The 57671-nt window shown below is 64.6% G+C and carries 48 protein-coding genes and 1 pseudogene (1 of these 49 running past the window's edge); 41 read left to right on the top strand and 8 right to left on the bottom strand.

The genetic code is table 11. The features are described from left to right. Both ACFPB1_RS11370 and yicI read right to left on the bottom strand, forming a co-directional pair. Positions 1 to 254: the 5' portion of a hypothetical protein gene (locus ACFPB1_RS11370; RefSeq protein WP_379225174.1), read on the bottom strand. It extends 112 nt beyond the left edge of the window; 254 of the gene's 366 nt are visible here — the first part of the coding sequence; it begins with the start codon at positions 252 to 254; its stop codon lies off the left edge, out of view. Positions 255 to 441: 187 nt separating this feature from the next. Continuing rightward, the gene (gene yicI / locus ACFPB1_RS11365; RefSeq protein WP_379225172.1) at positions 442 to 2766 is read right to left on the bottom strand and encodes an alpha-xylosidase; all 2325 of its coding nucleotides are present in this window, start codon (positions 2764 to 2766) and stop codon (positions 442 to 444) included. A gap of 129 nt (positions 2767 to 2895) precedes the next feature. Between yicI and ACFPB1_RS11360 the strand changes: the two genes are divergently transcribed. From ACFPB1_RS11360 to ACFPB1_RS11255, 22 genes and pseudogenes are all read left to right on the top strand, one after another. Beyond that, complete coding sequence (locus tag ACFPB1_RS11360) at positions 2896 to 3780, top strand: AraC family transcriptional regulator (RefSeq protein WP_379225170.1); 885 nt, start codon at positions 2896 to 2898, stop codon at positions 3778 to 3780. A gap of 522 nt (positions 3781 to 4302) precedes the next feature. Then, positions 4303 to 6402 (top strand): PrsW family glutamic-type intramembrane protease, encoded by a 2100-nt coding sequence (locus tag ACFPB1_RS11355; RefSeq protein WP_379225168.1) that lies wholly within the window; start codon positions 4303 to 4305, stop codon positions 6400 to 6402. Beyond that, positions 6402 to 6731, top strand: a complete 330-nt coding sequence (locus tag ACFPB1_RS11350) for a hypothetical protein (protein WP_379225166.1) — start codon at positions 6402 to 6404, stop codon at positions 6729 to 6731. Before ACFPB1_RS11355 ends, ACFPB1_RS11350 begins: the two co-directional genes overlap by 1 nt. A 432-nt stretch (positions 6732 to 7163) precedes the next feature. Beyond that, positions 7164 to 9194: a Na+/H+ antiporter gene (locus tag ACFPB1_RS11345; protein WP_379225164.1), complete on the top strand. Its 2031-nt coding sequence runs from the start codon at positions 7164 to 7166 to the stop codon at positions 9192 to 9194. A 144-nt stretch (positions 9195 to 9338) separates the two neighbouring features. Beyond that, complete coding sequence (locus ACFPB1_RS11340) at positions 9339 to 10220, top strand: TolB family protein (RefSeq protein WP_379225161.1); 882 nt, start codon at positions 9339 to 9341, stop codon at positions 10218 to 10220. Between the two features lie 495 nt (positions 10221 to 10715). After that, positions 10716 to 11105, top strand: a pseudogene (locus ACFPB1_RS11335) (DapH/DapD/GlmU-related protein); the annotation flags it as partial. A gap of 172 nt (positions 11106 to 11277) precedes the next feature. After that, positions 11278 to 12015, top strand: a complete 738-nt coding sequence (locus ACFPB1_RS11330) for a GntR family transcriptional regulator (RefSeq protein ID WP_379225159.1) — start codon at positions 11278 to 11280, stop codon at positions 12013 to 12015. 66 nt (positions 12016 to 12081) lie between these two features. Continuing rightward, a complete protein-coding gene (gene phnD, locus ACFPB1_RS11325) occupies positions 12082 to 13113 on the top strand; it encodes a phosphonate ABC transporter substrate-binding protein (RefSeq protein WP_379225157.1) in 1032 nt (343 codons plus the stop codon). A gap of 19 nt (positions 13114 to 13132) precedes the next feature. Then, on the top strand, positions 13133 to 13921 hold the full coding sequence (gene phnC / locus ACFPB1_RS11320) for a phosphonate ABC transporter ATP-binding protein (RefSeq protein WP_379225155.1): 789 nt from the start codon (positions 13133 to 13135) through the stop codon (positions 13919 to 13921). Continuing rightward, positions 13896 to 14684, top strand: coding sequence for a phosphonate ABC transporter, permease protein PhnE (gene phnE / locus ACFPB1_RS11315; protein WP_379225153.1), 789 nt, complete (start codon positions 13896 to 13898; stop codon positions 14682 to 14684). Before phnC ends, phnE (ACFPB1_RS11315) begins: the two co-directional genes overlap by 26 nt. After that, positions 14681 to 15520 (top strand): phosphonate ABC transporter, permease protein PhnE, encoded by an 840-nt coding sequence (gene phnE / locus ACFPB1_RS11310; protein ID WP_379225151.1) that lies wholly within the window; start codon positions 14681 to 14683, stop codon positions 15518 to 15520. The genes phnE (ACFPB1_RS11315) and phnE (ACFPB1_RS11310) overlap by 4 nt, the downstream gene beginning before the upstream one ends. Positions 15521 to 15536: 16 nt before the next feature. Then, positions 15537 to 15977, top strand: coding sequence for a phosphonate C-P lyase system protein PhnG (phnG, locus tag ACFPB1_RS11305; RefSeq protein WP_379225149.1), 441 nt, complete (start codon positions 15537 to 15539; stop codon positions 15975 to 15977). Continuing rightward, the gene (gene phnH / locus ACFPB1_RS11300; RefSeq protein ID WP_379225147.1) at positions 15961 to 16608 is read left to right on the top strand and encodes a phosphonate C-P lyase system protein PhnH; all 648 of its coding nucleotides are present in this window, start codon (positions 15961 to 15963) and stop codon (positions 16606 to 16608) included. The genes phnG and phnH overlap by 17 nt, the downstream gene beginning before the upstream one ends. Before the next feature lie 6 nt (positions 16609 to 16614). Next, positions 16615 to 17790 (top strand): carbon-phosphorus lyase complex subunit PhnI, encoded by a 1176-nt coding sequence (locus ACFPB1_RS11295; RefSeq protein WP_379225145.1) that lies wholly within the window; start codon positions 16615 to 16617, stop codon positions 17788 to 17790. Beyond that, a complete protein-coding gene (locus ACFPB1_RS11290) occupies positions 17741 to 18649 on the top strand; it encodes an alpha-D-ribose 1-methylphosphonate 5-phosphate C-P-lyase PhnJ (RefSeq protein ID WP_379225143.1) in 909 nt (302 codons plus the stop codon). Before ACFPB1_RS11295 ends, ACFPB1_RS11290 begins: the two co-directional genes overlap by 50 nt. Continuing rightward, positions 18627 to 19520, top strand: a complete 894-nt coding sequence (locus ACFPB1_RS11285) for an ATP-binding cassette domain-containing protein (RefSeq protein ID WP_379225141.1) — start codon at positions 18627 to 18629, stop codon at positions 19518 to 19520. Before ACFPB1_RS11290 ends, ACFPB1_RS11285 begins: the two co-directional genes overlap by 23 nt. A gap of 14 nt (positions 19521 to 19534) precedes the next feature. Beyond that, entirely contained in the window at positions 19535 to 20266 is a 732-nt protein-coding gene (phnL, locus tag ACFPB1_RS11280; RefSeq protein WP_379225139.1) for a phosphonate C-P lyase system protein PhnL, read from the top strand. A gap of 64 nt (positions 20267 to 20330) precedes the next feature. Next, a complete protein-coding gene (locus tag ACFPB1_RS11275; RefSeq protein ID WP_379225137.1) occupies positions 20331 to 21521 on the top strand; it encodes an alpha-D-ribose 1-methylphosphonate 5-triphosphate diphosphatase in 1191 nt (396 codons plus the stop codon). A gap of 19 nt (positions 21522 to 21540) precedes the next feature. Further along, complete coding sequence (locus tag ACFPB1_RS11270) at positions 21541 to 22527, top strand: sugar phosphate isomerase/epimerase family protein (protein ID WP_379225135.1); 987 nt, start codon at positions 21541 to 21543, stop codon at positions 22525 to 22527. After that, positions 22524 to 23495 carry a PHP domain-containing protein gene (locus ACFPB1_RS11265; protein ID WP_379225133.1) on the top strand — a complete coding sequence of 324 codons (972 nt, stop codon included), beginning with the start codon at positions 22524 to 22526 and terminating at the stop codon, positions 23493 to 23495. The genes ACFPB1_RS11270 and ACFPB1_RS11265 overlap by 4 nt, the downstream gene beginning before the upstream one ends. Before the next feature lie 439 nt (positions 23496 to 23934). Beyond that, on the top strand, positions 23935 to 24183 hold the full coding sequence (locus tag ACFPB1_RS11260; RefSeq protein ID WP_379225131.1) for a hypothetical protein: 249 nt from the start codon (positions 23935 to 23937) through the stop codon (positions 24181 to 24183). A gap of 227 nt (positions 24184 to 24410) precedes the next feature. Then, positions 24411 to 25040, top strand: a complete 630-nt coding sequence (locus ACFPB1_RS11255) for a nitroreductase family protein (RefSeq protein ID WP_379225129.1) — start codon at positions 24411 to 24413, stop codon at positions 25038 to 25040. 517 nt (positions 25041 to 25557) lie between these two features. Here the strand turns inward: ACFPB1_RS11255 and ACFPB1_RS11250 are convergent. Then, positions 25558 to 26427: an aldo/keto reductase gene (locus ACFPB1_RS11250; protein WP_379225128.1), complete on the bottom strand. Its 870-nt coding sequence runs from the start codon at positions 26425 to 26427 to the stop codon at positions 25558 to 25560. A gap of 293 nt (positions 26428 to 26720) precedes the next feature. Continuing rightward, positions 26721 to 27017: a hypothetical protein gene (locus ACFPB1_RS11245; protein ID WP_379225126.1), complete on the bottom strand. Its 297-nt coding sequence runs from the start codon at positions 27015 to 27017 to the stop codon at positions 26721 to 26723. A 323-nt stretch (positions 27018 to 27340) separates the two neighbouring features. Between ACFPB1_RS11245 and ACFPB1_RS11240 the strand changes: the two genes are divergently transcribed. Further along, on the top strand, positions 27341 to 28138 hold the full coding sequence (locus ACFPB1_RS11240) for a transglutaminase domain-containing protein (protein ID WP_379225124.1): 798 nt from the start codon (positions 27341 to 27343) through the stop codon (positions 28136 to 28138). A gap of 231 nt (positions 28139 to 28369) precedes the next feature. Here ACFPB1_RS11240 and ACFPB1_RS11235 read toward each other — a convergent pair whose 3' ends face one another. After that, complete coding sequence (locus ACFPB1_RS11235) at positions 28370 to 29224, bottom strand: AraC family transcriptional regulator (protein ID WP_379225122.1); 855 nt, start codon at positions 29222 to 29224, stop codon at positions 28370 to 28372. 138 nt (positions 29225 to 29362) lie between these two features. On the opposite strand from ACFPB1_RS11235, the gene ACFPB1_RS11230 reads away from it, so the two are divergent. The 9 genes from ACFPB1_RS11230 (at position 29363) to ACFPB1_RS11190 (ending at position 44915) form a co-directional block, all read left to right on the top strand. Continuing rightward, positions 29363 to 31759, top strand: coding sequence for an alpha-L-rhamnosidase C-terminal domain-containing protein (locus ACFPB1_RS11230; protein WP_379225120.1), 2397 nt, complete (start codon positions 29363 to 29365; stop codon positions 31757 to 31759). Positions 31760 to 31945: 186 nt separating this feature from the next. Further along, entirely contained in the window at positions 31946 to 32575 is a 630-nt protein-coding gene (locus ACFPB1_RS11225; RefSeq protein ID WP_379225118.1) for a hypothetical protein, read from the top strand. Then, complete coding sequence (locus ACFPB1_RS11220; RefSeq protein WP_379225116.1) at positions 32565 to 35891, top strand: ATP-binding protein; 3327 nt, start codon at positions 32565 to 32567, stop codon at positions 35889 to 35891. Before ACFPB1_RS11225 ends, ACFPB1_RS11220 begins: the two co-directional genes overlap by 11 nt. Continuing rightward, positions 35888 to 37123 (top strand): histidine kinase, encoded by a 1236-nt coding sequence (locus ACFPB1_RS11215; RefSeq protein ID WP_379225114.1) that lies wholly within the window; start codon positions 35888 to 35890, stop codon positions 37121 to 37123. The genes ACFPB1_RS11220 and ACFPB1_RS11215 overlap by 4 nt, the downstream gene beginning before the upstream one ends. Continuing rightward, a complete protein-coding gene (locus ACFPB1_RS11210) occupies positions 37120 to 37791 on the top strand; it encodes a response regulator (protein WP_379225112.1) in 672 nt (223 codons plus the stop codon). The genes ACFPB1_RS11215 and ACFPB1_RS11210 overlap by 4 nt, the downstream gene beginning before the upstream one ends. A gap of 208 nt (positions 37792 to 37999) precedes the next feature. Further along, a complete protein-coding gene (locus ACFPB1_RS11205) occupies positions 38000 to 38632 on the top strand; it encodes a DUF1906 domain-containing protein (RefSeq protein WP_379225110.1) in 633 nt (210 codons plus the stop codon). Positions 38633 to 38636: 4 nt separating this feature from the next. Then, positions 38637 to 39635: a hypothetical protein gene (locus tag ACFPB1_RS11200; RefSeq protein WP_379225108.1), complete on the top strand. Its 999-nt coding sequence runs from the start codon at positions 38637 to 38639 to the stop codon at positions 39633 to 39635. A 38-nt stretch (positions 39636 to 39673) separates the two neighbouring features. Then, positions 39674 to 41215, top strand: a complete 1542-nt coding sequence (locus tag ACFPB1_RS11195; protein WP_379225106.1) for a hypothetical protein — start codon at positions 39674 to 39676, stop codon at positions 41213 to 41215. A gap of 55 nt (positions 41216 to 41270) precedes the next feature. Further along, positions 41271 to 44915, top strand: coding sequence for a hypothetical protein (locus ACFPB1_RS11190; RefSeq protein ID WP_379225104.1), 3645 nt, complete (start codon positions 41271 to 41273; stop codon positions 44913 to 44915). Here ACFPB1_RS11190 and ACFPB1_RS11185 read toward each other — a convergent pair. Continuing rightward, positions 44912 to 45715 carry a S8 family serine peptidase gene (locus tag ACFPB1_RS11185; protein ID WP_379225102.1) on the bottom strand — a complete coding sequence of 268 codons (804 nt, stop codon included), beginning with the start codon at positions 45713 to 45715 and terminating at the stop codon, positions 44912 to 44914. The two genes, ACFPB1_RS11190 and ACFPB1_RS11185, sit on opposite strands and share 4 nt — an antisense overlap. Positions 45716 to 45957: 242 nt before the next feature. On the opposite strand from ACFPB1_RS11185, the gene ACFPB1_RS11180 reads away from it, so the two are divergent. Further along, a complete protein-coding gene (locus ACFPB1_RS11180; protein WP_379225100.1) occupies positions 45958 to 46395 on the top strand; it encodes an Imm26 family immunity protein in 438 nt (145 codons plus the stop codon). 416 nt (positions 46396 to 46811) lie between these two features. Here the strand turns inward: ACFPB1_RS11180 and ACFPB1_RS11175 are convergent, their stop codons facing one another. Then, positions 46812 to 47969 carry a virulence factor gene (locus ACFPB1_RS11175; RefSeq protein ID WP_379225333.1) on the bottom strand — a complete coding sequence of 386 codons (1158 nt, stop codon included), beginning with the start codon at positions 47967 to 47969 and terminating at the stop codon, positions 46812 to 46814. A gap of 350 nt (positions 47970 to 48319) precedes the next feature. Between ACFPB1_RS11175 and ACFPB1_RS11170 the strand changes: the two genes are divergently transcribed. From ACFPB1_RS11170 to ACFPB1_RS11150, 5 genes are all read left to right on the top strand, one after another. Beyond that, on the top strand, positions 48320 to 49246 hold the full coding sequence (locus ACFPB1_RS11170) for an MBL fold metallo-hydrolase (RefSeq protein WP_379225097.1): 927 nt from the start codon (positions 48320 to 48322) through the stop codon (positions 49244 to 49246). A gap of 83 nt (positions 49247 to 49329) precedes the next feature. Next, complete coding sequence (locus tag ACFPB1_RS11165; RefSeq protein ID WP_379225095.1) at positions 49330 to 50952, top strand: ABC-F family ATP-binding cassette domain-containing protein; 1623 nt, start codon at positions 49330 to 49332, stop codon at positions 50950 to 50952. A gap of 216 nt (positions 50953 to 51168) precedes the next feature. Then, complete coding sequence (locus ACFPB1_RS11160; RefSeq protein WP_379225093.1) at positions 51169 to 51660, top strand: double zinc ribbon domain-containing protein; 492 nt, start codon at positions 51169 to 51171, stop codon at positions 51658 to 51660. Between the two features lie 264 nt (positions 51661 to 51924). After that, positions 51925 to 52176, top strand: coding sequence for a hypothetical protein (locus ACFPB1_RS11155; protein ID WP_379225091.1), 252 nt, complete (start codon positions 51925 to 51927; stop codon positions 52174 to 52176). Between the two features lie 299 nt (positions 52177 to 52475). After that, complete coding sequence (locus ACFPB1_RS11150) at positions 52476 to 53774, top strand: SH3 domain-containing protein (protein ID WP_379225089.1); 1299 nt, start codon at positions 52476 to 52478, stop codon at positions 53772 to 53774. 99 nt (positions 53775 to 53873) lie between these two features. Here the strand turns inward: ACFPB1_RS11150 and ACFPB1_RS11145 are convergent, their stop codons facing one another. After that, entirely contained in the window at positions 53874 to 54989 is a 1116-nt protein-coding gene (locus tag ACFPB1_RS11145; RefSeq protein WP_379225087.1) for an MGDG synthase family glycosyltransferase, read from the bottom strand. Positions 54990 to 55165: 176 nt separating this feature from the next. Here ACFPB1_RS11145 and kapB point away from each other — a divergent pair, with 176 nt between their 5' ends. From kapB to ACFPB1_RS11130, 3 genes are all read left to right on the top strand, one after another. Next, a complete protein-coding gene (gene kapB, locus ACFPB1_RS11140) occupies positions 55166 to 55552 on the top strand; it encodes a sporulation phosphorelay system protein KapB (RefSeq protein WP_379225085.1) in 387 nt (128 codons plus the stop codon). A 144-nt stretch (positions 55553 to 55696) separates the two neighbouring features. Beyond that, entirely contained in the window at positions 55697 to 56287 is a 591-nt protein-coding gene (locus tag ACFPB1_RS11135; protein WP_379225083.1) for a TetR/AcrR family transcriptional regulator, read from the top strand. A 241-nt stretch (positions 56288 to 56528) separates the two neighbouring features. Continuing rightward, a partial coding sequence (locus ACFPB1_RS11130; protein ID WP_379225080.1) for a YhgE/Pip domain-containing protein occupies positions 56529 to 57671 on the top strand: 1143 nt, incomplete at its 3' end.

Below are 57671 nucleotides of genomic sequence, written 5' to 3'. Positions count from 1 at the left end.
GCTTGACGGCACAGCTCCGTGATGTGCTGGAGCTGTTGAATCGCCGTTTGATGGCCTTGCAGCGCGGTCTGGATGATTTGCGCCGCGCGCTGCTCGCGCTGCGCCAGTTGCTCGAGCTGCTGCGCGTTTTGCTGCTCCTGCTGCAGCAGCATTTGGTAGTTTTGGCTGGCTTGCTGGGTTTGATTTACCAGCTGCTGGATGATTTGCTCGCATTGATGCAGGGATTGGCTCAGAGACGCGTTCATGTATGGCATGGGCGAATTTTCCTCCTTTGATTTTGAATAACGGCCTTATTATGCCTGCCGGCATATCGGCTATTCATCCGATCGGAGGAAAATTCCGCTTCGTCCCGCCTTCCGAAGCGCAAAAAAACGGAAGCGCGCAGGCACGAGCCTGCAGCTTCCCGTTTCTTCGTTGCGGCGCTGCCGCTTCGTCGGAATCTTACAATCGAACGACCAGCCGCTTGACCCCCGGCACCGGCACGATCCGGACGCCTTCCGCGCCGGCGTCGGCTTGACCCCCTTCGACGGAAGCGACCGCGTCCACGCCGCGGAGGAGCAGGCTCCAACCCTCGGCCTCGCCGTCGACGTCGAGCGCGATCGCGCCGCCGTTCCGCGAAGCCGTCGCGGTCAGAGCCGTCTCGCCCGTTACGGACGGCACGACGGCCGAAGCGGAGGCGCCGTCTTGCAGCGCGAACAGCTGCAGCGTCACGCCGGACGCGTAGTCGTAGTCCGGACGGGCGTCCTCGGCGCCGACCGGGATGAGCGAGTTTTCACGCACGTAGAGCGGCAGGTTGAAGTAATCGAACGTTTCCTTGCGCCATGTTCCGCCCTCGATCCGCTCGCCGGTCAAGTAATGCGTCCACGTGCCCGCCGGCACGTAATAGACCGCTTCGCCTTCGGGGTTGAAGATCGGCGCGACGAGGAACGAATCGCCGAGCATGTATTGGCGGTCGAGGTAATCGCAAGCCGGGTCGCCGCCGAATTCCAGCACCATCGCGCGCATGACCGGCACGCCGAGCTTATTCGCCTGCACCGACTGGCCGAACAGGTACGGCATCAGGCGCAGCTTGAGCTTCGTGAAGTGGCGGAGGACGTCGACCGCTTCCTCGTCGAACAGCCATGGCACCCGGTACGACGTGCTGCCGTGCAGGCGGCTGTGGCTGGACAGCAGGCCGAAGGCGACCCAGCGCTTGTACAAGTCCGGCGTCGCGCTCGCCTCGAAGCCGCCAATGTCGTGGCTCCAGAAGCCGAAGCCGGACAGGCCGAGCGACAGTCCGCCGCGGAGGCTTTCCGCCATCGAATCGAACGTCGCCTCGCAGTCGCCGCCCCAGTGAACCGGGAACTGCTGGCCGCCGGCCGTAGCCGAACGGGCGAACAGTGCCGCTTCGCCTTTGCCGCGTTTCTCTTCCAGCAGCTCGAAGACGACTTTGTTGTACAGCTGCGTGTAGTAGTTGTGCATTTGCTGCGGATCGGAGCCGTCGTAGTAGACGACGTCGGTCGGGATGCGCTCGCCGAAGTCCGTCTTGAAGCTGTCGACGCCCATGTCCATCAACGCGGCCAGCTTGCTCTTGTACCAGTCGCACGCCGCCGGGTTCGTGAAGTCGACGAGGCCCATGCCGTACTGCCACATGTCCCACTGCCAGACGCTGCCGTCGGCGCGCTTCACCAGGTAGCCGAGCGCCGCCGCTTCGTCGAACAGCGGGGAGCGCTGGGCGATGTAGCTGTTGATCCAGACGCAGATGTGCAGGCCTTTCGCTTTCAGGCGCTCCAGCATGCCGCGCGGATCCGGGAAGACGCGCTCGTCCCATTCGAAATTGCACCATTCGTACTCCTTCATCCAGAAGCAGTCGAAGTGGAACACGGCGAGCGGGATGTCGCGCTCGGCCATGCCGTCGACGAAGCTCGTGACCGTCGCTTCGTCGTAGTTGGTCGTGAACGACGTCGTCAGCCAGAGCCCGAACGACCAGGCCGGCGGCAGGGCGGGCTTGCCGGTCAGCGCGGTGTAGTTGGCCAGGACGTCCTTCAGCGTATCGCCGCCGATGACGAAGTACTCCAGCGATTCGCCGGCGACGCTGAACTGTGCCTTCGACACCTTCTCCGAGGCGATCTCGTAGGAGACCAGCTCGGGATGGTTGACGAATACGCCATAGCCGCGGTTCGTGACGTAGAACGGAACGTTCTTGTACGCCTGCTCCGAAGCCGTGCCGCCGTCCTGATTCCAGACGTCGACGGTTTGGCCGTTCTTCACGAACGGCGTGAACCGCTCGCCGAGCCCGTACACCGTTTCGCCGATCGCCAGGTCGAGCTGCTCGCGGAAGTGATGGCGGCCGTCGGCCGCTTGGACGAAGCCGGTGGCGCGGGAGCCGCCGCGGGTCAGCTTGCGTCCTTTATACGTATAGACGATGTTGATCGGATGGGCTTTCGTAATCGTGACGGCCGCGTCGCCGCTCTTCAGCGTGACGGCGTCCGCCGTGTTCTCGATCTCGACCGGCACGCGGTCCGGCGTCATGAGCGGGAACGAAGCGGGTCCCTGCCGGCGCGCGCCTTTATGATGATAGAACTTCGCGCGGATGATATCTTTCATCGGGGACGAGAACTCCATCGTGATCAGGGGCGCGTTCAAGGTGTGGCCGCGGGTTTCCAAATGGCGGTGCGTCGCGTACACGGTGATGCCGTCGGCGCCGACGACGACGTCGTGCACCTCGTACGGGGAAATCACCTCGTAGCCTTCGCGGGTCATCCAGTAGCCGTCGCTGAATTTCATGATCAGTTCCATCCTCTCGTCTTGTTCGAAATTGGTTGCGTTTACTAACAGTATACTGATTGAAATTACGTATCTCTTGCAGTATTATGCTGTATATTAACACGATTCTGATCATAGGGCGGCGATGGCATGGATATGCGGCATTTGCGGGAAGACCGCCGTCACGGCAGTCCCGGCGTTCCCGTCGGCGTCTATCGGATGGCGAGGGCGGCCGGCGAGCCGATCCTGGACGCGCATTGGCACGAGGAAGCGGAGTTTCTGGCGGTCGAGAGCGGGGAGGCGGTGTTTCAAATCGGCTTGACCGCTTATCATGCAACGGCGGGCGACGTGCTGTACATTCCGGGCGGCGAGCTGCACGGCGGCTATGCGCGCGGCGGCGCGGCCTGCTCGTACGGGGCGATCGTGTTCCGCCCGGACTGGCTGGCGAGCCCCGGGGACGCTGCCGCGCAGCGGCTGCTCGAGCCGATCCGCGGCGGGCGCGGGGTGCCGGTGCCCTTCGCGGGCGCCGTGCCCGGTCTGGCGCCGGCGCTATTTCGCCACCTCGTCCCGCTGCTCGACCTGGAGGACGCGGACGATCCCGCGAAAGCGCTGCGGCTGAAGGGCGGGCTGTACCAGCTCTTCGCCGAGTACGTGTCCCGCGGCGCCTTCGCGGAGGGGCCGTCCCGCTCGCCGCTCGATGCGCAGACGCAGGAGCGGCTGAAGGCGGTGCTCACGTACGTCGACGCGCATTACGCCCGGAAGCTGACCGTGCGCGAGCTGGCCGCGGAGGCGGGGATGAGCGAAGGCCACTTCTCGCGCGTGTTCAAATCGTTCATGCGCCAGACGCCCGTCGAATACGTTAACGCGCTGCGCATCCGGATCGCGGCGTCGCTGCTGGAGGACCGGAACCTGTCGGTCAGCGAGGCGGCGCTCGAGGTCGGCTTCGACAATTTCAGCTACTTCTGCAACCGGTTCCGCGCGGTGTTCCGGTGCACGCCGTCCGAATACCGGAACCGCGAGCGGGGACGGGCGTAAGCGGCTAAGGAGGCGCAGCCGCCGGAGCGGCCGTCGGTCCGGCTTGCCGCGGTCTGCCGGGACGTTACGCCAGGCGGTGCCGCCGCAGTTTGCCTATCGCCGCCGCCGGGCGCCGGGCGGTCCCGCCGCAGTCTGTCAATCGCCGCCGCCGGGCGCCGGGCGGCTCCGCCGCGAATCGATCCGGCGCCGCGGTTCGACTCGTTCGCTCGGCCGGCGCGACCGCAGGCGGAGCTGCTTGCGCCGTAAGTCCCGCCGCAGCCGCGCGTGCCGCGCCAAGCCCTCCTCCCGGCCCGGGAGCGGGGGCTTATTTTTCCGTTACGCCTTTTCGCCGGGCGCTCTCCGGGGTAAGAAGATATATTTGCGCGTGCGGGCGCTTCGGCTCCCTCGCTTGGCTCGGCTGGTGTCTAGATCGCCGCCGCCCGCAGCGCCTGACACCGAACGGGGAGGGAACCCGAAATCGCGAATACGATATGGCAAATCCGCACCGGTATCCGGGACGCGGGAGAGTCCGCCTTCCGCGCGTTGAAAGCGCTTATCGCGCGCTATCCGGCCCTTCGCGCGGCTTATGCGCTGTGTTCTTGGCTGTCGCTGGCGGCGCTCGTGCTCAGCCTCGTCTTCATGAAGGAATCGCGGACGATGCTGGTGCAGTACTTATGGTCGTTTTACGTCGTCCTGCAGTTTTGGGCGCTGTGCCGCGGCAAGACGCTCACCTGGCGGCAAACCGCCCTCTTCGTCATGGCCGGCGCGCTCGCGGTCGTGCCGTTCACCGCGTTCACGGTGAACGCGGTTCACGCGCTGGCCGGCGGGCAGACGCGCGATACGTGGTCGCAGGCCGTGCTGACCCCGATCGTCGAGGAAGCGTGGAAGCTGCTGCCGCTCGGCGCGCTGCTCCTGTTCTCGCGGCGCGCGTCCGCGCTGAGCCTGTGCGATTACGCGCTCGCCGGCGCCGCTTCGGGCGCGGGCTTCCAGCTGGCCGAGGAGCTGTCGCGGCGCTGGACGAATTCCGGCAAGCTCTCCGATCTATATGGCTACAGCTACACGATGCTCGGCGGGGAGACGATCCACTGGGACTTCTTCGCGCTGTTCCCGGGGCGCTTCGAGGAGAGCTTCCTCCCGTCGCTCATGACGGTCAGCCATTCCGTGCATACGGCGATGGTCGCCCTCGGCGCCGGCGCCGCCGTCCGGTTCGGCGCCAAGCGCAGGCGGTGGCTCTGCCTGCTGCCGGCCCTGCTGCTGCTCTGGGCGATTCTCGACCATGCCGCCTACAACGGGCAGGGCAGCCTGCCCGATTGGGTCATGACCGTCCATGCGCGGACGGGCAGCGGCTATGCGACGCGGCCGGCGTTCCTGCTCCTGCTGGCCGCCGCCGTCTGTTACGATTATTGGGCCGTCAATCTCGTCCGGCGCAAGCTGCCCCTGCTGCCGGGCGAGCTGCCCGTCCTCAATCCGTTTTCCGAGCTGTGGGGCATGGCCGAAGCGTTGTTCCGGAACCGCGGCTCGTTCGCCTACCGGATGGGTTTCTACCGGCAGCGGCGGGAGCTGGCTTATCTGCTGCTGTACGGCAACGCCGAGGCGCTCGGCCGGGAGGACGCCGTCCGCGAACGGACGAAACGGCTGTACCGGGCCGCCGCGGGGCTCGGCGCCGTGCTGCTGGCGGCCGGCGCCGCCGCCGGCTTCGCCGCGTGGGCGCAGCTGCACGCGGCCGTTCCTTCGGGCGATGCCTGCTTCGCCTGCATGTTCGATTCGCTTCAGAATTGGTGGGACCGGCTGAGCGGGCTGGAGAAAGGCGCCATCATCGTCGGGGCGCTGGCGCTCGGGCTGCTGTTCCTGGAATTTTGGCCGGCGCTCGGCCTCGCGCTGACGATCCCCGGCATCGCGGGCAGCGGACACGAAATCGCCGCGGATATCCGCGATCCGAAGCGGCTGCTGACGCCGGAGAACGCGATCGCCGCGGTCGCCGCGATCGTGCTCAGCCGGCTGCCGTTCGGCAGGGCGGCGGAATGGCTGGGGAAGAAGGCCCGCGGCCCGCTCGAGCGGCTGCTGAAGAAGCTCGGGCGGCTCGGCCGGAAGGAAGAGCCGGGGATGCCGGAGGGCAAGCCGCCGCGGGAGGACGTCGGACCGCATCCGGACCGCGGCGGCGAGCCGGACGCCGGCAAGGAGAAGGACGGCGATCGGGACGACGACGGCGCGCCGGCGGCAGGGAACGGCTACCGCGAGGTCGAAATTGTCGACCAGCGGGGCAATCCGATCGGAGAGTTCGACGAGATCGACGCGGAGCGCGGCATTTTCTACGAAGACAAGACGGCCCGCGGACTCGATATCGTCAACCCGCGTACCGGTCTGCCGACGCAGACGCCGCAGCAATTCGCCGACAAGCAGATTCTCGCGAAGACGCGTACCCGGATCCACAATCTGGCCTCCAAGGCGGCCGGAACCCGGGCGACGGCGCACGGCACGCCGGACGTGCCTTCGCTGGAGCAAATCCGGTCCATCAAACATTTCGTCTTCCGGCTGGACGGCGACACGCCGGCGCTGCGAAGCGCGGTCGAGAACAGCCTGAACGCGCTCCGGGCCGAATTTCCGGACCATACCTTTCAAGTCTTGTTTAGGGGGAAACCGTAATGTCGATCAGTGCTTTCATACCCGAGCCGGGCAGCGACGCCGAGCGGCTGTTCCACGTGCCGGTCGCGACCGAGGCGTTCTTCGAAGCGTGCTGGGAGCCCGCCGCGGAGGAGCTCGGGCTGCGGTGGGTGCCGCTCTTCGCGACGGGAGTCGAGGTGACGAAGGCGGACGTGCCCGAGGTGCTCGGCGAGCTCGAGCGTCTGCGGGCGTGGGCGGAGCGCGCCTTGGACGGCGACCGCCTGGCCCTGCTGCAAGCGCGCGCCGGCCGCTTGGCGGAGGAGCTGCCGGCCGCGTTCGGGCGGGACGGAGCGGTCGTCTATATCGGATGAGCGCGCATCCGCAGGCGCCCGGCCCGGCGGACCGGGAGCGAGCCTCATTTGCGGGAAGCCGTTTTGTTTCATCGCGCGTTCTAGCTCATAATCGTGTTCTAGCTTCAAAGCGCGTTCTAGCGCAAGAATGCGGCGAGCCGCCCTTGACTGCGGGCGGCTTTTTGCCGTTACAGGATGAAGCCGGCACCGGCGCGGCCTGCCCGCGATTCCATTGCCCGCATCGCGCTGCTGCTTGCGGCGGTGCCGCCGCTGGCGTATGCTTTTGGAAGTGCGGCCCTGTTCCCGGGGAGCCTGCCTTTGCGACCGGTCGGGATCCCGAACGCGGCAAGCGAGTTTTGAGCGGCCGCGAACGGGGTATCCTGAAGACGGGGCGGGCCGTCTGGAAGAGGCTGGCACCCGCGAAATCATAATGAATGCCGGAGTGAATAACCCATGGAATTATTCGAAATTGTCCTCGTCCTGCTGCTGCTGCTCGCCGTCTCCCAGGTCGCGCAGCGGTCGCTGCCATTCATTCCGCTGCCGGTCATTCAGATCGCCCTCGGGGCGCTGGTGGTCTATCTGCCGTGGCATATCCACGTCTCCTTGGAGCCGGAGCTGTTCTTCCTGCTGTTCATCGCGCCGCTGCTGTTCAACGACGGCCGGCGGACGCCGCGGGACGAGCTGTGGGCGCTCAGGCTGCCGATCATGCTGCTGGCCGTCGGACTCGTGCTCTTGACCGTCATCGCAGGCGGGTATTTCATTCACGCGCTGATTCCGGCCATCCCGCTGTCGGCGGCGTTCGCGCTGGCCGCGATCCTGTCGCCGACGGACGCGGTCGCCGTCTCCGCCATCGCCTCGCGCGTCAAGCTGCCGGCGAACATTCACCGGGTGCTCGAGGGCGAGTCGCTCATGAACGACGCTTCCGGCCTCGTCGCGTTCAAGTTCGCCATCGGCGCCGCGGTCACGGGCGTATTTTCGATCTGGCAGGCGTCGTGGAGCTTCGTCGTCATCGCCGTCGGCGGTCTGCTGGTCGGCGCCGTGCTGGCGCTCGCGATCATATGGGGACGGATGGCGCTGCGCCGGTTCGGCATCGAGGACGCGTCCGTGCACGTGCTCATCCAGATCGTCACACCGTTCATTCTGTTTTACACCGCGGAGCACATGGGCGTATCCGGCATCCTGGCGGCCGTCGCCGGCGGCATTCTGCACGCGATCGAGCAGGACCGCTCCGGCTTTACGACGATCGAGCAGAAGTTCGTGTCGGAGATCACATGGAATATTATTCTCTTCATCATGAACGGGCTCGTGTTCGTGCTGCTCGGCTTGCAGCTCCCGTCCATCGCGACCAGCATCTTCAGCAACCGGGCGTATGACAACTTCAAAGTCGTCGGGTACGTGCTCGCCATCTACCTGCTGCTCATCGCGCTGCGCTTCCTCTGGCTCGCCGTGTCGGAGCGGCTGACCAAGCCCGGCGCCAGCCGAAGCTACGACTGGCGGGGAATCGGGCTGACGTCGCTGTCCGGCATCCGCGGCGCGATCACGCTGGCGGGCGCGTTCACGATTCCGTTCATGGTCGGCAACGGCGAGCCGTTCCCGCAGCGCGATCTGATGATCTTCCTGGCCGCCGGCGTCATCTTGGTCTCGCTCCTCATCGCCAGCATCGTGCTGCCGCTGCTGGCGGAGTCGTCGCCGAAGAATGAAGCGTCGAACGCCCGCGAGAAGGAGCTCCGGGCGCAGATCGCCGCGATCAAGGCGGCGAACCAAGCCGTGCGCCTCGCCATCGACGACGTCAATACGCATTCGGCGGCGATCGTGATCGCGGACAACGACCAGCGGCTGTCGGACATCAAGCGGACCTCGTACGAGATGCTGTCCCGCAAGGCGCGCGCGGAGGAGCTTTTCCTGCGTCAGCTCGGCATCGCCGAAGAACGCCGGTGCGTGCAGCTGCTGCGGGAGAAGGGGGAGATCGAGCCGGAGGAAGCGGTCGTGCTGCAAAGCATTTTCCGGCGGATCGAGCTCGTCGTCTCGAACCGGTTCCATATCTTCTACTTGCTGCTGTACGCGCTCGTGAACAAGGTGCTGACGGCGATCCAGCCGGCCAGGCGGCGCTTGTACGACAGCCTGAAGGCGGTCGACCGCAGATCGTTCATCCGGCTGCGCATCGCGACCGCGGCGTACGCCCTGGATAAGCTGCAGGTCAACGAGACGTGCGAGGATTCCACCGTCAACCGCGTGTGCGGCCATTACCGCCAAATGATCAACATGCTGAACAACAAGCTCGCCGCGCCGGATCAGGGGGAGATCCATGAGGAGCAGGTGCAGACGCTGCGGATGCTCTCGCTGCAGGCGGAGCGGGAAGCGCTGCAGGAAGAATACCGGCAGGGCAACATCGGCCGGCAGCAGCTGAGCAAGCTGCAGTTTCAGATCAGCATGCACGAGGCGGAAGTGCTGGACACGAATTGGGGCAATTTCCTGCAGGCGTGAGCGCGCGTGCCCCCTCGGCCATTGCCACCTTGTCCGGAAACGCGCATAATGGGCAGTACGGGCGGGACCGCGCAGGCCGCGCGCGCCGGTATGCGCATGAGAGCGCTTGCGCGAATCTTCTCCCGCCAAGAGGAAGGGGAACGCATGGACACGATACGAGAACTATCCCGGCCGGATGACCGCGGCGTCGTCAGCCTATTGGAGACGATCGACGCGGAGACCGGCGAACGGACGACGCTCGCCGAATTCGACGAGCTGATCGAGGCGCCGAACTGGACGCGCGACGGCGCGCGGCTCATCTATAATAGCGGCGGCCTGCTTCACGCGTTCGACCTGGCGACGCGCGAGTCTTCCGTCATCGATTCGGGCTTCGCGAACCGCTGCAACAACGACCACGTGCTCTCGCCGGACAACGCGAAGGTCGCGGTGAGCCATCACACGCGGGAGGACGGCCAGTCACGCATCTATGTCCTGCCGCTCGCCGGCGGACGGCCGGCGCTGATCACGCCGATGGCGCCGAGCTATCTGCACGGCTGGTCGCCGGACGGCAGCACGCTCGCGTACTGCGCCGAGCGGAACGGGCAGTACGACATCTATACGATTCCGGCGGAAGGCGGCGTCGAGACGCAGCTGACCGATACTCCGGGGCTGGACGACGGGCCGGAGTACTCCCCGGACGGCCGGCATATTTGGTTCAATTCGACGCGCAGCGGGCTGATGCAGGTATGGCGCATGAACCCGGACGGCAGCGAGCAGACGCAGATGACGTTCGACGAGAGCAACGCCTGGTTCCCGCACGTGTCGCCGGACGGCCGAACCGTCGCCTATCTCGTCTACCGCAAAGGCGACGTCGCGCCGAACGACCACCCGGCGAATAAGCAGGTCGATCTTCGGATCATGCCGAGCGAGGGCGGCGCGTATCGGACGCTGGCGGCGCTCTTCGGCGGGCAGGGAACGATCAACGTCAACTCGTGGTCGCCGGACAGCCGCAAGCTGGCATTCGTGAGCTACCGGCTGAAGGAATAGCATTGCCGGGGCCGCAGCGTTCACGCCGCGCTCGGCCCTGCGCCCGAGCGGCGCCCGTGTGCCGCCGCCCGACCCGGCGTCAAACCGCCCAAAACGCGGCCGTTTACGAAAACGTAAACGGCCGCGTTTTTTGGCGTTCCGTCCGCCGCGTCCCCCGGCGGCAAGGCGTTTCCGGCCTTTACGGCCGCTCCGCGGAGCGGTAAGACTTTTCACGGGCATTACACGAACTTAAACAAACCTTAACCCGCGCTACACATCGACAAGATAAGCTTGAACTAGAATCATATGGAAGGAGAGAAACAAGCATGGCGTTAACGGATGTCCATCAAGAATCGCGGCGGCGCGGGCAATTGAACCGGGAGCCGAACATCGACGAGACGGCGGTCGTGCAGCGCAGCCGGCTGGGCGAATGGACGGCCGTCGGCGCGAGAAGCCGCATCCTGGAAAGCACGATGGACGATTACAGCTACTGCGTCGACGAAGCGATCATCCACTATGCGACCATCGGGAAGTATCGCTTCGCATGTATGCATAAATCCGGGCAATCACCCGATGTGGCGCGTCACCCTGCACCATGCGACGTACCGCCGGGTCGCTTACGGCTTCGGAGAGACGGACGACGCGGCGTTCTTCGACTGGCGGCGCGCGCATCCGGTGACCATCGGCCACGACGTCTGGATCGGACACGGGGCGACGATCATGCCCGGCGTCACGATCGGCAACGGCGCGGTGATCGGGTCCGGCGCGGTCGTGACGAAGGACGTGCCTCCCTACTGCATCGTCGCGGGCGTGCCGGCCAAGCCGATCCGCGAGCGGTTTCCGCAGGAGACGGCGGCGCGCATCGAGCGCATCGCCTGGTGGGACTGGACGCGGGAGCAGCTGGAGGAGCGGTTTGCCGATTTCAACGATGTGGAGCGATTTATTGCCAACTATGACGTGATCTAGACTGGATTGGCAGAACATTCATAAAACCGATAAGCCAAGTTAACATTCGTCTGATGTCGACAAGTTAGCTTCTAGGCAGCAAGCCGATCCATGAAGGAGGTACAACGCCAACATGCAACGATTCGCCAAGACGCCGCAGATACCCGAATACCACATCATCGCGGACAAGCTGCTCGCGGAAATCCGGGAAGGCCTCTACAGCGAGGACGGCCGCATGCCGTCGGAGCAGGTGCTCGGCCGGCGCTTCCGCGCCAACCGCTACACGATCCGCCAGTCGCTCGATTTGCTCGTGCTTACCGGCGTTCTGCGGCCGCATCAAGGGAAGGGCTACTTCCTGTGCGAGAAGCCGCTCGACATCCAGTACACGATCACGCCGGCGATGCGCTTCTCCGACGTCATCCGCAGGCTCGGCCGCCGACCCGAAGCGAAGCTGCTCAGCCGCGACCGTCTGGCCGCGCCGCGGGACATCGCGGACGCGCTCGGGCTGGCGGAGGGCGACCCGGTGTACCGGCTGCAAATATTGCGGCTGGCGGACGACGTGCCGCTGTCCTGGAACGAGACTTGGCTGCCGGGGCTGTATTTTCCCGAGCTGCTGGACACCGTCGAGCGGATGACGTCGCTGTACGCGCTGCTCGAGCAGCATTACGACATGCGGCTATACCGCATGCAGTCCGCGTTCCGCTCGGGCAATCCGACCTTGGCGGAAGCGAGCATGCTGCAAATCTCCCCGAACACGAGCATTCTGCACATCGAAAGCGTCATGCGCGACCAGCACGGCCGCCGGGTAGAGCTGACGTCGGCCAAATACCGGGGCGACCTGTGCAAAGTATCGATTCAATTCGAGGCTTGAGCAGCCGGTCGCGCCGGTTCGAGCCGAAGCAGACGTTTCCTAAAATTACGGAGGTGCACGCAAGCAATGAGACAGCGTCATTGGTTCAGTATTCTGACTATTCTGTCGATTATGGTCATCGTGTTTACGGCGGGCTGCGGCAACGGCAATCAAACGGCGAACGCGGCGCAAGGCAGCGGGAACGGCGCAAACGCGTCCGGTAACGCGTCCAAAGACGCGGCCGATAAGCCGGCGAACGCCGCCGCGACGAACGGCGCTTCGGGGGGCGACAAGAAGGATTGGCCGGAGGTCATTCGTTTCGGCGTGCTGCCGGGCGAGGAAGAAGGCAAGCTGTCGCGCGGCAACCAGCAGTTCGTCGACGACCTGGGCAAAGCGCTCGGCATCAAGACGGAGCTGTACGTCGGCGAAGACTACACCGCCGTGATCGAAGCGATGCGCACGAAGAAGATCGACATCGCGAGCTTCGGGCCGTTCTCGTACATCATCGCCGCCCAGCGCAGCGGCGCCGTGCCGTTCGCGGTCAAGGCGGCCAGCAAAGAAGCTGCGTTCTACCACAGCCTGATCGTCGTGCCCGCGAATTCGCCGGCCAAGTCGATCGCGGACCTGAAAGGCAAGACGTTCCTGTTCGCCGATCCGGCGTCGACGTCCGGCCACCTGTTCCCCCGCATGATGATGATCAAGGAGCTCGGCATCACGAACGACCAGGTCGATTCGTACTTCTCCAACGTCTCGTTCTCCGGCGGCCATGACAAGTCGATCCTCGCGATCGCCAAAGGGCAAGCCGATGGCGCCGGCGTCTGCGATTCGTGCATCAAGCGCGTCGTCGATGCGGGCCTCGTGAAGGAATCGGACTATAAAGTCATCGGCACGTCCGACCCGATCCCGGGCTCCCCGCTGGCGTACCGCGGCGACCTGCCGGCCGGCCTCGTGGAGAAGATCAAGGACTTCGTCTTCAACTACGACAAGCAGAACCCGGAATTCTTCAAGGATGCGAAAGGCAGCATGACGCATTATTTCCCGGTCACCGACGCCGATTATCAAGTCGTCAAAGACACGGCCAAAGCGCTGAACATGAGCCCCGAGGAACTGCTGAAATAAGGAAGGGCGGGTTGCGAGAATGGCTTCGTTATTGGAAATCCACGGCCTGAGCAAAGTGTACGCGGACGGCACGCCGGCGCTGAAGGACGTCAGCTTCTCCGTCCGGCGCGGCGAGTTCGTGGCCGTCATCGGGCCGAGCGGCGCGGGCAAGAGCACGCTGCTGCGCTGCATCAACCGGCTCGTCAGGCCGAGCGGCGGCGAGATCCGCTTCCAGGAGATCGACGCGGCCGGCGCCTCGCGCCGGCAGGTGCGCCAGCTGCGGCGCCGGACGGGCATGATATTCCAGCATTATAACCTGATTCAGCGCGTGTCGGTGCTGCGCAACGTCCTGCACGGCCGGCTCGGCTACATGAACGCGTTCAGCGGCTCGCTCGGCCTCTTCTCCCGCAAGGACGTCGAGGACGCGAAGCGCATCCTGCACCGGCTCGGCCTGTCGCAGCAGATGTACAAGCGGGCCGACGAACTGTCCGGCGGCCAGCAGCAGCGGGTCGGCATCGCCCGGGCGCTGTCGCAGCAGCCGGAGCTTATCCTGGCCGACGAGCCGATCGCGAGCCTCGACCCGGTCACGTCGCGGGCGATCATGGAACACCTGAGCGACATCTGCCGCGCGGACGGCATCACGTGCATCGTCAACCTGCACCAGGTCGCGATGGCCCGCGATTACGCGACGCGCATCATCGGCATCCATAAGGGCGAGGTCGTCTTCGACGGCCTGCCCGGGGAGCTGACGGAAGACGTGATTCACCGGATCTACGGCGCCGCGCCGGATGGGAGGGAGCAGGGTGGAGAAGCGCTTGCTGGAGCTTAGGCGGCAGAAGCGGCTGCAGACGCTGCTCGGCGCCGCGCTGGCGCTCGCGCTCGTCATCGTCTCGTCCGCGCGCACCGGGTTTACGCCGTACACCGTGTTTCAGGGCGTCGGCGATATGTTCAAGTTCGTCGTGAACGACTTCCTGCCGCCCGACCTCTCGACGCTGAACGAGCTGCTCGGCCCCGCGCTCGACACGATCTACATGAGCTATATCGGCATGGTGGTCGGTGCGCTCGTGTCCGTCGTGCTGGCGTTCCTCGCGGCGCAGACGACCGCGCCTCATCGCGGGGTGCAGGTCGCGACGCGCGCCTTCGCCTCCGTCATGCGCAACATCCCGACGATCATCTGGGCGATCGTGCTCGTCGCCGCTTACGGCCTCGGCACGCTGGTCGGCACGCTGGCGCTCATCATCACGGCGATCGGCACGCTGACGCGGGCGTACGCGGAAATTTTGGAGGAAATCGACATGGGCCAGGTGGAGGCGGTGCGCGCGACGGGCGCGTCGTACTTCCAGGTGCTGGGGCAGGCGGTCATCCCGCAGTTCTTCCCCGGCTTCGTCGCCTGGTCGCTGTACAAGCTGGAGCTGAACGTCCGGTCGTCGACGATCATCGGCATGGTCGGCGGAGGCGGGCTCGGCTTCGTCATTCAGAAAGGACTGAAGCTGTTTCAGTTCAAGGAAGTAAGCCTGGCGGTCATCCTGGTGCTGCTGCTCGTGGCGGGCACGGAATTCGTGACCAGTAAAATCAGGGAGAGGATCCTATGAACCCGGAATACGCGACAGGCTCGAAGCTGCTGGGCCGCGAGGAGGCCCGGCAGCCCGCAGGCGCGTTCGGCGAGCCGCCCAAGCGGCGGCGCGACCCCGTGCTGACGGGCGCGGCGATCTTCGGCGCCGCCTTCTTCGTCTTCTGTCTCGTCAAGATGAATTTCGACTATTCGCTGTTGTCGCACGGCACGGGCAAGCTCTTCTCGATGCTCATCGAGATGCTTCCGCCGAACCCCGCGGAATGGACGTACGTGCTGAAGGCCGCGCTGGAATCGCTCGAAATCGCCATCGTCGGCACGGCCGTCGCCATCGTGATCGCGTTCTTCCTGTCTTTCCTGGCCGCGGCCAACGTCTCCCCGCACACCGCGTGGGCGGTCAAGGGACTGGCTTCGCTCGTCCGGGCGATTCCCACGCTCGTCTGGGCGCTGCTGTACATCGTCGCCGTCGGCATGGGGCCGCTGCCGGGCATCCTGGCCATCGCGACGCACGCGGTCGGCATGCTGGTGAAGATGTTCGCGCAATCGATCGAGGAAGTGAACCCCGGCGCCATCGAAGCGCTGGAAGCGACGGGCGCCGGCCGGCTGCAGGTCATCGCGCAGGGCATCCTGCCGAACGTCATGAGCTCGTTCGTGGCGTGGAGCGTGTTCCGGCTCGAGATCGACATCGGCGAGTCGACGATTCTCGGCGCGGTCGGCGCGGGCGGGATCGGCTTCGAGATCGCCAACGCGATGCGGATGTACGAGTTCGACAAGACGCTGTTCGCGGCGCTTGTCATCTTCGCCATGGTGTTCAGCGTCGAGTGGCTGAGCAACCGGATGAAATTGAACGTCAAGTAGGAAGGAAGGGCAAACGATGAAAAAATACCGGATCACCCGCATCTTGATCGAAGGCTCGCCGTCGCTGCCGGACCGGCTGGCGCGCGACATTCTGGAACGCTACGACGTCGCCGTCGTGAAAGCGCCGGAGAACAGCCTCGTGCTGACGAAAGCGCGCGACTCGGTGTCGCAGGAGCCGTTCTACCTGACCGAAGTGCTCGTGACGGAGTGCACCGTCTCGATCGACGGCACGTTCGGCTACGGCATTCTGATGGGCGACCGGCCCGAGCTGGCTTACCGGCTCGCGGTCGTGGACGCGGCGTATAACCGGCAGCTGCCGGAGACGCACGGCTGGGAGGCGCAGCTTCTCGCGGAGGAGCGGGAGCTGCTGAAGCGGCGGCTGAAGGAGCAGGAGCTGACGCTGGCCACGAAGGTGGAATTCGAAACGATGGAGGAATCGTATGACCGCGCAAAATGAGACGCTGTTCGACCCCGTGCACGATACGCAGCTCTTCTATCGCGAGCTGCTGGACGCATTCGCCGAGCCGGGCACCGTCAAGACGGCGCGCCGTCTGACGGCCGGAACCGCGGAGCTGGAGCCGGACAGCCGGCTGGCCGCCGTCATCGCGCTGACGCTGCTTGACAGCGAGGTGCGCTTCGCGGCCGAGCTCGAGGATAAGGAGCGGCTGACCGCGTTCATCCGCATGCACACGTTCGCGCGGCCGGCGGAGCCGGCGTGCGCGGATTATCTGTTCGCCGACGGGCGCACGGCGCCGCCGGCTTGGGCGGACGCGGTCGGCGTCGGCACGCTGGCCGAGCCGGAGCGCGGTGCCACCGTGTTTCTGCTGGTGGACGACCTGGCGGACACGGCCGAAGCCGAGGAAGGCGCCGCCGCGGACGGCATGCGCCTCGCGCTGTCGGGTCCCGGCGTGCCGGGCGAGCGGACGCTGGCCGTGACCGGCCTGCACGCGGCATGGCTGGCGCGCCGGGCCGTCTGGAACGCCGAATATCCGCTCGGCGCGGACGCGGTGCTGTTCACCGCATCCGGCAAGCTGGCCGCGCTGCCGCGCACGACGCGCGCATCGTCCAAATCGGATCAAGGAGGTTGAGGCATCATGGCATACGTAGCCGTAACGGGCGGAAGAGAAGCCATCGAACAAGCTAGCGAACTGAACCACTATTACCGGCTGAAGGACGCGGAGGACATCCTGCCGCTCGGCGCGGTCGAGAAGCAGCTGCGGCTCCTGATCGACAAAGTCATGGGCGAAGCGGGCCTGTACGCGCCGGAATACGCCGCGCTCGCGCTGAAGCAGGCGGAAGGCGATCCGGCGGAAGCGGTGTTCCTGCTGCGGGCGTACCGGTCCACGCTGGCGCGCAACCACGTCTCGCGCGTGACGGACACGTCGTCGATGCGCGTCATCCGGCGCATCTCCTCGTCGTTCCGCGACCTGCCCGGCGGGCAGGTGCTCGGGCCGACCTACGATTACACGCACCGGCTGCTCCATTTCGGCCTGCGCCGCGAAGGCGCGCAGGACGCGCGGGCGTTCCTGGACCGCTTCCTGCAGGCGGAACGCCGGGAGCTGACCGAGGAGCCCGAATTCCGCAAGGTTGCGGATCTGCTGCGCGAGCAGGGGCTCATGCCGCCGCTGAGGGCGGCGCGCGACACCGAGCCGTTCGACGTGACGCGGCGCAAGGTGATCCTGCCCGCCTCCCGCTCGGCGCGGCTGCAGATGCTGGCCCGCGGCGAGACGGGCGCGATGACGGCGCTCGCGTACAGCTCCATGCGCGGCTACGGCGCGGTGCATCCGACGATCGGCGAGCTGCGCGTCGGGTACGCCGAAGTGACGATCGACCACCCGTACGGCGCGGGCGACGACCCGGAGGACCGCCTGTATCTCGGCGAGCTGCTGGCGACGGAGGTCGAGACGATCAACTCGTTCAAGCAGGACGCGTCGTCCGGCGAGGTGCATTTCGTCATGGGCTACGGGCTCGTGACAGGGCAGAACGAGCTGAAGGCGATCTCCATGGCGATTCTCGAGCGCAGCCTCGATACGGAAGGGACCGCGCCGGCGCAGGACGAGGAATTCGTGCTGACGCACATCGACGGCCTGGAATCGACGGGCTTCGTCTCGCACTTGAAGCTGCCGCACTACATTACGTTCCAGTCGTCGCTCGACCGCATCCGCCAGGCGCAGCGCGAGAAGGAACGGGTCGCGAAGGAACGGAAGGAGGAATACGAAGATGGACAACAGCAGCAACAACCGGCCGGCGCAGCTCCCGGCATTTCCTGAGCGCGCGTACAATTTCGCCTTTCTCGACGAAGGCTCGAAGCGAGAGATTCGCCGCAAGACGCTGAAGGCCGTCTGCATTCCCGGCTATCAGGTGCCGTTCGCCTCGCGCGAGCTGCCGATCGGGCGCGGCTGGGGCACGGGCGGCCTGCAGCTGACGCTCTCGCTGATCGGGCGGGAAGACGTCGTCAAGGTCATCGACCAAGGCAACGACGACAGCGTCAACGCCGTCAGCATCCGCAAGCTGATCGAAGAGACGAGCGGCATCGCCACGACCGAGGACGCGGAGGAAGCGAGCGTCATCCAGTCGCGCCACCGGGTGCCGGAGGACAAGCTGCGCGCCGGACAGATTCTGGTGCTGCAGGTGCCGCAGCCGGAGCCGCTCCGCAAGGTGGAGCGCAGCGAGCGCAACACCCGCCGGCTGCACGCGGAGATGGATTACAGCGCGATCTGGCTGACCTTGTACGAGAGCATCGTCAAATGGGGCAGCATCACCCTCGGCGCGGACTACCCCGTCCTCGTGCACGGCCGCTACATCATGGCGCCGAGCCCGATTCCCCGCTGGGACAACCCGAAGCTGCACCAGGCCGAGCATCTGACGCTGCTGGGCGCGGGCCGGGAGAAGAAGATCTACGCGGTGCCTCCGTATACCGACGTCGTGCCGCTGCAGTTCGAGGATTATCCGTTCGAGATCGAGCGCTTCGAAGGCAAGTCGTGCCGCCGCTGCGGCAGCGCCCATACGTTCCTCGACGAGGTGACGGACGGCGCGACCGGCGAGATCGTCCACCAATGCTCCGACACGGCCTACTGCCGGAAAACGACGGAAGGAAGGGATTCCCATGCCGCAACCATCCACGCTTGACCTCGGTCCTGCTGCCGCGCGGGACGCGGCTGCCGTGGACGAACGCCCGATTTTGCAAGTCCGGAATTTGAATAAACGGTTCGGCGGCGGCTGCGCGCGCTGCTTGGCGCCGGACGCCGCCTTCCCGGGCAACCGCTGCCCGCAGTGCGGCACGGTCATGGCCTGCATCGACATGAACTTCGACCTCTATCCGGGCGAGATTCTCGGCGTGGTCGGCGAGAGCGGCTCGGGCAAAAGCACGATGGTCCGCAGCCTGTACTTCGACGAAGAAGCGACTTCCGGGGAAATGTTCATCTCGACGTACAAAAACGGGGAAAGCAATCTGCTGACGGAATCGGCGCAGCAGAAACGATATATTCGCAATCATGTCATGGGCATGGTGTATCAGAACCCTTACCTCGGGCTGCGCATGTCGTACTCGAGCTCGGGCAACATCGCCGAGAAGCTGTTCGCCGCCGACCGCTTCCACGTCGGCCGGATCCGCGAGCGGGCCATGGAGCTGCTCGGCCGGGTGGAAATTCCGCTGAACCGGATGGACGAAGCGCCGAAGCGCTTCAGCGGCGGCATGCAGCAGCGGGTGCAGATCTCCAAGGCGCTGGCCAACAATCCGCCGCTGCTGCTGCTCGACGAAGTCACGACGGGGCTCGACCTGTCCGTGCAGGCACGCGTGCTCGACCTGATCCGCAGCCTGCGCCGCGAGCTGAAGGTGGCGATGATCGTGGTTTCCCACGACCTCGGCGTCATCCGCATGCTCGCCGACCGGACGATGGTGCTCCGCCAAGGACGGATCATCGAGATGGGCTTGACCGATCAAATCCTGGAGGACCCGCAGCACGCCTACACGCAGCTGCTGGTTCACTCCTTGCTGTAGGGGAGGCATCGCATATGCTGGAGGTTGTTAATCTAAGCAAGTCCTTCGAGCTTCACGTCTCGCAGGCCGGCAAGGTGAACCCGATTCAAGGGCTGTCGTTCGGCATCGGCCAGGGCCGGTTTCTCGGCATCGCCGGTCCGAGCGGCATCGGCAAATCGACGATCTTGAAATGCATCTACCGAACGTACATGCCGAGCTCCGGCGAGATCTGGTACGAGTCGCTGCACGAAGGCCGCGTCGATCTGGCGCAGGCCGACGAGCGGCAAATGATCCGGCTCCGCGAACGTGAGATCGGGTACGTCTCGCAATTCCTGAAGGTCATTCCGCGCGTGCCGGCGGTCGACGTCGTGGCGGAGCGCCTGCTGCCGTTCGGCTGGACCCCGGCGGACGCGCGCCGGGAAGCGGAGACGATGCTCGAGGCGCTGCGCATTCCGCGGAAGCTGTGGCAGGCGTTCCCCGCCACCTTCAGCGGCGGCGAGCAGCAGCGGGTCAATCTCGCCCGCGCATTCATCGTGCGGCCGCGGCTGATGATCCTGGACGAGCCGACCGCGTCGCTGGACCGCGACACGACGGCCGCGGTGGTCGGGATGCTGCGGGGCATGAAGCGCGAAGGCACGACGATGGTCGGCATTTTCCACGACTGGGACGTCATGGAGCAGGTCGCCGACGACATCGTGGACATCGGCCGCGCCGGCGGCGCGGCGGTCCGTCCGGAGCGCGAGGCCGCGGCGGCGCGGACCGAATAGCCTTGCCGGGCGCCGGCGGCGCCCGCGGGCGGCAAGCAAGCGAATGAGGAGGAGCGAACAAACTATGAAGCGTACGCAACGGATTTGCGGCGGCAACATCGTGACGCCGGACGGCGTCATCCGCGGAGGCACGCTGACGATCGAGGACGACGCGATCGCGGAGGTGCGCTCCGGTCCGGCCGGACAGGCGCAGCCGGGGGATATCGATGCTTCGGGCCTCTGGGTGCTGCCGGGCATGATCGATTCGCACAGCGACGCGATCGAGCACGAGATTTTCCCCCGTCCGACGAGCTGCCTGCCGATGGATATTTCCTTCTACGAGCTGGAACGGAAGCTGGCGGGGCAGGGCGTGACGACGATTTACCATTCCTTCAGCCTATGGGGCGACAACCGCAGCAACGAAGCGCGGAAGAACGCCAGCGTGCGCGAGTACGTCCGCAATATTCGCGAGCTGAAGCGCGAGAAGCACATGCTGCGGCATAACGTCCACGTCCGTTTCGAGATGACGAACGTGCCGGGCGCGGCCTATGTGGAACGCTTTCTGACCGACGGTGATATCGACCAGCTGTCCTTCATGGATCACACCCCGGGGCAGGGGCAGTACCGGCAGCCGGACGTGCAGGTCAAGTACATCATGGAGAAGCAGAACAAGACCGAAGCGGAAGTGCTCCGCCAGCTGGAGGAACGCAAAAATTTCCCGAAGGTGGATCAGGACGAACTGATCCGGCTCGCGGCTTTGGCCCGCGCGCAGGGCATTCCGCTCGCCTCCCACGACGACGATACGCTCGAGAAGCTGGACCGCGTCGGCGAATGGGGCGCGACGATCAGCGAATTCCCGATCACGATGGAGGTGGCGGCCGAAGCGAAGCGCCGCGGCCTGCACGTCGTGATGGGCGCGCCGAACGTGCTGCTCGGCCGTTCGCACAGCAATAACTTGTCGGCGCTGGAGGCCATTCAAGCGGGCGTCGTCGACATGCTGTGCTCCGATTACTACCCGCCGTCGCTGCTGCAGTCGGTGTTCCTGCTGCACGGCCTCGGCTATGACCTGCCGTATGCGGTCAATCTGGTCTCCCGCAATCCGGCGATCGCGCTCGGCATCGACGGCTTGACGGGCTCGCTCGAAGCGGGCAAGGCGGCGGACATCCTGCTCGTCGGCCTGCACCGCGGCCGGCCGATGACCGAGAAGGTGTTCGCGGGGGGCAATCTCGTGTGTCAGATGGCGTACCGCCCAAGCATGGCAGTCTCTTCAAAGTAGGGAAGGATGTGCTTAAAGGATGCATATTGAAGCGATGGGCGTCGGCCTGCTGTCGAACGACCTCGTGAACGCGCCGGAGCGGCTGGAAGCCAAGCTGGCGAAGATCGAGGAGCTGGGCTTCCGGTCGGTCGAAATTCCGATCCACGGCATGAACGTGATCGTGAACGGACGCTTGCTGGAGGCGCGGCTCGAGCGGTACGTCAGATTGTTCAAGCAGTTTTCGCTGCGGGTGACGACGCATGCCCCGTTCGAAATCAATCTGTTCCGCCAAGAGGGGCTGTCCAAGGACCGCCAGGTGCTGCTGGCGGCGATCGAAGCGAGCGGCGCCCTCGGCGCGACCGCGATGGCGTACCACCCTGCCCGCTATGTCGGCGAGGAGGAGCTGCTGTACCGCCACGAATGGCGGCCGTATTCCGCGGAGGCGGAGGAGCGTCTGCTGGAGCAGGAGCGCGAGGAGCTGCGGCTGGCGGGCGACCTGGCGCGGATGCGCGGCGTCCGGATCGGCATGGAGAACATGCGCCCGTACCTCGACTGCCCGCATTACTGCTACGCTGTCCGGCCGTCCCGGCTGGCGGAGCAGCTGCTGCGGATCGGCCACGGCTCGATCGGCCTGACGCTGGATACCGGGCACCTGCTGCTCGCCGCGCGGATGTACGGCTTCGATCCGCTGGAGGAGCTGGCGGCGATGGCGCCCCATGTGTTCCATCTGCACGTCCACGATAATTTCGGCCAGCCGAACTTCTCGCTGGAGAAGAACCAGTACGATCTCATCCCGCACGGGCGGGGCGACATGCACATGCCGATCGGGGAAGGCGAGGTGCCGTTCCGCGACATCGCGGCGGCGCTGGCGCCGCATTTCCGCGGGACGTTCGTCCATGAGCTGCGCGAGGCGTACGAGCCGGCTTGGCCGGAGCTGATCGGCCGGACGGCGTCCCTGCTGCCGCAGGGATCGGTGCTCGGCGCAAGCTTGCGGGCGCATGCCGAGATGGAAGGAGCGGGCCGATGAGCGGCATGCCTGCGATGCCGGACCGCCGCGGCGGGGCGGCGGCACCCGAAGCCGGGCCGCTCGGCAAAGTCGACCTGCACTGCCATACGAACGCGTCGGACAACACCTTCGGCGCGGCGGACGTGGTGCGGCAGGCGGCCGAGGCGGGGATCGCGGCGCTGGCCATCACGGATCACGACACGACGGCAGCCGTGGCGGAAGCGGCGCGCCTCGGCCGGAGCCTCGGCGTGGACATCGTGCCGGGCATCGAAATTTCCGCGTACGACTACGAACGGAAGCGGCGGGCGCATATTCTCGGCCTGTACATCGACCCGGCGCATCCCGCGCTGGCGGCGCTGTGCGATCCGATCGTCGAACGCCGCACCCGGCTGTCGTACGAGATGACGGAGCGCCTCGCGGCCGCCGGCTACGATATCGCGTGGGACGACGTGCTCCGCCATGCGGGGCCAGGCGGCGCCGCGTTCAAGCAGCATATCATGCACGCGCTCGTCGACCGCGGCTGCGCCAAGCAGCTGTTCGGCGAGCTGTACCGCCGGCTGTTCTCCCGCGGGGAGAATGGCGAGTCCGGCATCGCGCATCTGCCGATGCAGTACGTCGACGCGCGCGACGCGATCCGCGCCGTGCTCGCGGCCGGCGGCATTCCGGTGCTGGCGCATCCCGGGCAGCTGGGGAATTTCGAGGCGATCCCGGAATGGGTCGACTGCGGCCTGCAGGGCCTCGAGGTGCTGCACCCGTCGCACAGCGAGGAGGATCGGAGCCGCGCGGCGCGGGCGGCGGCCGAATACGGCCTGCTCGTCACCGGCGGCTCGGACTTCCACGGCGGCTACGGCGACGCGCGCTGGCCGCTCGGCAGCATGGACGCCGGCGCCGCATGCTTGGCGGCGCTGCGGGAGCGGGCGTGGGAGCGGCCCGCGCGGATGCGGGCGCGCGGTAGGGCGGCGCGAGCCGGCCAAGGTCATGTATGGTGACCTTGGCCGGCTTTTTTGCCTTGCGGCGCCGGGGGCGCGTGGCGGCTGTCGCGGCGCTGTACCTGTGCAGGCCTGTGAAGCCCGGCCGTGTTGCCGCATGACATCGCGTAGATGCGCTAATGCTCCACGATCCCGGCCACACGTTCCGCTATTTTACAAATTTGACTCGTTTTCCTGATTAAGCGGCCACACGTTCCGTTATCGCATGTCAAAGCGGTTGTTTGGCCGGATATCGAGGCTAATAAGCGCGCCTGTGTCCGCGAAACGCCAAAATTTACTGAATTCGGCGAAATAACGGCTCCTGTGTCCGCGTAATCCGGCGTTCAGCTATCTAGTCCGCAAAGCAGAGAGTCCGGTGCGCAGAAAAGGGGAGCTGCTCGCCCCACGCCGCCGCACTTCTCATAGATGCGCTAAGGTTGCGCGATCCCGGACACACATTTTGCTATTTCACCAATTTGACGCGATTTCCGGATTAAGGCTCGTCGTGCAGGGCGACCGGGATCACGAGCGGCTGCTGGCGCAGAACCGCGAGCTGCAGCAGGCGGCGCCCTCGCAGTCGTTCGTACCGGACATCGGCGGCGACCACGTCTTCGGGACGGCCGATCCGTACGCGGGCACGACGCCGGAGCTGGACCTTGCGTTCGAGGCGACGGAGACGTTTTTGCAGCGGGCGTTCGCGCTCGATTGAGCCGTTCGTCGGGCGGCGGGCGGTTAGCCGGCTCTTATGTGTTCGGATCGGCGCATCGCCGGGCGCCGTCTCGCGTGGCCGGGCCGCGCATGGCTAGGTTCCCGGCGCGCATGCCGGGCCGCGCATCGCATTGGAGCGCGTATCGGACGGACGAACCTTTTGGCCGGCGCGAACGTGATTTATACTAGAGAGGCTTAGCGTTTTACTATGGAGAGGAGACAAGAGAGATGACAACCCCGACTACGCCCGCAAACGCAAACGGCGCCGCCGATTCGTACAGCCCGGAGGTGGCCGCGAACCGGGTGCCGGACTATCCCGTCCATCCGCTTATTTTGAACCGCTGGTCGCCGCGCGCGTACGCGGATCGTCCGGTATCGGACGAGACGCTGCACACGATTCTCGAGGCCGCCCGCTGGGCGCCGTCCTCGGGCAACGGGCAGCCGTGGCGCTTCTACGTCGCCCGCACCGAGGCGGAGCACGAGGTGTTCCGCTCGTTCATTCTGCCGGGCAACCGGCTGTGGACCGACAAGGCGCCGGTGCTGCTGCTGCTCGCCTCCGACCGGCTCCGGGAGAACGGCAACCCGAACGGCGCGCACGCGTTCGATGCCGGCGCCGCCTGGGGCATCCTGGCGCTGCAGGCGAACCTGCTCGGCCTGTCGACCCGCGCCGTCGGCGGATTCGACGCGGCCAAAGCGCGCGAGGCGCTCCGCACGCCGGAGCGGATCGCCCTGCACGCGGTCATCGCGCTCGGATACCGCGGGGATGTAGAATCGCTGGACGACACGCTGCGCGAGCGCGAGGTGCCGAACGGCCGCAGGCCGCTCGCGGAATCGCTGCTGGCGATTCCGACGGAATGACCGTCGGGCGCCGGATTGCGCGCCTGCCCGGAGTAGACTGCCCCGAGGTTGGGGCAGTCTTGTTAATTTGGCGGTAGATGCGGGGCAGTCTGCATGGGACGGGGCGTTTTGGCAGGAGAAGGCGGCGAGATCACCTGCATGGTGCGGAGTACATTGTGGTTTGGATGAAGAGGGTGATTTGGTAACCTGCCTGGCGGGAATAGTCGAAGAATCCGGGCAAGAAGGTGATCCAGTAACCTACATGAACTCGAGACTCGCGGAATCCGGGGCAACGGCACCTCGGATGCGATGAGCGGCTGCGGCTTGCCAGGAGGACGGTATGTCGGAGGCTTGGGGACCGGGCCTTGGCCGCCGGTTTGCCGGCAGCCGGGTCCTACGGCGGCGGCATCCAGCGAACAATTAGCGGCAGCAGCAAAAAAACGGCCGTTCGGGCGGGAAGCCCGAACGGCCGTTAGCATGCGGTGCCGCGCGGACGGCGGCCGCGAGGAGACTCGCGAGCGCCAGCCCGGACGCGCGGCTACTTCACGAGCGCGGACAACGCGGCGAAGTCCTCGTCCGAGAGCGCGACGCCGGCGGCGGCGATGTTCTCCTCGACGTGCGCCACGCTCGACGTGCCCGGAATCGGCAGCATGGCCGGCGAACGCTTCAGCAGCCAAGCCAGCGCGATCTGCGACGGCTTCGCGTCGTATTTTTTGGCGATAGCGTCCAGCGGACCGCCTTCCTTCGCGAGCGCGCCGGTGGCGAGCGGGAACCACGGAATGAACGCGATGCCGTTCGCCTCCGCGTAGTTCAGCACCTCTTCGGACTCGCGGTTCGAGAGGTTGTACAGATTTTGCACGGAAGCGATCTTCGCGATGGCGCCCGCGGCCTTCAGCTCGTCCACGCCGACCTGGCTCAGCCCGATATGGCGGATCTTGCCTTCCTGCTGCAGCAAGGCGAGCTCGCCGATCTGCTCTTCGAGCGGCACCTTCGGGTCGATCCGGTGCAGCTGCATAAGGTCGATGCGCTCCACGCCGAGATGGCGCAGGTTGAGCTCTGTCTGCTGGCGTAAATATTCCGGACGGCCGACCGGCTTCCAGACGTCCGGGCCGGAGCGGGTAAGGCCCGCCTTCGTGGCGATGACGATGCCGCCCTTGTACGGATGCAGCGCCTTGCGAAGCAGCAAATCCGCGGTGAACGGCCCGTAAGCGTCGGCCGTGTCGATGAAATTGACGCCGAGCTCGGCGGCGCGGCGCAGGACGCGGACGGCCTCGTCCGGATCCTTGGGATCGCCCCAAACCCCGGGGCCGGTCAGCTGCATCGTGCCGTAGCCGAGCCGGTTGACGGACAGATCGCCGCCGACGGCATACGTGCCCGAAGCGGCTGCGTTGGACTGTGCGATAGACATAACGATAACCTCCTGTACGATGGAATGGAACGTGCAGCTGCAGGGACGATGACAGCATGCTGGGAGCGATTGGCTTGCCCCGTCGCCAAGATTGTAGTGCAAGGGCCGTGCAAATGCAAATCCGCGCGCCAAAACCGGTCCGGAAGACCGGCAGCCCCGCGCGAGCCTGCCGATAACGCGAAAAAACCCGGCGCGGGGGCGCCGGGCTTCTCGCTGCGATGGCTGCTGCGAAGGAAGGAGCGTGCACGGGTACGGCTGCAGCGTTCGGTAGGACGTCTGGGGAGATGGCGGAATCAGCGTTTTTTGGAACGTTTTTTAGCGGACGATTTGGACGAAATCGTGGCGCGTTTGCCGCCGCGAACCATGACGTCCTTCTCGGTGAACACGTAGGATTTGTGGTAGACCGGGCAGCAGTGATGTTGTTTGACGACCTCTACCTGTTGGATGACGTTGACCAGTTGAGGGTGGTAGTAGTTTTCGTACAGCGTGACCGGCGGATCGAAAACGGATTGGGTCGGGCAGTCGGGACAGAAATGTGCATCGGCGGCGCCCATGACGTGGGTTGGGTTATATGGGTGCATATAGCTCATCTCGTTTCATCTCCTTTCTCTCGCTCGATTCCCTATATCCTATGTCGCTGGAAAGGAAGTTGTCTGTATGTTCGCCATGGAAGGACATTGGCCTCCGGGGATGGATGCCGGGCCAGGACAGCGGCCGGGAACCAGTTCGCAATGCGCGCGGGTATCGCCGCATGGACCGCGCGTTCCATCTCGCGGCTCAGGATCGAATCGGGAAGCGAAACGAACGCCTAATAGGGGAACCTCGTATAGCCCGGCATGTTCGGATCGCCCAATTTCTGGGCATACATAGTAGAGAGACATGCTATGGAACGGAGTCGAAAGGGGGAGGACGCATGCTGCGGCGATTGGGCCGTATCGCGCTGGCCGCATCGGTATTGTTCGCGGGGCTCGGATTCGACGGCAACCGCATCGGCGCGGCGTCCTCCGGGCAGATGGGCGGCGCGATCTACACGGAACTGGAGCAGATGGGCGACGCGATCTACGCGGAGCTGGAACAGCGCAAGACCGATATCGCCTTCGCGTATGCCGGCGACCGGGAGGAGCTGTCCGCGGGCATTGCGGCGCTGCTGAAGGAGACGCTCGCGCGGGACGATTATGTGGCGTACAACGTGGACGCTTATCTGTATACGATCCGCCGGCGCGGCGCGGCGGCCGACGTCCGCGTGGAGGTCGCGTACCGCGAAACCGCGGCCGAGACGGCGCGGGTGGACGAGCGGCTGCGCGGCGTGCTGCCCGCGATTCTGAAGGACGCCGCCGGCGAACGGGAGCGCGTCCGGGCGATCCACGACTGGATCGTCGCGCATGTCGCGTACGACACGGCGCTGCGGCATTACACCGCCTACGACGCGCTTGCGGCCGGAACCGCGGTATGCCAGGGCTATGCGCTGCTGGCGTACCGCATGCTGAAGCTCGCCGGCATCGAGACGCGGATCGCGGAAGGCCGCGTGGACTCCGGCAGCCATGTGTGGAACCTCGTGAAGGCGGAAGGCCGGTGGTACCATATGGACACGACTTGGGACGACCCCCTGCCGGACCGGCCGGGACAGGCGAGACATGCCTATTTCCTGAAATCGGACGCGGTCATGCGCAAGGACCATACGTGGACGAAGGCGTATCCGCCCGCGGGATAAGCGGCCGGCGCGACATCCCGAACAGCCTCGGCTCCGTGCCGGGGCTGTTCGCGTCTCGTCTCGCGGCCCAGCAGTGCGGCCGCCGCGGATCGCGCGAAGCACCTGGCCGCGCGCCCGTCCGTGCGTCCGGCGGCGGCCTGTTGTCGCCCCCGTCCGCCGGAGCCGCCCGGTTCCCGCGCGCGCCCGCGGCGCCCGCCAGTTCGCCCGGCAATCGGGCCTGCGCCGGCTGGATCAGAGCCGGCCGGGCTCGCCCGGAACCTCCGCCGGGTCGGCCGCCGCGCGCCGGAATTCGCCCGGCGTCATGCCGAACCGCCGCCGGAACAGCGTGCGGAAATGCTTCACGTCCGCGAAGCCGCATTCCAGCGCCGCGTCGCGGACGGACAGGTCGCCGGCGCGGAGCAGGCGGCCGCAGCGCTCCAGCCGGTACGCGTTGACGAAGCCGGCGAAGCTGTCGTTCGCGTGGCCGCGGAACAGCCGGTTAAGCGTGCTGCGGCTGATGCCGAGCTTTGCAGCGGCGGTGTCGAGCGTGATTTTGTCGCGGTGATGCAGGTGCACGTATTCGACGGCCTCCTGCAGCAGCCGTATTTTTTTGCGGCTCCCGTAGTTTAGGTCCGCGCGCTGCTCGATCTGCCGCCCGAGCTCGGCCAGCAGCGCGAGCATGTACCCCCTGAGCTTGGTCAGATAGGCCGGCTTCTTCGCCTCGTATTCCCGCAGCATGGCCTGCATGAGATAGTCCGTTTCCATGCCGTCCCCGGAGAAATATTTGCGGCTCGACAGCAGGGAGCGCACGTCGTAATCGACGAACGCGGGCAGGAACAGGCAGTCGATCCATTCGAAATACGGCGTGATCGGCTCGAACGAATGCGTGTCGCCGGCTTGGATGACGAACGCGTCGCCCGCCCCGGCCCGGAACGTCTTGTCGTTCACGCGATGGATCGCCTTCCCCGAACGGACGTACAGCAGCTCCACGAAATCGTGCGCGTGCGCGCCGACGGACCGGTACAGCCCGTTATGCAGCAGATGCACGCGGATGCCCTCGTCCGGCCGGATCAGCTGCGCGTGCGTGAATTTTCGCTTCTCCGCCATCTCGCGTTGTCCCCCCTCGATCGAACTGAACCGATATGCCCTTTCATTGAATCGATAACCCCGCTTTCCTTCGTTGTAACTTTCTATAATAGAAATGTCAAGCGCTTTCATTTTGGATACGGAAGGAAGAGGTGCGAGATGGAACATCAGCATGCCTGGACGGCAAAATGGATTCGCCCGGACGCCGGCTCCGGCCTTGTGTCAGAGCGGATGCAGCAGCGAACGCTGTACCGCAAAACGTTCGACGTCGCCGATCCCGCCGCGGCCGAGCTGCTGGCGGACGTGACCGCCGACAGCAAGTACCGCCTGTACGTCAACGGAACCTTCGTGCTGCGCGGCCCATGTAAAGGCGACAATTGGCGCCATTATTACGATACGGTCGATCTGGCGCCGTATTTGCGCGAAGGACACAACGCGATCGCGGTCGAAGTCGTGCATTATCCGAGCCTCCTGACGGGCGGCGGCTCCGACGGCGGCCCGCTGTCGGAATGGCGCGCGGACGCCGGGGGCCTCTGGCTGCAGGGCCAGCTGAAGGACAAGCAAGGCTCGGCGCTGGCAGCCCTGGACACGGATGCCTCGTGGAAGCTGCTGCCGTGCGACGCGGTCCGGATCGGCCGGGAGACCAAGACGCTGTTCGTCGGCGGGACGGAGGAAGTGCGCGGCGACCGGATTCCGGCCGGCTGGCGCGAGGCCGGATTCGACGATTCCGCGTGGGACGTCTGCGCGCGGCCGCTCGCGCCGCTGGACCGCTTCTGGGGCCAGCTGATGCCGTGGCAGCTGACGCCGCGCCCGATTCCGCCGCTGCGGGAGACCGAGCAGGACTTCGCGCGGCTCATGCGCGCCGAAGGCCTCGCGGCCGAGGAGAAGAGCCCGGCCGGCGGGCTGTTCCCGCTTACGGTGCAGCCGGGCGAGACCGTCGCGCTGGAGCTGGACGCGGGCCGGCTGACGACGGGCTACGTCCAGCTGGCGGTGCAGGGCGGGCGCGGCGGCCGGATCGAGCTGCTGTACGCGGAAGCCTACGAATTCGCGCAGCCCGAGCTGCACGGCGGCGTGCGGAAAGCCGTCCGCGACGACATGGCCGGCAAGACGCTGACCGGCAACGACGACCGGTTCTTCCCGGCGGGCTGGGGCACGTCCGGGGAGCCGGAGACGTACGAGCCGATGGGCCGCCGGGCGTTCCGGTTCGTCCGCGCCGTCATTCAGGCGGGCGACGCGCCGCTGACCGTGGCGCGGCTCGGCTGGCGCGAGACCGGCTATCCGCTCGAGGAGCTCGGCGCCGTGCGCAGCTCGGATCCGCTGACGGACGACATGTGGCGCATCAGCTTGAACACGCTGCGCGGCTGCATGCAGGACACGTACGAGGACACGCCGTACTACGAGCAGATGCAGTACATCATGGACGCGAAGTCGCAGGCGCTGTTCACGTACGCGGTCAGCGGGGACGACCGGCTCGCGCGCAAGACGATCGACGATTTCCACAGCTCGCTCATGCCGTCGGGCATGCTGCAGAGCCGCTATCCGTCCGTGTCGCGGCAGGTGATTCCGGGGTTCGCGCTGTTTTGGGTCCAGATGGTGCACGACCATTACGCGCACTTCGGAGACGGGCAGCTCGTCCGCCGCTACTTGCCGACGATCGACGCCGTGCTCGGCTGGTTCGACCGGCGGGTCGGGGACGACGGCCTCGTCGGGTACATTCCCGAGCCGTATTGGGCGTTCGTCGATTGGGTGACGGCGTGGCACGACAACGCGGGCGCGCCGCCCGCACGGCATAACGGGGCGCTCACCGTGTATAACGCCATGTACGCGCTGTCGCTGCTGCAGGGCGCCGAGCTGAACGAAGCGGCGGGCCGCGGGGACACGGCGGCGGAATACCGCGCGCGGGCGCTCGCGGTCAACGCGTCGATCCGCGGCGCGTGCTACGACGCGTCAGCGGAGCTGTACCGCGACGGGCCGGACGTGCCGATGTTCAGCCAGCACGCGCAGATCTGGGCGGTGCTCTCCGGGGCGGCCGAGGGCGAGGAAGCGCGCGGCTTGCTGGAGCGGACGCTGGCGCGCGCGGAGCTGCCGGCGACGTCGTTCTCCATGAGCCACTACACGTTCCGCGCGCTGGCGAAAACGGGCCTCTACGCCCGGACCGAGCAGCTGTGGAAGCCGTGGAAGGATCAAATCGCGCTCGGGCTGACGGCGTGGGTCGAGGACCCGGTCCATCAGCGGAGCGATTGCCATGCCTGGAGCGCGCTGCCGCTGCACGAGTACGCGGCCGAGACGCTCGGCGTCCAGCCGGAACGGCCGGGCTTCGCGGCGATCCGCATCGCGCCGAAGCCGGCGGGCCAGGAATGGGCCGAGGGCACCGTGCCGACGCGCCAAGGCAGCGTGCAGGTCCGCTGGGAGATCAAGGACGGCCGCTTCGCGCTGCTGGCCAAGGTGCCCGCAGGCGTGCCGGCGGTGGTCGTGCTGCCGGACGGCTCCCGCCACGAGGCCGCGCATGCCGACATCGCGCTGTCGTGCCCGCTCCCCGCGGCGGCTCGGAAGTAGCGCCGGCGGCTTTGCCGGGACCCGCAGGCTTCTTACGCAATATTCAAATCTGCATGGCATAACCTTGGCTCCCGCTTCGGCGGGGGTCAAGGTTTTTTGCCGCTGCGCTCTGCACGCCCGGCGGAAGATTTGCTACAATGAAGAAGTCAATGCACGTATTTTTCCATCGTACCGAGGAGGAAAATGATGAAAACCAAACGCGTTACATACGATGAAATTAAAGGAAGCTTGCAGACGGGGGATCTGCTGTTCTGCCACGGCATCTTTACGGAGGCCCTCCAAGTGGAGGTGATGCAGGGCTCGCCCTGGTCGCATATCGGGATGGTGGTTCGCTTGCCGGGCTTCGAAGAGCCGCTCCTCTGGGAGTCGACCACGACGCAGACGCTCGAGGACGTGATGGAGCACCGGATCAAGACAGGGCCGATGCTCGTCACGCTCAAAGAACGGATCGCCACGGACGTCAGCGACGGCTATGACGCCCTATTCGCATTCCGTCTGCTGTCAGGGGAACGGAACGATGCCATGCTGGCGAAATTGAAGGCGTTCATCGAGGAAGTGCACGAGGCGTCGTTCCCTTCGCTCGAACGAATGGCGTTCGAATTGCTCGAAGGCAAGCTGCTCCGCGTGCAAGCGGGGTACAAGAGCTTCTTCTGCAGCGAGCTGGTCACGGAAACGTACATGCGGCTTGGCATCATGGACAGATCGATGCCGTCGAACAGTTACCGGCCGATCGACCTCTCGGACAGAACCGACCTCCCGCTCGCGGACGGCTACGCGCTCGCGGACGAACTGCTGACCTTGCAGGATGTCGAATAGCGCACGGCTGCTGCTGCTGATCCTGCTCTTCGCGATCGGGCTGGCCGGCTGCGCCGTGCGCCCGGCCGGCGCGGAGCCGGCTTCGTCCCCCCGGGCGGATCGCGGCATGCTGGATTTGACGGGCTGGGATGCCCGGCAGGACGGGGTCGCGGCCCTGAACGGCGAATGGGCGTTCTACTGGTCGGCGTTATTAACGCCGGACGACTTTCGCGGCGGCAGCGCCCCGCAGCCAACCGGATATTTTACGGCGCCCGGCTATTGGAATCGTCATGCGGCGGGCGCGAATTATCCGGCCGACGGCTATGCGACCTTGCGCTTGAACGTGCGGACGGCTCCCCAGGGCGGCGTTATGGCCCTTAAGGTGAACAACATTTTCTCCGCCTACCGGATCTGGGTCAACGGCGAGCTCGTCGCCTCCGCGGGCCAGGTGGGTACGGACAAGGGGACCACGGTGGCGCGGCAGATCGTGCAGACGGCGCCATTCCGCGTCGAGCCGGGCCGGCAGGAGCTGGAGATCGTCGTTCAGCTCGCGAATTACAGCTATACGAAGAGCGGCTTCCAGAACGCCATTCAATTGGGCTCGTACGCGCGGATCGAAGCGCTCTACCGGCGGAATATGGAAGGGACGTTCATCGCCTTCGGGGCGTGCACGATCATGGCTTTGTACCATCTTGTGCTCTATGCCCTGCGGCGCCGCGAGCATTCCGCGCTCTACTTGGGGCTATTCTCGCTGTTCGTCGCCATCCGCATTCTGTTCGTGAACGATCGTTACATCTACAATTGGTTCCCGGACATGAACTGGGAGCTGTTCTGCAAAGTCCCTTATGCCGTGTTCTTCTTCTGCAGCATTATAATCACGACGTTCGTGCGTTCGCTGTACCCCCGTTACTTCGCCCGGCCGATCGTCGTTGCGGTGCAGCTGACCGGAGGCGCAGCCACGCTGTTCTGCCTGCTCACGCCGCAGCGGTGGTACGACAAACTGCTCATCCCTTTCGAGCTGCTGGCCTGCGCCCTCATCGTGTATACGTTGTGCGTGCTGATTCGGGCGATGCGGGATCGCCAGGCGGGCACGCTGACGTTTTTGATCGGCTTTGCGGGCCTGTCCGGCACGATCGTTCACGATTTCCTGTATATGAGCGAGAAAACCCATCTCGGATCGCTCACTCCGTATGGCCTCTTGATCTTCATCGCGATGCAGTCGCTCATTCTGGCGGGGCGGTTCGTGCGCGCCTTCACGGAAGTCGAACGGATGTCCAGCCGGCTCCTGGCGATGGATAAGACGAAGGATGAATTTCTGGCCCAAACGTCGCACGAGCTGCGGACGCCGCTGCACGGCATGATCGGGCTGTCCGAATCGCTGATCGACGGCGTAGCCGGCAAGCTTCCGGAGCAAGCCGTGCATAACCTGCAGCTGGTCGTGTCGAGCGGCAGGCGGCTGGCTGCGCTCGTCGGGGACGTATTGGATTATTCCCAGCTGAAGCACAAGGACCTGCAGCTGATCCGTACGGATATCGATTTGCGGAGCGCCGTCGACGTCGTGCTGCAGCTAAGCGAACCGCTGCTGGGCGGCCGAAGAGTGCGGCTGGCGAACGACGTACCGGCGCGGCTGAACGTCTCGGCCGACGAGAACCGGCTGCAGCAGATTCTGCATAACCTGATCGGCAACGCCGTCAAATTCACGGATTCCGGCCGCATCGCGGTATCGGCGTCCGAAGCGGGAGACGCCGTCGAAGTTCGGGTAACCGATACGGGCAGCGGCATCCCGGAGGCGGTCCGGGCGCGCATGTTCGACGCCTACGAGCAAGCCGGCGGCATCCGGCGGGAAGGAACGGGGCTCGGCTTGGCCGTCACGAAGAAGCTCGTCGAGCTGCATGGCGGGACGATCGGCATCGAGACGCCGCCGGACGGAGGAACTTGCGTCGTGTTCACGCTTCCCCGGCCGGCGGCCCGGCTATCGGCGCCGGCGCCGCAGGCGGCAGCGGCCGGCAGAAGCCCGGAAGGCGGGACCGCCAATCCGGCGGATCCGGACTTCACGGACGCGGATGCGATCCGCGACCGGGGAGCGGAAGAGGAGGACGGCGGCCGTATCTCCGGCGCGCGCATCCTGATCGTGGATGACGAAGCGGTCAATCTGCAGGTGCTTCGCAATCACTTGACGATGGACGGCTACGAGGTGATCGAAGCCGCCGATCCCGAGGAAGCGATGATTCGCCTCGAATCGGGCTTCAAGCCGGACCTCGCGATCCTGGACGTCATGCTCCCGCGGATGTCGGGCTTCGCGCTGTGCGCGCGTATCCGCGAACGGTATTCGGCCGGCGAATTGCCGGTCATCTTCTTGACCGCGAAGCCGCTGGACGTCGACGTGATCGAAGGCTTCGACGCCGGCGCGAACGATTATTTGACGAAGCCGGTCGTCAAGCGCGAGCTGCTGGCCCGCATTCGGCTCCACTTGCAGCTGGCGCATTGGAATCGCGCGCTCGAGCGCCGCGTCAAGGAACGGACCGAGCAGCTCGAGGAAGCGCTCGCCTCCCTTCAACAAGCCCGCAGCCGGTTGATTCAGGCGGAGAAGCTCGCTTCGCTGGGCGAGCTGGTCGCGGGCATCGCGCACGAGATGAACAGCCCGATCGGAATCGGCGTGACGGCCTCGTCCCATCTCGCCGAGCGAACGAAGGCGCTGCTCGCGCGTTACGGCCAAGGCCCGCTGCGCAAGAGCGAGCTGGAGGCGTACTTGGCCGAATCCTCGGAAACCGCCGACATCTTGCTCGCCAATTTGCGGCGAGCCGAACGGTTGATCGCCGCCTTCAAGCAGGTGGCCGTCGACCAGACCTTCGAGGAACGCCGCTCTTTCAATGTAAGAGCGTACATGGAGGAGATCCTGCTAAGCATCTCGCCGAAGCTGAAGCCAAGCGGGCATCGCGTCGTGCTGCACATCGAACCGTCGCTCGAGACCATCGGCTACCCGGGGGCGTTCTATCACATCATGACCAACCTGCTGCTCAATTCGCTGCTGCACGCCTACGACGACGGTACAGAAGGAACGATCGTCATTCGCGCCGAGGCCGACGCGAAAGCGCTGACCGTGACGTACGCGGATGACGGCAAAGGGATCGAACCGGCGTTGATCCCGCGGATCTTCGATCCGTTCGTGACGACGAAGCGCGGCCGGGGCGGAACCGGCCTCGGACTCAGCGTCGTGTATAACCTGGTCGTGCAGACCTGGGGCGGAACGATCGTCTGCGACAGCGTGGCAGGACACGGAACGGCGTTTCAACTGGTATTGCCGTTACCACACGCAACATTGGAGGGAACGGGATGAGCGATAGCTTGATCGACGCGTCCGACGCGCTGCAATTGATCGCCGACGACGACGCCGAAGAAGAAGCGGCGCTGTATTGGAAATTTCTCATCGTCGACGACGATCCGGATATTCATAAAGTCACGAAGCTGGTGCTGGAGGGGCATACGTTCGAAGACGGCAAACTGCAGTTCTTCAGCGCGTATTCGGCCATCGAGGCGATCGCGTACCTGGAGCGGCATCCCGACATCGCGGTCGTGCTCCTGGACGTCGTCATGGAAGAAGACGATGCCGGCCTGAAGGTCGTCAAGCTCGTGCGCGAGCAAATGGGCAACCGGCTGGTGCGGATCATTCTGCGGACCGGGCAGCCCGGGCAAGCGCCCGAGCATGCGGTCATCCGGTCCTACGATATCAGCGATTACAAAGAAAAGACGGAGCTGACCAGTACGAAGCTGTTCAGCACGGTGTACACGTCGATCCGCACGTATAAGTATTTGAACAGCATCGCCGCCGCCCACGATACGCTCGAGCAGCGCGTGCGCGAACGGACGCGGGAGCTGGAGGCGCGCGCGCGCGAGCTGCAGGCGTCCACCCGGGACACGTACGAAGCGATGATGGAGGTGTCGGTCCTGGAGGAGCGCAACCGGATCGCGCGGGATATCCATAATGTCGTGGGCCACACGCTCACCGCCGCGGTCGTGCAGCTCGAAGCCGGGAAGCACTTGGTCGGCATCGATGCCGCTCGGGTGTCCGAGAAGATGGATCTGGCAAGCCAGCTCGTCCGCAAAGGGCTCGACGAAATCCGCAGCTCGGTCCATCAGCTGGCGGACGAACGGGAAACCGTCGACCTGCAGCGGGACCTCGCCAGGCTAATCCGGGACACGGAGGCGCATGCCGGCGTCCGCATCGAATGCGAGATCGAGCCGATGCCGAAGCTGAGCTTCTTCCAGGTCAAGCTGCTCTGCCATGCCTTGCAGGAGGGCCTTACGAACGGCATTCGCCACGGCAGGAGCACGCGCTTCCGCTTCGAGCTCGCTTACGCTCCCGGCGACCGCCGCATCGCGTTCTCACTGCGCAACGACGGTCTCGTGCCGCATACCCTTGCCTTCGGCTTCGGTCTTGGCGCCCTGCGGGACCAGGTCGAGCTCGCGCACGGCAGCTTATGCCTGGAGGCGGCTCCGCAAGGGGGAATGGAACTGCACATCCTGCTGCCGATAGCGGGCGCGGCTCCGGGATCGGAGGCGCTGCCATGAAGCCGCTGCGCCTGATCATCGCCGACGATCAAGCCCTGATGCGCGATGGGCTTCAGACGATCCTGGAGCTGCAGCCGGACCTGGAGGTGGCGGGGACGGCGGAGAACGGGCTGCAGGCGCTGGAGATGGCTCGCGCGATGAAGCCGGACCTCGTGCTGCTCGACATCGAGATGCCCGTCATGAACGGGATCGAATGCACGCGCCGGCTGAAGGAGGAGGCGCCGGACACGGTCGTTCTCCTGCTGTCCACCTTCGCCGAAGACAAGTACATCCTCGACGGGCTCTCGAACGGCGCCAGCGGCTACCTGCTTAAGGATATGGAAGGCCATCGGCTCATCGAAGCGGTGCGCGACGCCGCGAGCGGCAAGCTGATGATGCCGGCCGTCATTGCCGCGAAGCTGGCTGCCAACCTCGCGCGCCGGACGACGGAGGACGAACTGGACGCGGAAGCCCGCGGCAGCCTCCGCCGGGAGCTCCGCCTCACCGAGCGCGAAGGGGATGTCGCCAAGCTGATGGTCCAAGGCAAGACCAACAAGCAGATCGCCAAGGAGCTGTTCATGCACGAGGGAACCGTCCGCAATTACGTGAGCGTGATCTATTCCAAAATCGGCGTAAGCGACCGCGCCAAGGCGCTCCTGGCCTTGCAGGAATGGCTGTCGCGGCCGTAAGCGCTGCGCTCGCAAGCTCTAATTTCATATAAGCATCACTTTCATAAGCTTCGATCTCATTTAGCATCCGAACCGGAAACGGTCGGATGCTTTTTTTATGTCACATGACAAAATCGATGACGGGCGTAACTGCCTTCATGACAGTCATTCACGGTATAACAAATGTAGCAAGACCAATCCCGCATGGAACGCGAGAGGAGGAGCGCAAGTGGGAAAAGGACTCGATACGACGGTCAATTGCCAATCGCTCGCAAGAAGCATCAAGGAAGCCGGTTACGATTTTGTATGCCGGTATTACAACCGGAACAATCCGGGGAAGAACCTGACCCGCGAAGAAGCGGAGGCGCTGTCGGGCGCGGGACTGCACGTCGTCGCGGTATGGGAGAACGGCTACCCGACGTCGCCGGACTACTTCTCGTACGAAGCCGGCAAGAAGGACGGACGCGACGCGCACCGCTGCGCCCGTTCGATCGGCCAGCCAGCCGGTACGCCGATTTATTTCACGGTCGACTACGACGCGTCGCATGCCGACCTGTCCGGCGCCGTGAACCATTACATGCGCGGCGTGCTCGATGCCTTCCGGGATGAAGAAGCGGCCGGCGTCCGGTATGACGTCGGCATCTACGGATCGGGCCTGACATGCGGCAGCATGCTCGAGGCCTACGGCGGGAGCCCCGGCATCCGGTATGCGTGGCTCGCGGAATCGCGCGGCTGGAGCGGCTACGGCAAGTTCGAGCAGTGGAACATCAAGCAGCTGTCCGGCGCGAAGGTCGCCGGCATTCCGGTCGACACGAATATCTCGAACGGCGACGGCGGCGGCTTCAAAGTGGAAGGAGCGTGACCGGATGGCGGAACTGCGGCTCTCCCCGCTGCCGCGAAAGGTCGGACTGACCGGATTCGTCGGGCTTCTCGGCATTATCGTATTGATGCTCGTGCTTCCCAGCCTCCTCGTTCACGCGAATTTGACGAAGCCCGAGACGCGGAAGCTGGTCGCCCAGCTGGACCGGGAGCTGTTCGGGAAGGTGCTGACGGAGCAGGAGGCTGCCGACGAACAAGTGATGAAAGCGGCAGCGAACCGGATCTTGGCCGCCGCGAGCGCACAAGGCGGCAGCGCGCCGGTATTGTCCGATGCCCAACAGCAGCTGGCGGCGGACTTGAACGAACGAATGAGCGCCGGACAAGGCGCGCTGTGGATCGCGTCGCTTCTGCTGATGGCCTGCTTCTTCCTGATCGTCAGCCTTCGCATTACCGGCAAGCCCTTCGGGCTCCTCGTCAACGAACGCAATCTGATGGACCTCTCGCGGTTTCAGACGGTGCTCTGGACGATTGTGCTGCTGTCCGCCTACTACACGGCAGCTTCGCTGCGCATCTACGGTCTGCCGGATAGCGTGGAGGCACTGAACGTCGCGCTGGATTGGCATCTGTGGGCGCTGATGGGCATCAGCTTCACCTCGCTCGTCGCCACGCCGCTGATCCACATGAACAAGCAAGCCAAGACGGTCGCGGACGACGAAGCGGCGAAGCTGCAGCCCGCCGCGGTCGCGGGCAGCGACGGCATCTTGAACGTCCGGCCGAACTTTGAGGGTGCGTCTTGGACGGATCTGTTCAAGGGCGATGAGCTGAAGGACGCCGCGTACGTCGATATCGCCAAGCTGCAGATGTTCTTCTTCACGCTCGTCGCCGCGCTCAGCTACGCTGCGCTGCTGCTGCAAATGTTCGGCAGCCGGGCACCCGGCGCGATCACGGAATTCCCGGCGGTCAGCGAAGGGCTGCTGGCGCTGCTCGGCCTCAGCCATGCCGGGTATCTGACCAGCAAGTCGATCGACCGGACGAAGAGCGCGTAAGCATCACCAACCCGAATTCATAGAAGGAGAGATGAACGATGAAAGACAGCCCGAACGTATTGACCGATTTCGATTTATGCCTCGCCCTTGCCCAGAAGGCGATCAACTCCCAAATGGCCTATGCCTGGAAGGCATGGAAGCGCCGGAAACAATTCAGCGACACCTTGAGCCTGTATCCGTTGAAAGACGACGGCACTCCGTCCAAATTCGGCCTGACCGCCGTTCTGGCCCCGCTCGACGTGAGCCTGAACGTCGAGAACGGCAAGCTCGGCCAAGTGAAGGTCACGTTGACCCTCGCGTCCGGCCATGTCCATTATTTCGACGAGGATCAGGAAGAAGCGGCCGATCAGGAGATCTCGAACTGGAGCGTGTCCTTCATTACCGATCTGGATAAGAAGCCCGTGGACCTCGCGGCGCTGGCCGCCATCGACCCCGACGCGCATGACGTCGCCTCGCAGCTGATCGCCGGCAGCGGCTTGCCCGACAGCGTCTTTGCGATCGAATATTTGTTCATGAAATTGACCGAGGTCGACCTGCTGCTCGCGGACAACAAGAATGTGAACATTCCGGCGAACGTGAACGCGTCCGCGCGGACCAAGGCGCTCAGCAGCTTGAATCATTTGCTGCAAGGCGACATGGGCGAGTTCATGCTCGGGACCGTCGTCCGGCGCAATACGCTGCACCCGGCGCCGACCTTCGCAATGACGGATTTCCTCTTCGACGTGCACGCCAACTGGACGAATGGCGATGCCGCGACCCTCAGCTACCTCGGCGTGTTCGCGGGCCGGAGCCTGCCAAGCGATAGCAGCGCGGCCCGGCTCAAACTAACCGGCGATTGGGTCAGCCCCGGCATGATCGACGGAAGCGAAGCGCTCGTATCCGGCGTGATGGCGATTCGCAAGGAGGTCTTCCTGGATCAATATTTGATGCCGCAATTCACGAAGGTACTGGGCGTCGCGCCGATCGTCGACGGCTTGAAGCGCCGCTTCACGGCAACGAACACCAAGCCCCATACGTCCACCGACATCGTGGACCGGAAAGTCGTGGATTCGCGAGGGTATTGGCTGGAAATCGCCATCGTCCCCGGACGCAACGCTTTGTCCATTACCGGCAGCATCGACGGCTCGTTCAAATATACCGAACATACGCTTGGCCCCGCCGGCATGGAGACGGCCCGTCTGGAAGCCAGCGGCAGCAGGGCGATCAGCGGTTCCGTCACGCTCTCGACGCCGGGCGGGACGTCGGCGTTCAGCGTCGATGCCGCGCTGAACTACACCATTGGCGACTTGCAGTCGCAAGAATCGGCCGGCGGCTTCGGCAAAGTCGAGAACGCGATGTCCTGGATTCCGAAGCTGCTCGGCATCAACAAGGGCACCTTGCTCGAGATGCTTGGCGAGATCGTCGCCGACAACGTCAATTCTCTGAATACCGCGCTGCAAACCGCGCTCGGCCACATCGCCGTCGACATGTCCCATCACCACTTCATTCCGCCGGGCGGAGGCGTGTTCACGTTCCAGAACCTCCGGTTCTCCGATCAGACCGGTGACATGATGTTCGACGTGATTTATAAAGCACCATAAACCGGCAGGACGCCGGCAACGATAGATTTCGATCGAAAGAAAGGGGATTCCCAAGATGAATAACCCGCGAGTCGTACGTTTCACCGCCAACGATCAAGCAGGCAAGCAGCAAGCTTTCACCGTATCCAACGATATCATGGACCATATCGAAGCGGCCCGGACCTTCGGCCGCGAAGACTTGGCCGATCCATCCGCGCACGGCCGTTACCAGAGGCGCGTGATCGCGCTTCCCGACCATCGGACCGGGGCGCTCGCGCCGATGATGCTCACGATCGGCAGCCAGAACGGCCTGTATCTCGTGCGCAACGACAAGGAAGCCGACAGCGGCTGGCGTCTGACCGACCTGGCCGCGCCGATAGCCTCCGCGGTCGGAGGCACGCCGCAAGTACGCGCCGTAGGCGCAGGCTGGACCGACGACGACCGGATCACGGTCGCGATCGCGGTCGATGCGGGCCCGGGTCAATCCCGGAGCCGCGTATTCGTCGCGTATAATCTATCCAGCGCGGCCGGCGATTGGAGCCGGATCGCCTGGACGGATTGCGGCACGAGGGAGGACGCGCGCGTCGAAGGCATCCGCGTGCTGGACGAAGGCGACGGGACGTGGACGGTCGCGCTTGCGGGCAGCGCGGGACCGAATGAAGCGATCTACCTGATGCGCAGCAATAGGACGCCTTCCTTCGCCGGCGCGCTCGCGTTCAATCCCGCCGTCACGCTGGAGGACGTGCTGGATTTCGAAATCGGCGTCCATCCGACCTACGGCAGCGGGCTGCACGTGCTCGGAATCGGCGGCGGCAGCCGGGTGCTGGCCTTCCGTCCGTTCCCCGAATACGACAACGCCGGCAAACCCGTCACGATTCCTCCGATCGTCGGGCTGCCTTGCCCGGCCGGCGCCAACGTGCTGGAGACGGGCTCGACGACGGCAGACGGGTCGAACCTCTATATCGGCGGGCAAGGCCTGCACCTGATTCCGGCCGCCGAGCTCGATAACGCGGAAGCCGCGCAGACGGTCCAGATCGCCGACGCGGCAGCGGCAGCGAACGTGCAGGACCTCGTTGCGGGCGAAGCCGCGGACGGCAGCGTTGCCGTATGGGCGCTGCTGCAAAACGGGGACTTGAACGTCGTGCGGCGTGCGGGCGATGCCGCTGAATGGGGGCCGTCGCTGCGGCTGAGGAGCGGCGTGCAGGAGATGGCGCCGATTCCGGGCGACCGCCATGCAGCCGCGTCGATACTGGTCGTGTATGCCGATGCGCGGGCCGGGCATGTGTGGCTGGACGGCACGGTGAACGCCTGGCAGGAAGCGCCGGTGCACGTCGCCGACCCGGATCAAGTCATGACGGTCACCTGTTACGGAACGACGCTCCGGCTGCTGGACGACGCCGGCGCGCCGAGACAGGGCGTCAACGTCTCCGTGACGGCCTCCGTGCTCTCCAGCGTATCCCTAAGCGGGAACGCGGTCCTGATCGGACCCGATCAGGCCGTGGCCGCGATCACCGACATGAACGGCGGGATCAACGTGTATAACCGCGTCCGGTCGCTGACGCCGGCCGTCTACCGCTTCACGATCGAAGGCATCGACGGACACGTCGACGTCAATCCGGCCTCCGGCGTGTTCGACCGGTTCCAATCGATGACCGCCGACGAGCTGCGCGGCGCGGTCGTCCGCACGCCGAACGGCGATGTGCCGCTGCTGCCGGACAGCTTCCGCACCGGTGCCGACCGGGCGCAGACGGACGCGGTCGCCGCCGCGCTGAACCAAGCGGCGAAGCTCGCCATGTCCGCGGACGGCTCCGCGCCGGACGTGCGCGCCGTCCCGGCGAACTCGCCGTTCAGCTCCGCATTGAAGCCGGGCGCGCTGCCCGATTCGTACCGCTGGGGCATTCAGGCGGACGGGAACGGGGTGCGGCTCGCGCATGACGACGTCATCTCGAAGCTGGTCGGCGCGGCAGAGAGCGCGGAGCGGTTCTTCGTGAATCTCGGCCATACGATCGCCGACTTCTTCGAGGGAATCGGCGAGAAGGTGAAAGAAACCGTGACCTTCGTGCTGCACAAGGCGGAAGGGGCGTTCCGGTTCATCTGCGCCATCGGGGATAAGATCAAGCATTTCGTGCTCACGACGCTCGAGGAAGCCGGCGCTTTCTTCAAGTGGCTGTGGACGCAGGTCAAGACGGGCATCGAGAAGATCTGGGATTACCTCAAGTTCCTGTTCCAATGGGAAGATATCCTGCTCGTCCGCAACGCGATGGTCGAGGCGACGGACGCCGCGCTGGCGTCGGTCAGACAGTCGGTCGGCAGTTTGAAGGCGCACGTAACGGACGGGTTCGGCAGCGCGATCGCCCAGATCGAGCAATGGCGGACGAACGGCGGCGCACCCGTTCCGGCTGAGCCGCGCCGTCCCGGACCGGGCCAGAGCGTCATCGACGAGCTGCGCAAAGCGGCGTCGCCGATCCAGAAGGTGTTGGACGACGTGCAGGGCAACAGCGTCGTCGGTTGGGTCACGCAGCGCATCGGGCGGCTGATGGACGATATCGTCCATGTGGAAGGTCCTTCTATTATGCAGGAAGCCATGGATGCGGCGGACCGGTTCGCGGAGGGGCTGCTCGGCGACGAGATTCAGGATCTGATGGCAACCTGGGATAAGCTGAAGGCCGATCTCAGCCAAGCGTTCGGCGGCAAGGTGCCGTCGCCGGGCGAAGTGAACTTCCAGACGATGAAGGATGCTATCGTCACGGTCGGGGCCGATCTGCTTGAAGGGCTGTTGATGGGGGTGCGCGACTTCGTCCTGCGCACGATCGATCTGATGCAAGACCTGATCGGCGTCGCGCGCGACGCGCTGTTTGCCAAGATCCGCTTCCCGTTCATCGAGAAGCTGGTGGAGCTGGTCGCGCCCGGCACTCATCTGGATACGTCGTTCCGAATGGTCGACGGCTTGATGCTGCTGTGCGCCGTACCGGCCACGATCGCCTACAAGCTCATTGCCGGCGAAGCGCCGTTCAAGAAAGGCAGCGTGATCGCGTTCCCGTTCGGAGACGTGACCGTGCAGTCCGGCGTTGACGAGCTGCGCAAGTTCACGTGGGTGGGCGGACTGACGGCCTCGTTCATCAAGCTGATCATTGCGGGCTATCAGGCGTACGTGCAGGGGAGCATCGCCACATCCAGCGGCAAGTCCGAATTAACGGATAAGTGGAAGCTGTGGCTCGGCGCGGGATTCGGAGCGGTCGGCGTCGTGGCGGAGAAGTTCGGCATGCACGTGGACAAAGGCGAGGAGGTCTCGGCGATGGAGTGGACGATGCTCGCCCTGTCCGGTCTGCTGACGTCCAAGACGGTAGCTTTCCTCCTGGCGGAAAACAAGCCCGAAGCCGATGCCAAGAAGCTGCGCAAAGTCGATTCCTTCATCGAGCTTGGGGGCAACGTCATTCATTTTATACTCCGGACGGCCGTCTTCGGCAAAGTCATCGACGATACGAACAAATCGGACTCGGACAACAAGGGCAACGAGAACCTGTCGGAAACGCTCGCTTGGATGCAAAGCTTGTTCGATCACGCCGGAAGCTCGCTGCTCGCGGCAGCGAACCTCGATGACGACGAAGAGACGAAAGCGCTGCTGCTCGTCGGCGGGGGCGCCGGTAAAGGGCTTTCCTTCGTGGTGAATATGGTTCGCGTGCCGATGGCGATGAATTCGGGACTCATGCTGACCAACTAGCCGAGCGCGAACGCGGCAGGGTTTATGACCGGCCACGCTAACCCGTTCTCGTCGAGGAGCTCCGTGCAGCCGGCGCGCAGCCGCTCCAGCAGCCGGTCCCCGGTCTCCTGCGGATAGGCATGCCGCAGCGCGGCGAAGCAGCCCGCGACGACGGCGGCCGCGCCGCTCGTCATGCCGGGTTCGCCGGGCAAGGCGAAGAAGGCGGTGCTGCAGCCGGTGTTCAGGCTGGCATGAAGGCGTTGGCTCGCTCCGGCGAGACCGGCGCCTTCTTCCGTTTCGGCCAGCGCGCCGACGCTGACGGTTTCCCGAATAATGGCCGGCCAGGCCATGCCGTGCGGGCTGCGGCTGCGATGCTCGGGATACCAGTTGCCGGCGGCCGTCACGGTAAGGATGCCGGATGCCCGCAAAGCCGCGATATGACGCTGCAGATTCGTGCCCCGCAGCGCTTCGTCGGATACGCGATGACTGGAATCCGCGAACGCGGCGCAGACGGCGCCGATTCCGAATCGATCGGCGTTGGCCAGGATCCAGGCGAAGGCATCCTCGATTCTCGCTTTGTCGCGGAGCGCGCCGCGGCGATCCTTTAATTTCACCGGCAGAATGCGAGCGGCCGGCGCGATGCCGGCGATCGTAGCGGCTACGGCCGTGCCGTGACCGACGTGGTCGGCGGTATCCGCTTCGCCGCCTTCGCCGCTTAGATTCAGGCCCGGCAGCACAACGGTACCCGGCGGAAGCTGCTCGGCATTCAAGCCGGAGTCTATGACGGCGATCGTGTTCGAAGAGGGGGAGGATTCGATCATGAGAAGACCTTCTTTCTTTCCGGTTCGTGGGCATGCGGGAGCGGGCTTGCTGGTTCACGCGGATAATCCGGTCGTCGCCATGCTTCACGAATATCGTACCATGAAAAGCCGCAGCTGCCGCGGAAAATCGTGAGGCAGCTGATCGCTGCCTTACGGACCGGGGACTGGGGTGGAATGGTAAACAGAACACCCGAGCGACGCGGAAACCGATTTTTTACTAGGTTGGAGGAGTAGTGTTACAGATGACACAAGGCGATAGAAGAAGCGTAAAGCTCGGAGATATCTATGCAATCCCGTTACCTGATGGTAACTATGCTTTTGGTAGAACTTTTTTGGATAGTGGACTTGCAATATATAAGCAAATTTCAAATCGCATCGATGATATTCCGGCGAGAGAGGAGTATCAATTCATTGTAGGCGTCTATCGATCAGCCTTAAAGTCGGGAGACTGGCCTGTCGTAGGAAACCGTCCGTTCCAAGATGAAGAAGAAGCTTGGCCTCCGCCAAGTTGTATAGTTGATCGCATTACCGGACAATATTCGATTTACCATAAAGGAGAAATTACAAAATCGACATACTCGGAATGTGAAGGGTTGGAAATAACTGCGGTTTGGGCAGCCGAGCAAATTATTGATCGAATAATGGGAGTTGAGAAGTGGCATAAAAACTTTAGAATGTAGCGAAGTGTTCAAGTTAAGTGCCAGTCGTCTGAATCAATCGGCGACTGGTTCTTTATTTTTTGGGGGTAGGAGGGGCAAAACAACGATACAATGGCCGACGAAGCGGTAGATTGGGCGCAAGAAGGTGACGGAGTAACCTACATGGTCGGGGAAACCGGAGCCTTAAGCGCAAGAGGCTGGTGCGGCAGCCTCGCCGGCGCCCGCCGGGCGACGGCGGCTTGACCGAGGCGCTATGCCCCTATGGCATAGGGTTGCAGCCAAGCTCGCTTTCCGCCGGCCGGCTCTCGCGCCCGAAGGCACGCGAATCCAGCACCGCCGCGCGCCACGCCGCTCCCGGTTACGCGCCTCCGCGTACCCGGCCGGGCGGCGCCGCCCGGCCGGGTACGTGTTAACGCTCCCGCGTAACCGCGCCGAGCCTAGGCTTCCCCGCCCTCGCGGCTGCGGGTCATCTGCTGCCAGACGGAGCCGGCGGCCTCCTCGCCGCGACGGATGCGCTCGAGCGCGATGCGCGCCTGCAGGCTGACCTCGTATTCCGGGTCGGCCGCCGCTTGCTCGAGCGCCTCGACGGCGGTCTCGTCGCCCGCCTCGTAGAGGAAGCGCGCGGCGCGCCAGCGCACCAGCTTGTTGCGGTCGCCGAGCGCTTCGATCATCGGGCCGATCGCGGCGGGGTCGCCCAGATCGGACAGCGTGTCGCCGGCGGTCCGGCGAACGGACGCCGAGGCGTCCTTCAGCGCCGCGAAGAGCAAGGGCATCGACTCCGGCAGGCGCAGCTCGCCGAGGTACACGACGGCGAGCCGCCGGATCGAGGCGTTGTCGTCCGCGATCGCCTTGGCGAGCGACGGCAGCATCGCCGGCTCCGGCGCCGTGCGTTCGAGCGCCTCGTAGCGGACCGACCAGTCCGGGTCCGCCATCCGCTCCGCGAGCGCCTCCGCGCTCAGCGGCGCGGGCCGCGCGGCCGGCGCGGCCGCGGCTTCGCCTTCGCCCGCGGCGCCGGCCGCGAGCGCCGCCTCGACGAGCGCGTCCAGCCGCTCCGCCGGGTACGCGGCCTCCAGCTCGCGGACGAGCTCCGCGGCGATCCCCTCCGGCTCGCCGTAGCGGACGCCGAGCTCCTCGAGCTTCCGCTCGCGGATCATCGACGCGCCGGCCGCGCGGGTCACCGCGTCCGTGAAGGCCGCGGGCATGGCGGCGCGGGTCTCGCCGCCCGGCGTGCGCACGCGCACCTGGATCGGGATCCCCCGATACAGCTGCACGAACGCGTGCGCCTCGCCGAAGGCGTCGGCCGCGCCGGGCCCGGCGGCGAGGCCGGCGTCGGCGTCCTCGCTCTGCAGCAGCTGCCGCGCCGCGGACAGGATGCGCTCCCAGTCCGCCCCCGGCTTCCGGTCGAGCGCGATGAAGTCCGCCGTGCGGAACAGTCCGCGCACGCCGTCGATGCCGAGCAGGCCGCGCAGCGGCTCCGGCGCGTTCGCCGCGTCGGCGGGGCCGTAGTTCAGGCGCACGCCGGGCGCGAGCTTCTCGTCGACGTTCAGCTTCATCGAATTGGGACTTGGCGTCGGTTCGATGCCAATCAGTTTCATCATGATCAACCTCCGTTATCGCGCGGCCCAGGGTCAGGCGCGCTTGCTTGTCCTCCCAGTGTAAACCACCGGGCGCCCAATCTCAATCCGCGAGCCGCTCCGCCCGCCGCCCGCCCCACCTGCCGCCCGGCTCAGCGCCGCCCCGCAAGCCGCCGGCCGCCCTGCCCGCCGCCGGCTGTTCCCTCTTTAACGTTTTCCGGGGCGACCCGGATTTTGGCCCGTCCGCGGTTTGATTAATCCCATTAAGCTTGGTATCTTGGAAAGAGCAGCAATAGAGCGGTCCGGTGCGGGTCCATTCCTCATCCGCAGCAGCGCGCCGGGCGGCTGGCACATGATTGAGTACGGGAGAGATGAGAGACATGCGCTACACCAACTTGAACCCTGACGCCGTGCCGAAGACGTTCCGGGAAGTCCGGCAGTGGCGCAGGGAACGCGCCGGCCGGATGAAGCGGAAGGACTACTCCTTCAAGGTGCCGGCCGTCGCCCCTGATCTGACATTCCTGCACGCCAATACGAGCGAGCCGGCGCTGACGTGGATCGGCCACTCGACGTTTCTGATCCAGCTGGCGGGTTTGAACATCGTCACCGACCCTGTCTGGGCCGAGCAGCTGGCCATCCACAAGCGGCTGGTGCCGCCGGGCGTCGCCATCGCCGACATGCCTCCGATCGACGTCGTCTTGATCTCGCATTCGCACTACGACCACCTGAACATCGCCTCGCTGAAGCAGCTGAGAGGGAGCAAGACGCTCATCGTGCCCGTCGGCCTCGCCGACAAACTGCGCCGCAAAGGCTTCTCGTCCATCATCGAGCTGGACTGGTGGCAATCGGCCTCTATCCGCGGCGTGCGGTTTCACTTCGTGCCGGCGCAGCATTGGACGCGGCGCACCTTGACGGACACGAATTCGTCCCGCTGGGGCGGCTTCGTCATGGAGCGCGAGCATGTGCCGACCGTCTACTTCGCGGGCGACAGCGGCTACTTCGACGGCTTCAAGGAAATCGGCCGCCGCTTCCCCGGCATCGACGTGGCGCTCATGCCGATCGGCGCCTACGATCCCGAGTGGTTCATGGGTCCGCAGCACGTCACGCCGGAGGAGGCGCTGCAGGCGTTCCGCGACGCGGGCGCGCGCCGGTTCGTGCCGATGCACTACGGTTCTTACAAGCTGGCGGACGATACGCCGCGCGAAGCGCTCGACCGGCTCGAGGCGGAAATCCGCCGGCTGCGGCTCGAAGCGGGCACGGTCCGGATTTTGCCGCACGGCGAAACCTGGCGATTATAGCAGAAAGACAGCATCGCTGCGCGTTTCTATGCTATAATGGAGTGATGGGTAACATTTATTAGCGAAGGACGGGATACCTGAATATGATCAGTACGAGCGGCATCACGCTTCGATACGGCAAGCGTGCGCTATTTGAAGATGTTAATATCAAATTCACGCCGGGCAACTGCTACGGCCTCATCGGCGCGAACGGCGCGGGCAAATCGACGTTTCTGAAGATTCTCTCCGGCGAAGTCGAGCAAACGAACGGCGAAGTCCACATCACGCCGGGCGAGCGCCTCGCGGTGCTGAAGCAGAACCATTACGAGTACGACGATTTCCTCGTGCTCGAGACAGTCATCATGGGCCATAAGAAGCTGTATGACGTCATGAAAGAGAAGGATGCGATCTACGCGAAGGCGGAGTTCACCGACGAGGACGGCATGCGCGCGGGCGAGCTGGAAGCGGAATTCGCGGACATGAACGGCTGGGAAGCGGAGTCCGAAGCGGCCGGCATGCTGAACGGCCTCGGCATCCCGCCGGAGCTGCACGACAAGAAGATGTCGGAGCTGTCCGGCAACGAGAAGGTCCGCGTCCTGCTGGCGCAGGCGTTGTTCGGCAATCCGCAGATTCTCCTGCTCGACGAGCCTACCAACCATCTCGACATGCAGTCGATCGAATGGCTCGAGAACTTCCTGGCCGGGTACGAAGGCACCGTCATCGTCGTCTCCCATGACCGTCACTTCCTGAACCAGGTGTGTACGCATATCGCGGACATCGATTTCGGCAAAATCCAGATGTACGTCGGCAACTACGACTTCTGGTACGAGTCCAGCCAGCTGGCGCTCACGCTCCAGCGCGACGCCAACAAGAAGAAGGAAGACAAGATCAAGGAGCTGCAGGCGTTCATCCAGCGCTTCAGCGCCAATAAATCGAAGTCCAAGCAGGCGACGTCCCGGAAGAAATTGCTCGATAAAATCACGCTCGACGACATTCGCCCGTCCAGCCGGAAATATCCGTTCATCAACTTCAAGCCGGAACGCGAAGCGGGCAAGCAGCTGCTGCTGACCGAGGGCTTGACGAAGACGATCGACGGCTCGACGATCATCGACAACTTGACCCTCGCGGTCAACAAAGGCGACAAAATCGCCCTCGTCGGCCCGAACACGCTGCCGAAGACGGTGCTGATGCAATTGCTCGTGGGCGAGGTCGATCCCGATGCCGGCAATTTCTCCTGGGGCGTGACGACGACGCAGGCGTATTTCCCGAAGGACAACTCGGCTTACTTCGACGGCGTCGAATTGAATCTCGTCGATTGGCTGCGCCAATATTCGAAGGATCAGGACGAGAGCTTCATCCGCGGCTTCCTCGGCCGCATGCTGTTCTCCGGCGACGAAGCGCTGAAGAAAGCGAGCGTGCTGTCCGGCGGCGAGAAGGTGCGCTGCATGCTCTCCAAAATGATGCTCTCCGGCGCCAACGTGCTGCTCATGGACGAACCAACCAACCACTTGGATCTGGAGTCCATCACGGCGCTCAATAACGGGCTGATCGATTTCGACGGCACGCTCATCTTCACCTCGCATGACCATCAGTTCGTGCAGACGATCGCGAACCGCATCATCGAGATTACGCCGAACGGCATCATCGACCGGATGATGACGTACGACGAATACCTCGAGAGCGACGAGATCAAGGCGCTCCGCGAGCGCATGTATCCGGCCGAATAAGCTTGCCGAAGCCGGCACTTAAGACAGACCGTACTCCCCGCGAGTACGGTCTTTTTGGTGTTCTCGCGCCTCCGGCGGACACATACGATAGGAGTAAGGCGGAAGTCTCGCATGAACCGCGGAGCGGCGCCGAATGAGGCGTGATTCGATAGGCCGGTTATGGTAAAATAGCGAAAGCGACAAAGCTAGACGAATTATTAAAGGAGTCGATGGAATATGTCCTTTTTCGATAAAGTCAAGCAGGGTGCATCGGACGCGGCCAAGAAAGCGCAGCAAACCGTCGAAATCACGAAGCTGAAGGCGCAAATCTCCGGCAAGGAGAAAGACATCGAGAAGCTGTGCCTGCAGATCGGGGAAGCCGTCTACCGCGGCCATCAAGCCGGCGACATCGCCGGGACCGAAGCGGAAGTGACGGAATTATGCCGCCAGGCGGATGAGCTGCATACGGAGATCAAAGTCATCGAAGAGCGGATCAAGTGGACGCGCAACGAGAAGACGTGCGCCTGCGGCAAAGTGGTCACGCTGGATACGAGGTTTTGCCCGGATTGCGGCACGCAGCTCGCGACCGAAGAGCCGAAGGTTGAGACGACCGTCGGCGAGATCGTCGTCATCTGCAGCCAATGCCACGCCGAGAACGAGCTGAACGCCAAGGTCTGCGTCACCTGCGGAACGGGATTGAACAACGGGGCGCCGGAGCATACGTTCTAGCATGTGCCCGGATTGGATAGGCGATACGCCGCCCTAATCGGGGCCGCATCGCATTCGAAAGCAAGCTTGGCAAGCGATCGCGTGCCGGGGTTGCTTTTTTTGCGCGCGGTTCAGGCGGGCGGAATCGGCAGACTGGCGATGGCCTCCGTGCCGTCCGGCACGAAATATAGGCAAAAGCGGATTCCCGATGGTGCTTGAACGGGTAATACCTGGATATATATAGGAATGAGATCGCGAAATTTCGATATTTGGGAGGCGGTTACATTGCTGGTACCCGTAGAATCCAAGCAAATTGCGTTCTGCTCGTACAACGAGGCGGAGTCGGCCTTGTACTTGTACTATCACACGGGCGACGTGGCCATCTTTTCATCGATCGGCAAGCAGGACTACCAGTCCGTAATCGATTCCCCGAACCGATACGACACGCTGATGAACCTGATGAAGAAGGGGCAATCGGAAGAGCAGGTGCAGGCCATGTTTCCGCAATCCAACAAGCGCGGCGGAAAATTGGCATAAATTACATCTCCGCGTGCCGGTTGGAGGAGAGCTAGGGCTTTAGACGCGCAATGGGACCGAATGTTAACGCGCGATGAACGGTTCGGAGCAAGAGATGACGGTAGTTCGGCAGGAGGGCGTCCCGAAACGGGGCGTCTTTTTTATTGGTTACCGTGCCGGATTGTGGTTCCTACAGCCTACGACTGATTTCGACAAATGAGGCGGGCGGACGATATGGTGCTTAAGGAGGGTTCCGTACAATGAAAACTGCAGGCAACAGGCCGGCGATCCATTGACTGAACCAGAAAGGAAGAGCATTCATGAAAAAGAGTACCGCAGCCTTAATGACCATGGTCCTGGGGGCCTCCTTAATGCTGCCGGCGGCGGCTTCAGCGGCATCGGCGGCTTCCGCCGCATCCGCCGCATCGCAGACCGTCGGGGAGATCCAAGCCAGCGTAAGCTTCCGGACCCAGCCTTCCACATCGTCCGATGTTACCCGATATTTGAAGCAAGGCGAGCAGGTCGTCATACTGGAGGAAGTGAACGCGTACTGGTACAAGGTGCAGGACGCGAAAGGCGCCGTCGGCTACATCTCTTCGAACGAGAAATACGTCGAGATCGTGGCGCAGAGCAGCGAGCCCGGCAGTACGGCGGGGACGATCGTCGCATCGGTGTCGCTGCGGACGGGCCCGTCGACGGACGCGACGCGCATCCGCTACCTGGCCAAGGGCGAGAAGGTGACGATCACGGGGCAGCCGAGCAGCTACTGGTACGCGGTGACGGCGGCGGACGGCACGAAGGGGTACGTCAGCTCGGACGAGCAATACATTAAGGTGACCGGCTCGCTGCCGGGCAACAACCCGTCGAACGGCAATCCGTCGAACGGCGGCGGCTCGGCGCCGGCCGAGACGCCTTCGGCCGCCAACGCGACGATCGTCGCATCGGTGTCGCTGCGGACGGGCCCGTCGACGGACACAACGCGCATCCGCTACCTGGCCAAGGGCGAGAAGGTGACGATCACAGGCGTGCCGAACGGCAGCTGGTACGCGGTGACGGCGGCGGACGGCACGAAGGGGTACGTCAGCTCGGACGAGCAATACATTAAAGTGACCGGCTCGCTGCCGGGCAACAATCCATCGAACGGCAATCCGTCGAACGGCGGCGGCTCGGGCAGCCACGACGCGCTCGTCGAGCGCGTCATCGCCGCGGGCATGAAATATTTGGGGACGCCGTACGAATTCGGCTCCGACCGCGATACGACGAAGACGTTCGACTGCTCGGACTTCGTACGCCAAGCGTTCCGCGAAGGCGCGAACCTCGTGCTCCCGTCCGATTCCCGCAAGCAGGGCGATTACGTGCGCGGCCTCGGCCACGTCGTCAAAGACTGGCATCAGCTGAAGCGCGGCGACATCATGTTCTTCATGGAATATAAGGGCACGAAGGCGTCCGCGTACGCCGGCGTCAACAAATCGTCCGAGACGATTACGCACTGCGGCATTTACCTCGGCGACGGCCGGATCCTGCACACATATTCGGTCGAATCCGGCGGCGTCCGCACGAGCGTCATTTCGGGCACGCATTGGGAGTACCGCTTCCTGTTCGGCGGGAGCGTCGTATAAGCAGGCAGCCGCAACGTTCCCACAATAACCGGACAAGCCCATACGGGGCTTGCCCGGTTTTTTTTGGCGCCCGGGGACCAAAACGGCAAAAAAAAGCCGTCACTGCATGAGCTGCAGGACGACGCGGGAGCATTCCATGGGGTTGTAGTGCTGATTGCGTTTATTTAATAAGTCGGTGCGGTGCTTAATGGATGAATACGGTTCTTGCAGGAGCTCGAACCATTTGTCGATCGTCTCGGTCGACTCCAGCATTTCGCCGAATCCGCTTGCAACGAAGTATTCGCAGTTGACTTCCTCCTGGCCGGGAATCGGCTCGTAGAAGAGCATCGGAATGCCTTTGCTGAGTCCCTCCGTGCAGGTCATGCCGCCGGGCTTCGTGATGAGCAAGTCGGACACGTCCATCAGCTTGTTGATTTCCTTGGTGAAGCCGAGCACCTTGATGTTCGGGTGCTGGAAGAGCGGGTCGGCCAGCATGCGCTCGCGCGCCTTGTCGTTGTTGCCGACGCAGTAGATGAGCTGCACGCGGTCCCGCCAGCGCGTCATGTAGCTGAGCAGATCGTCGCTGTACATGATGCCCCAGCCGCCGCCCATAATCAGAACCGTCGGCAGCGGCTTCAGATCGAACTGCGCCTGCAGCTCGGACTTGTCGTGCGTCTGCCAGAAGTTCGGATGGACGGGAATGCCGGTCACCTGAATCCGGCTCGCGGAGATGCCGCGGTCCGTCAGCTTCTTCTTGACCTCGTTCGTCGACACGAGGTATTTGTTAACCTCGGAGCTTGTCCACGTGCCGTGCGCGTCGTAGTCCGTAATGAGCGTGTAGAGCGGCGTGCGCAGGCCGAGCCGCTTCAGGCGGGAGACGACGGCGTTCGGAACGGGATGCGTGCAGACGATCAGATCGGGCTTCAGCTGCGCGATCACCTGCGACGTATGGGTATAGAATAACCGGTGCAGCGCCAGCTGCGTGAAGCGGTTGAGCGACTTCTTGTACTGGCGGCGATACACCATTCCGAGCAGCTTCGGCTGCTTCGTGACGGTCTTGCGGTAGGCGGACACGATCAGCGGACCGAGCACCGGGTTCAAAAAATTGCCCAGCTCGATCACGCGCGTCTGTATGGAGGAATCGAGCGCGCGCAGCCCGACGGCCAGCGCGTAAGCGGCCTGGGTATGCCCGGAGCCGAAACCCTCGGAGAGCAGCAACACTCGTTTTTTATGCATCATCTCACCTGCTTCTCATACCTGTTGAAAGAAACGTCGGTTTCTCTCCTTACCATATTACGACGGGCGGACGGTCAGCACAAGGACGGAATTGAGACTTGCGTATGATTGCGGCGTTAAACTATCCTAAAAGCGGAGCAAAGAGAAGCAGTTCATGAAGACGGGAGAGATCGGTTATGGCCGAGCAAGAGAAGCGTATGCCGGAGATCGGCTCAATCGTAGCGTTCGCGAATAAAACCGGACGTTATGCGGGCGAAGTGATGGAAATTAACGGATCCAGGGTGCTGGTCAAGACGCTGGCGGTCTTGAAGCATCCCGAGCAAGGCGACCTGCATCGCCCGTACGACCCCGACGCGCCGCTGTTCCACGAGCGCCGGGCGATGAGCTATACCGAGAAAACGTACGTCCCGCTGGGAGACATCGGGCCGTTCCCGGGCGAAGTGCCGGATTACAAGGCGTCGCTCATGGACGCGCTGCGGGCCGAGATCGAAGGGCTCGACCGGCTGCGCCGCTGGACGGAGCGGGGACTGGACAATTTGCGGCAGCTGGAGAAGGAATATTAGGGAGCGTAAGAAGCGAGGGCGGCAGGCAAGCCGCTTCTCGCGCATTAAAGTGACTAAATGACCATATTGTAATTTCGGTCAGTCGGTGCTATGATGACGATATAACGACGGAAATGCACGAATAACCGAAAGGGGCTGAGGCTCATGGCGGTGACCAAGAAGCCAGTGGATCGCAGGGCTCAGATCGTGGACGCGGCGGCGAAGTCGTTCGCGATGTTCGGCTACAAGGCGACGACGATGGAGCAGGTGTCCAAGATCGCCGCGGTCGGCAAAGGCACGATCTACACGTTCTTCGCCACGAAGGAAGAGCTGTTCGGCGAGATCATCGCCCAGCTGACCAAGGAGCTGCGGGCGCTGGCGGACCGGACGATCGACCGCGAACGGAATTTCTTCGACAACCTGTCGTCGGTGCTGCACGAGCTGCTGCTCTTCCGCGAGAAGCACGAGCTGATCGTGAAGCTGTCGCAGGAAGTGCGGGACATCGGCACGCCGATGGCGAAGGAAGGCATCGCCGAGCTCGAGCGGGCGATCGTCGCCTGCATTCAGCGGGAAGTCGAGCACGCGATGGGGAAGGGCGAGCTGCGCGCGGCCGATCCGCGGCTGACCGCGTTCGTGATGCTGCGGCTGTACGTGGCGCTGAGCACCGAATGGAGCCGGCAGCATGAGCCGCTGACCCGGGAGCAGATCGCCGAGTATTTCGGCGCCTTGATGCAAGGCGGCATGGCTCCCCGCTGAAGTCCAGCGGGCGCCGGAGAGTGAAGGGAAATGGAAAATGCTTTAAGCTAAACAGCCGCGTATGCGGCTTGTGTCGCGGAAACGCATTAAGCCTGGGCGGCAGCGGCAGAGCTAAGCCTCGGGCGCGGTCGGGAAACCAAAAAAAGCGGCAGCCGCTGCTTCTTTTTTTGAGCCATACTGACCGGAAGTACAAAACGGTCAATCATTCAGAATTGTAAATAGAGAGTGGAGGCGCGAAATCATGCTGGGTTTATCGTTATTCGGAAAGGAAATGGGCCGGATCTTCCGCAGCCCGAAGCTGCTGATTCCGATCATCGGGATCTTGTTCATCCCGATCATGTACAGCGGGATGCTGATCGGGGCGTTCTGGGATCCGTACGGCAAGCTGGACCGGATGCCGGTCGCGGTCGTCAATGCCGATGCCGGCGCGGATTTTCAGGGCAAGCCGCTCGCGGTGGGACAGAATCTCGTCGACGAGCTCAAGACGAACCAGACGTTCCATTGGACGTTCGTGGACGCGAAGCAGGCGGAGGACGGCCTGAAGCACGGCGATTATTATTATGTCATCGAAATCCCGGCGTCATTCTCCAAGCAGGCGACGACGCTGCTGGATCCGGAGCCGCATCCGGCGGCGATTCGTTACCTGACCAACGACAGCGAGAACTACTTGGCCGCGAAGATCGGCTCCTCCGCCATTGACAAGCTGCAGACGGAAATTTCGCAGCAGGTGACGAAGGCGTACGCCAAGGCGGTCTTCGGCAGCCTCGGCGAAGCCGCCGACGGCTTCGCGCAGGCCAGCGACGGCGCCGGCAAGCTGGCCGGCGGCGCGAAGGACGCCGAGCAGGGCGCCGCGCGGCTGCGCGACAACGTGGCGAAGCTGGCGAACGGCTCGAAGGAGCTGGCCGGCGGCATCGGCGCGCTGGATAGCGGAGCGGGCCGGCTCATGACCGGCACCGCCGCCGTCCGCGACGGCGCCGCGGAGATGTCCGCCGGCCTCGGCAAGCTGGAAGCCGCCGGCGGGGAGCTGAGCGGCGGCGCGTCGCAAGCGGCCGCGGCCGCGGCGTCGCTGGCGGACGGCCTGGCGGCCGCGCAGCAGGGCAGCGCCGATCTCGCCGGCGCGGCCGCCAAGCTGTCGGCGGCGCTGGACGCGTACGCCGCCGCGAAGCCCGATGCCGCGCAGGAGGCCGCGCTGCAAAGGCTCATCGCCGCCGCCCGCGACGTATCCGCGGGCGCGGCGAAGCTGTCCGGCGGCAGCGGCAAGCTCGCCGCCGGCGGGGCGCAGCTGCGGCAGGGGCAGGCCGCCCTGCAGCAAGGGCTGGCCGCGCTGCACGCGCAGCTCGCAGCCGCGGACAAGAGCGGCGCCGAGCTGGCCGCCGGCGCCAAG

Origin of the sequence: Paenibacillus sp. GCM10023250, from assembly GCF_042653205.1 — a bacterium.
Classification (GTDB): domain Bacteria; phylum Bacillota; class Bacilli; order Paenibacillales; family Paenibacillaceae; genus Paenibacillus_Z.
This window is presented reverse-complemented; position numbering and strand designations above follow the sequence as displayed.

What these genes read in the sequence shown, in the direction of transcription:
- yicI (WP_379225172.1), bottom strand. Translation starts at nt 2,766, where the DNA reads ATGAAATTCAGCGACGGCTACTGGATGACCCGCGAAGGCTACGAGGTG.
- ACFPB1_RS11360 (WP_379225170.1), top strand. Translation starts at nt 2,896, where the DNA reads ATGGATATGCGGCATTTGCGGGAAGACCGCCGTCACGGCAGTCCCGGC.
- ACFPB1_RS11350 (WP_379225166.1), top strand. Translation starts at nt 6,402, where the DNA reads ATGTCGATCAGTGCTTTCATACCCGAGCCGGGCAGCGACGCCGAGCGG.
- ACFPB1_RS11345 (WP_379225164.1), top strand. Translation starts at nt 7,164, where the DNA reads ATGGAATTATTCGAAATTGTCCTCGTCCTGCTGCTGCTGCTCGCCGTC.
- ACFPB1_RS11340 (WP_379225161.1), top strand. Translation starts at nt 9,339, where the DNA reads ATGGACACGATACGAGAACTATCCCGGCCGGATGACCGCGGCGTCGTC.
- ACFPB1_RS11330 (WP_379225159.1), top strand. Translation starts at nt 11,278, where the DNA reads ATGCAACGATTCGCCAAGACGCCGCAGATACCCGAATACCACATCATC.
- phnD (WP_379225157.1), top strand. Translation starts at nt 12,082, where the DNA reads ATGAGACAGCGTCATTGGTTCAGTATTCTGACTATTCTGTCGATTATG.
- phnC (WP_379225155.1), top strand. Translation starts at nt 13,133, where the DNA reads ATGGCTTCGTTATTGGAAATCCACGGCCTGAGCAAAGTGTACGCGGAC.
- phnE (WP_379225151.1), top strand. Translation starts at nt 14,681, where the DNA reads ATGAACCCGGAATACGCGACAGGCTCGAAGCTGCTGGGCCGCGAGGAG.
- phnG (WP_379225149.1), top strand. Translation starts at nt 15,537, where the DNA reads ATGAAAAAATACCGGATCACCCGCATCTTGATCGAAGGCTCGCCGTCG.
- phnH (WP_379225147.1), top strand. Translation starts at nt 15,961, where the DNA reads ATGACCGCGCAAAATGAGACGCTGTTCGACCCCGTGCACGATACGCAG.
- ACFPB1_RS11295 (WP_379225145.1), top strand. Translation starts at nt 16,615, where the DNA reads ATGGCATACGTAGCCGTAACGGGCGGAAGAGAAGCCATCGAACAAGCT.
- ACFPB1_RS11290 (WP_379225143.1), top strand. Translation starts at nt 17,741, where the DNA reads ATGGACAACAGCAGCAACAACCGGCCGGCGCAGCTCCCGGCATTTCCT.
- ACFPB1_RS11285 (WP_379225141.1), top strand. Translation starts at nt 18,627, where the DNA reads ATGCCGCAACCATCCACGCTTGACCTCGGTCCTGCTGCCGCGCGGGAC.
- phnL (WP_379225139.1), top strand. Translation starts at nt 19,535, where the DNA reads ATGCTGGAGGTTGTTAATCTAAGCAAGTCCTTCGAGCTTCACGTCTCG.
- ACFPB1_RS11275 (WP_379225137.1), top strand. Translation starts at nt 20,331, where the DNA reads ATGAAGCGTACGCAACGGATTTGCGGCGGCAACATCGTGACGCCGGAC.
- ACFPB1_RS11270 (WP_379225135.1), top strand. Translation starts at nt 21,541, where the DNA reads ATGCATATTGAAGCGATGGGCGTCGGCCTGCTGTCGAACGACCTCGTG.
- ACFPB1_RS11265 (WP_379225133.1), top strand. Translation starts at nt 22,524, where the DNA reads ATGAGCGGCATGCCTGCGATGCCGGACCGCCGCGGCGGGGCGGCGGCA.
- ACFPB1_RS11255 (WP_379225129.1), top strand. Translation starts at nt 24,411, where the DNA reads ATGACAACCCCGACTACGCCCGCAAACGCAAACGGCGCCGCCGATTCG.
- ACFPB1_RS11250 (WP_379225128.1), bottom strand. Translation starts at nt 26,427, where the DNA reads ATGTCTATCGCACAGTCCAACGCAGCCGCTTCGGGCACGTATGCCGTC.
- ACFPB1_RS11245 (WP_379225126.1), bottom strand. Translation starts at nt 27,017, where the DNA reads ATGAGCTATATGCACCCATATAACCCAACCCACGTCATGGGCGCCGCC.
- ACFPB1_RS11240 (WP_379225124.1), top strand. Translation starts at nt 27,341, where the DNA reads ATGCTGCGGCGATTGGGCCGTATCGCGCTGGCCGCATCGGTATTGTTC.
- ACFPB1_RS11235 (WP_379225122.1), bottom strand. Translation starts at nt 29,224, where the DNA reads ATGGCGGAGAAGCGAAAATTCACGCACGCGCAGCTGATCCGGCCGGAC.
- ACFPB1_RS11230 (WP_379225120.1), top strand. Translation starts at nt 29,363, where the DNA reads ATGGAACATCAGCATGCCTGGACGGCAAAATGGATTCGCCCGGACGCC.
- ACFPB1_RS11225 (WP_379225118.1), top strand. Translation starts at nt 31,946, where the DNA reads ATGAAAACCAAACGCGTTACATACGATGAAATTAAAGGAAGCTTGCAG.
- ACFPB1_RS11220 (WP_379225116.1), top strand. Translation starts at nt 32,565, where the DNA reads ATGTCGAATAGCGCACGGCTGCTGCTGCTGATCCTGCTCTTCGCGATC.
- ACFPB1_RS11215 (WP_379225114.1), top strand. Translation starts at nt 35,888, where the DNA reads ATGAGCGATAGCTTGATCGACGCGTCCGACGCGCTGCAATTGATCGCC.
- ACFPB1_RS11210 (WP_379225112.1), top strand. Translation starts at nt 37,120, where the DNA reads ATGAAGCCGCTGCGCCTGATCATCGCCGACGATCAAGCCCTGATGCGC.
- ACFPB1_RS11200 (WP_379225108.1), top strand. Translation starts at nt 38,637, where the DNA reads ATGGCGGAACTGCGGCTCTCCCCGCTGCCGCGAAAGGTCGGACTGACC.
- ACFPB1_RS11195 (WP_379225106.1), top strand. Translation starts at nt 39,674, where the DNA reads ATGAAAGACAGCCCGAACGTATTGACCGATTTCGATTTATGCCTCGCC.
- ACFPB1_RS11190 (WP_379225104.1), top strand. Translation starts at nt 41,271, where the DNA reads ATGAATAACCCGCGAGTCGTACGTTTCACCGCCAACGATCAAGCAGGC.
- ACFPB1_RS11185 (WP_379225102.1), bottom strand. Translation starts at nt 45,715, where the DNA reads ATGATCGAATCCTCCCCCTCTTCGAACACGATCGCCGTCATAGACTCC.
- ACFPB1_RS11180 (WP_379225100.1), top strand. Translation starts at nt 45,958, where the DNA reads ATGACACAAGGCGATAGAAGAAGCGTAAAGCTCGGAGATATCTATGCA.
- ACFPB1_RS11175 (WP_379225333.1), bottom strand. Translation starts at nt 47,969, where the DNA reads ATGAAACTGATTGGCATCGAACCGACGCCAAGTCCCAATTCGATGAAG.
- ACFPB1_RS11170 (WP_379225097.1), top strand. Translation starts at nt 48,320, where the DNA reads ATGAGAGACATGCGCTACACCAACTTGAACCCTGACGCCGTGCCGAAG.
- ACFPB1_RS11165 (WP_379225095.1), top strand. Translation starts at nt 49,330, where the DNA reads ATGATCAGTACGAGCGGCATCACGCTTCGATACGGCAAGCGTGCGCTA.
- ACFPB1_RS11160 (WP_379225093.1), top strand. Translation starts at nt 51,169, where the DNA reads ATGTCCTTTTTCGATAAAGTCAAGCAGGGTGCATCGGACGCGGCCAAG.
- ACFPB1_RS11150 (WP_379225089.1), top strand. Translation starts at nt 52,476, where the DNA reads ATGAAAAAGAGTACCGCAGCCTTAATGACCATGGTCCTGGGGGCCTCC.
- ACFPB1_RS11145 (WP_379225087.1), bottom strand. Translation starts at nt 54,989, where the DNA reads ATGCATAAAAAACGAGTGTTGCTGCTCTCCGAGGGTTTCGGCTCCGGG.
- kapB (WP_379225085.1), top strand. Translation starts at nt 55,166, where the DNA reads ATGGCCGAGCAAGAGAAGCGTATGCCGGAGATCGGCTCAATCGTAGCG.
- ACFPB1_RS11135 (WP_379225083.1), top strand. Translation starts at nt 55,697, where the DNA reads ATGGCGGTGACCAAGAAGCCAGTGGATCGCAGGGCTCAGATCGTGGAC.